The sequence below is a fragment of the Enterobacter cloacae complex sp. Mu1197 genome (genome assembly GCF_040059225.1).
In the GTDB taxonomy this organism is placed as follows: Bacteria; Pseudomonadota; Gammaproteobacteria; order Enterobacterales; family Enterobacteriaceae; genus Enterobacter; species Enterobacter quasiroggenkampii.
Genome location: NZ_CP157375.1, coordinates 1,663,333 through 1,718,415 on the forward strand (window position 1 = coordinate 1,663,333; position 55,083 = coordinate 1,718,415).

The following is a 55,083-nucleotide window of genomic DNA, read 5'->3' on the forward strand; positions in this document are numbered from 1 at the left end:
CAGTCCGTCACGGCAGCGGAAAGCTGCAGCCAGCTTAAGGCTTCGTCGCTGCCGCTGATGGCCAGCTGCTGCGGGGAGGCGGGATCGTATAATGCCGCACGCAAGAAATCCTGCAGTTCCTGAAGATCGGAGTGATTTTTCATAGAGGTGACATTCCACTAAAGATGTAAAGGGAGCCCGCGGCGCTTCCCAGCGTCAGAATGCGTCCCAAAAACGCAACAGCCGGATACTGCAACCCGCGGTGTAACGCCGGGCTGCGTTTGGCTGACCACAGCAGCATGTTGTGAGCGACAGAAATGGCGCCAAACAGCGCGCCGCTGATGACGTAATGGCGTTCCAGGCCATTCCATGCCCCCATGCAAAACAGGGTGCAAAAAATACCGATATTTTGCGCCAGCGTTTTGTTCTGACGGAAAAAGTTGAACTTCATCAGGTTCATATAAACGGGCATAAAGACCACATCGCGCAGCCATTCAGACAGGCTAATGTGGAAGCGGCGCCAGAAGTCCTGCGGATTCTTTGCCAGAAGCGGCATATTGAAGTTTGCCGGAATATTCAACCCAAACAGGCGGCCCGCACCGATGGCCATATTGCTGTAGCCCGCAAAATCAAAGTAGAGGTAGGCGCTATAGGCAATCGACATCACCACGCCCACGGTCAGCGTAAACGGCTTATGGCTCCAGGGCTGCACGACAAGTGAATCAACCAGCATGGCAAACAGGAACTTCTGGACAATGCCGGTAATGATTTGCTCCAGCGCCACTAAAAACTGTTCGCGGTTAAGGGCAAAGACGGGCTTACTGACGTCGCTCATCCATGTCCGCCAGCGATACATTGGGCCCGCCAGAATAATAAAGGGCATAAACAGATAGCAGAAATAATGCAGGAAATTCTGCCCTTCTTTTTTACTGCGATAGAGCAGCACGTCCACCGCGCGGAACGTCATAAAAGAGAGGCCGATCATGCCGAGATGATGATTAAGGTGCAATTTCACCAAAAATAAAGGCAGCAGCGTTAACACAATCGCCTGCCATGTTTTTAACCATCCTTTTTCTTTTAACGTGGCGACAAGGTAAAAACTGAAAAAAACGACCGCGGGAACACGGTAATCACCCTGAAAAATATAGCCCCAGCCTAATGCGGCGAGGACGGATAACGCCGATAAATACGTCAGGCGATGACGTAATACGCGATTGACCAGCGCAAACGCCAGGGCGGATGAAAATAAATAGACAAAAAACATGCCTGAGCTATACATCATTCGGCCTCAGAACTTTTGATATTCAAAATGCAGCTGCATACTCATGCTGTCATCGACAGAGGTCCACGCGACGATGGTGATCGCCAGCAGGAGATAAAGGAAAAAAAGACGGATCGCGATTTTCATTATTTAAAGCTCTGTGCAATAAAGCGAATCATAGGAACCCAGGCCAGCTCGGAAGGGTGCAAACGATCCCAGTTCCAGCCATTCTGATAAGGCATGGCGTACATATCTAAATAGGGGATCTGGTTCGCTTCCAGAATGGTTTGAATTTGCTTATCAACCGGGCGGAAGGTATCGGTATTGTAAAGCGCCCAGGGGTTAACCGGGTCGACGATAGCAATCACCTGCACGTGACGGTCTTTCAGCAGCTGGACGGTTTTTCTGAACGCGGCGATTTGCGCAGGTACGACCGGCGTGTCATCCCACTGCTGCCGCGTACCGTCCTCCTCGTAAATCGTTTTGTCCATCCACAGGGTGGCCGCGCTCTGCTGGCGTTTTTTATTTAACTCGCGGGCATTCGCCAGCTCTTTATCCCAGTCTGGGGCTATATGGGTGGTTGGCTGCGGCGGCCACGGCTGTACCGTCCGGGGCATAACGTTGAGCAGCGCCAGCCAGTCGTTTTTTATCATGGTGCAGACGTTGGCAAACTGGAAACTCACCTCGTCCCATATCAGATCGGGGTGCCAGCCAAAGACACGCATTTGACCAAAGGTTAAATGGCTTATTTCTTTACTATCAATATGTTTTAAATAATTGACTAATATTGGTCGCGCCTGCGGATCCTTCATCAAAGGATTAAAAATAGAGCCCGGGAAATTATCGGCGTAGATAGCAGGTGGCAGACCTTTTGAGTAAAAGCTGTCGGGTGCCAGAAGCAAAACAACTTTACTGTTTGCGTTAAGGCTATTTTTAAAACGTGAGAACAGTAAAAACTGCGTTTCGTCATCAACAAACGCATCGCCATACGCCACGACGGGTTTGTGTAATTGCTTATTAAAATAATTATAGACAGCGTAATGTTCATCTTCTGAGGTCGCTACCTCAGACGCACCAATGAAGAATATCGCATGCCCTTCTAAGGCATGAGAAATAGTGGCAATTTTTTCCGCTTGTTCTTTAGGCGTGCCCGCCATTGATTTAATCAGCGGCTGGAAGGCGAGCGGTGGATCGAAGCTCGTCACCAGCGGGTGAATACAAAGGAACAAAATGGCCAGGGTTGCCATCAGGATATGTAAGCAAAGCGTATTCTTGATTTTCATCATCAACCCGTAAAACTGCATGGCAGTAATGTCTAAAATCTGCGGGAATTCAGATTTATAACAATTACACTACAAATGACCGTCTATTTTTGTGGCATTCTATACCAGAGCGATTTAAAAGGATGAGCGTTGCTATGTTACGGTATGTACAAGGTCGTGGAGAGTGACGTAAGGTCAGCGCGCGGGTGACTTTTTGCGCAGTCAAACGCGTGTGGGGAAAAATAGAAAAATTCCTGCTTTACAAGGCGCTAATAGATGTTTATAGTGCGCCTCACTTTGGAAGCGTGGCCGAGCGGTTGAAGGCACCGGTCTTGAAAACCGGCGACCCGAAAGGGTTCTAGAGTTCGAATCTCTACGCTTCCGCCAAATTCGAAACCCAGGTCGTTATGGACCTGGGTTTTTTTTTGTGCATAAAACCCCCGGCCAGGCTGGAGGTTCAGCAAACCTGTCCAAAATCGCCCTGAGAGGGAATCCTGGTGCAGCGGATACTGCGCCGATACTGCAGTGGCGTCTGACGCATCATCTTTTTAAAGCAGGTAATGAAATAGGTCACCTCGCTAAACCCGACTGCCAGGGCAATAGCGTCAACAGGCTCATCGCTGTACCGTAACAGCTCGCAGCTGCTTTTTATTCGCCGGGTCAGCAAATATTCGTGGATGGTACCGCCGGTCTGCTGGCGGAAAATGCGTGAGGTATAGCTGCGTGAAAGCCCCAGGTCGTGGGCTAACTGGTCGAGCGAAAACTTGCTGGCATAGTGGGCTTCGACCCAGCTCATAATCCGCGAGGCGACGGTCTGCTGGCGCGGCGGGTAGGGCTGCGGCTGCTCGGGCAGAAACGTCATGAGCTGCATCATCAGAAAGGCCACCTCGCAGGCCTCTGTCTGCTCGTTGCCCTCCAGGCGCTGAAATTGTTCAAGAATCCTCTCAATAAATGCCGCGTGAGTGCTGAGATCGTAAATCTGTGCTGGCAGATTGCTGGCGGCCAGCGCGGCGAACCGGGCCTGATGGCGCGGGAAGGCGCCGAGCGCACTTTCGACGACCGATTGCTCAATGTGCATCGTCGTGCGGTGATAGAGGTTCTTATCGCTATGATCGACCTGCACTTTGTGCAAACGGAAGGGCGGGAAGATAAAGAGTCGCCCCGGACGGGCGGTGTAGTGCTGGTTATCCACCACCACGATGCCGTAGCCGCTGGAGATATAGAGCAATTCAACGCATTGATGCCAGTGGTAGTAAATCGCGCTGGTGGTGTACATGCGGTTAAAAGAAATGGCCTGCCGATCGAGCGTAATGCGTTCCAGTAGTTGCGTTTCACCCATATTACCTCCAGAACAACAGATTTAAATTTTTAGGCCATCATTTGTAATTTATCCCCCTCGCGTTCGACAAAATCCAGAAAAAATGAAATGGCGGTTTAATTTTGTGAGTCTGCTCACTCAGCGCCAGGAATAAAAGCAGTTACTCTTCATTCAGACGTCGCACTCGTGGCTTTAAAAAAGCCTAATAACAATAACTTATCTCTACCCTCGTGTAATGCGGGAGGACCCTGTGCAACCTGAAAATATTCATCTGGATAATCCACTGACAAGCCGGGAAGAGGTGCTACGGCTGGTCAACGACATGCTGAACGCGGTGGCGCCCTGGTTTAAAAAAGACGCCAGCCGCATTGATTTAGCGAACTTTACCGCTCACTACGGTCAGCAGGTGGCGAGCATGGAAACGTTTTCCCGCCTGCTGTGGGGCGTGACGCCGCTGTTGGCTGGCGGCAGCGAGCCGCAGCACTTCTCATTCTATTTACAGGCGATAAAAAACGGCACCGATCCGCAGCATGCCGATTACTGGGGCGATGTCGGGCCTTACGATCAGCGAATCGTCGAAATGGCGGCCTACGGGCTGCTGCTGGCGCTGGCGGGTGAAACCGTACTGGCACACTTCACTGAGACGGAGAAAGAGCATTTATGGCGCTGGCTAAAGCAGTGCGAGACCCAGGAAATCCCCGATAACAACTGGCACTTCTTCCCGATTCTGGTGCAGGTCGGCTTCCATTATTGCGGTATGCCGACCAACCCGCAGGCGCTGGAAGATCATTTTGCTGCCATGGAGCACTACTACCTCGGCGATGGCTGGTATTCCGATGGTCCGGGACGGCCGCGCGACTATTACATCTCGATGGGCTTCCATTTCTATGGCCTGATTTACACGAAGCTCATGGCCGGGGTCGATCCGAAGCGCTGTGCAACGCTGCGCGATCGGGCCGCGCGTTTCTCCTCTGACTTCATCCATTTCTTTGCCGAAGACGGCGCGGCGATCCCGTTTGGCCGTAGCCTGACCTACCGCTTTGCCGAGGCGGCGTTCTGGAGTGCGGCGGCCTTCGCCGGGCTGGAAGTCTTTTCGCCCGGCGTGATGAAGGGGATCGTCCTGCGTCATCTGCGCTGGTGGCTGAAGCAGCCGATATTCGACCGCGACGGCATACTGAGCGTCGGTTACAGCTATCCGAACCTGGCGATGGCGGAAGACTACAACGCGCCGGGGTCGCCGTACTGGGGCCTGAAGACCCTGCTGGTGCTGGCATTAGATGAGGGCGATGCCTTCTGGCAGGCGGCTGAGCTGCCGCTGCCGCCGTTGCCCGCGCAGCACACGATAGCCCACGCGGATCAGGTGGTGGTACATCAGGCCGACCACCTGTGGATGCTGACGTCCGGCCAGCTGGAGCTGAACAACTTCGTGAACACCGAAGCGAAATACTGCAAATTTGCCTATTCCACCCGCTTTGGCTTCACCATCGAACGCGGCCGCTACGGCCTGAACCATGCCGCGTCCGATTCGATGCTGCTGCTGGCCGAAAAGGACAACTACTGGCGTGGCCGTCGCGAATGTCAGCACGTGGTCACCACTGACGGCACTATTTATAGCCGCTGGCTGCCGTGGCACGACGTGGTGATTGATAGCTGGCTGCTGGCGCTGGGCGACTGGCAGCTGCGCGTCCATCGTATCAATACCCGACGCGCGCTGGACTGCGCGGAAGGCGGCTTTAGCCTGGCAAACCGCCCGCAGCCGCAGGTACACGAGAGTGACGGCGCCTGCTGGCTACGCAATGCCCGGGATGTCTCAGCCATTTTCTGTTTACATCCGCACGCTCGCCGCGGCGAGACGGTGTTGACGCCGCCAAACAGTAATCTGCTGTTCGCCGAGCGCGCAGCGGTGCCGGTGCTGCGCGGCGAGCTCGACCCCGGTACGCATGTGTTAATCAGCGCGGTGTGGGCGGGAAATGCCGCCGACTTCGATCCGCAACGCTGCCCGCAGGCCTTCATTAGCGATGACGCGGTACGCTTCGTGACGGCACGACAAGAAACGACGCTCCTTCTGGCTCCGGAGGCATCGCTATGAGCACATCATCGTCCGTACGCGCCGCGCAGTACAAAATGAGTACCTTTATTTTCCTTTACTTCTTCACGTGGTCATCCAGCTTTGGCCTTTACGCCCTGTGGCTGAGCCAGAAAGTGGGCCTCGATAGCGTCACCATCGGCAGCGTGTTCGCTATAAATGGCGTCTTCGCGGTGGTCCTGAAGCCGGTGTACGGCTACATCATGGACAAAATCGGCATGAGCAAGTGGCTGCTCTATTTTGTCTGCGCCATTTCTGCGCTGATGGCGCCGTTTTTTGCGCTGGTTTACCAGCCGCTGCTGCAAAGCCATGCGATGGCGGGGATTATCATCGGCGCGCTGTATCTGAGCCTGGGCTGGTACGCCGGCGTGGCGGCGTCTGAATCTTACGCCGACCGCTTTAGCCGCCTGTACGGGCTGGAGTTTGGCCGCATCAGAATGTGGGGGTCACTGGGCTGGGCGATGGCGGCGTCGGTCTCCGGGCTCTTGTTTAACGTCACCCCGCTGGCCAACTTTCTCCTCAGCAGCGGTACCTCGGTACTGATGCTGCTGGTGCTGATTAGCCTCAAAATCGGCGATGAGCAGCTGCGCAATAACAGCGTCATTTCCGCTAATAAGATCGTCTTCGCCGATGTGCTGATGCTCCTGAAAAACCGCAAATTCTGGATGTTCAGCCTCTATGTCGCCGGGGTGGCGTGGATGATGTTTATCGCCGAACAGCAGTTCCCGCGCTACTTCGTCTCGTTCTTCGCCACCAAAGAGCAGGGGAATGCCTGGTACGGCTACCTGAGTACCGTCCAGTCGGGGATGGAGTTCGTGATGATGATGTTTATCCCGTGGCTGGTGAACCACTACGGTGCTAAGCGCGGCCTGCTGTTCTGCGGCTGCGTGGTCGGGGCACGGCTGATCGCCTCCGGGCTGACCAGTGACCCGATTGTTATCTCCATCATCAAACCGTTTTATGGCGTCGAGATCGCGCTGCTGCTCATCTCCGTCTTCAAATACATTGCCGAACATTTCCATCGTCGGGTTAACGCCACGATGTACCTGCTGGGCTACCAGGCGATGATTTACGTGGGTTCGATTGTGGTCGCCCCACCTGCCGGCTATCTGTACGACAAGATTGGCTTTGAGCATACCTATCTGCTGATGGGCAGCTGCGCCCTGGTATTTACGCTGATTTCCGCCTTTACGCTGTCGCGCTGCCAGTCGACGCGCGATGACTCACGATCCTTTGCTCCGGCTTTAGATACCGCCCCGGTTGAACCGGCCAAACATTAATTCAGGAGTTGTTATGACCAAATCTGTTATCACCGAAGCGCTGCGGCCGATCGAACTGCATCAGGTCGATCGCCTGGCACTGAGCCAGAAGCTGGAAGCGGCGTTAGCCCGCGTCACGCGCAAGCTCGACAACAATATTGTCGCCTTCGGCGATAAGTTCCCCGGTGAGGCCTGTGAGAAGGGGGTCTGGCCGCGCACCGATAACGTGGAATGGACCACCAGCTTTTGGCCAGGCCAGCTCTGGCTGGCGTGGGAGATGACTGGCAAAGCGCATTATCGCGAAGCCGCCGAACGCTATTTACCGTCGTTCGCCCGGCGTATTGAGCAGCGCATCGATACCGCAACGCACGATCTCGGGTTCCTCTATTCGCTCTCCTGCATCAGCGCATGGCGCCTCACCGGCAACGAGGCCGCTCGCCAGTCGGCGCTGCTGGCAGCCGAGCGCCTGATGGAGCGTTTTAACCCGACGGCCAACATTATTCAGGCGTGGGGTGATTTAAACGACCCGGAGCAGCAGGGGAGAATGATCATCGACTGCAACATGAACCTGCCGCTGCTGTACTGGGCCAGCGAACAGACCGGGGATCCGCGCTATGCGAAGGCGGCGACGGCTCATGCCGGACAGGCCGCGAACTATATCGTGCGTGAAGATGCCTCGACTTATCACACTTACTATATGGATGTGCAGACGGGTGAGCCGCGCTTTGGCAACACCCATCAGGGCTACAGCGATACCTCGTGCTGGTCGCGCGGCCAGGCATGGGGCATTTACGGCTTTCTGCTCAGCTATCAGCACACCGGCGATAAGCAGATGGTGGAGCTGTCCCGCAGCCTGGCGCATTACTTCCTCAACCGTCTGCCGGAAGATGATGTTTGCCACTGGGATCTGGCGCTGCTCGGTACTGACGCCGTGCGCGACAGTTCAGCGGCGGCGATTGCCGCCTGTGGCCTGCTGGAGCTGGTCAAGGCGCTGCCGACGCTTGACGCAAACCGTGCATATTATGAAGAGATGGCGTTGCGTATTGCGCTGTCGCTGACCGATAACTACCTTGCTCACGACGACGATCCGACCGAAGGGCTGCTGCAGCACTCGGTTTATCATATGGGCAGCGGTAAGGGCGTCGATCAATGCTGTAGCTGGGGAGACTATTTCTATCTTGAACTGCTGGCGCGGCTGCGACAGATTTGGCACCCGTACTGGTAACCCTTAAGCAATGGAGAGCAAAATGAAAAGCGTAGCCGTGCTATTAGCCCCTGGTTTTGAAGAGGGGGAAGCGATTGTCACTATCGATATCCTGCGCCGCCTGAATATTACGGTGCAGACGATTGCCTGCGGCGAGAGTCGCGAAGTGGTGAGCTATCACGCCATCCCTATGGTGGCGGACAGTACTCTGCAGGCCAGTCTCGACCGGACCTTTGACGCCGTGGTGTTACCGGGCGGCCCGCAAGGCAGCGTTAACCTGGCGAAAAGCGCGGAGGTCATTGCCTTCGTCCGCCGCCACGATGACGCGGGCAAATATATCTGCCCGATTTGTTCCGCCGCCGCCCGCGTGCTGGGCGGCAATGAACTGCTGAAGGGGCGTCGCTATGTCTGTTCCGGCGATCTGTGGAAAACAGTCAGCGATGGCATCTACGTTGATGCCGACGTTGTCGAAGACGGCAATCTGCTGAGCGGCCGTGGGCTGGGTAAAGTGTTTGATTTCGCCTTTACCCTGGCGGCGCGATTGCATGGCGATGATGCGTTGGCATGCGAGCAGGCCAGCCATATTGATTATGCGTGGCAGGATAGCGAGCCCGTTTACGGGCTGGCAAAGCGCGATTTGTAAGTTTCGCCCGGCGGCGCTACGCTTGCATGGGCCTACAATGAATAGTGCAATATATTGATATTTTTACGGATTGTAGGCCGGGTAAGCGCAGCGCCACCCGGCAAGAAAGCGTGTGCAGACGGTTTACAGCCCAATCACCAGCTCCCCGGAATGGCTCCGCGAGCAGCACAGCGCCACCTGCTGGTCCGTTGCGCTTTTTTCCGCCTCCGACTGCACGCTATCCCGGTGATCCACCACGCCGTCAATCACCGGCGTCAGGCAGGCTCCGCAGATCCCCATCTCACAGGAAAGCGGGACCGCCACGCCATTTTCCTGCAGCACCTGGGCGATGGTTTTATCCGCAGGCACCGGCCAGTGCTCACCGGTGGAGGCCAGCTTGACCGTGAAGATCTCCCCGGTTTCACCGCCTGCGGCGGGCGCAACGGGCTGAAACGCCTCGCTGTGAAGATGGGCGTCATCCCATCCCTTTGCCGTGGCGACCTCACGCACTTTTTCCATAAACCCCGCAGGTCCGCAGATCCAGGCGTGAAGGCCCGATTCGGCCGCGGGGAGATGTTCCGCCAGCGCGGTGCGCGGGCTGGCGGTATGAATGAGGCACTCATCGCACAGCGAGAGTTCGCGCGTAAACGCCGCGCTTTCCCGGTTCCTGACGTAGTAGTGCAGCGTGAACGGCGTTCCGGTCGCCTTCAGCTGCAGAGCCATCGCATACAGCGGCGTTATGCCAATTCCCGCAGCCAGGAGCAAAACCCGCTCTGCCTGCTGAAGCGGAAACAGGTTGCGCGGGGCCGATATCATCAGCTTCTGCCCGGGACGCAGCGTCTCGTGAACGTAGCGCGACCCGCCACGCGAGGCGGTTTCTCGCCCCACGCAGATCAGGTAGCTCTCACCGCCACACGCTCCGGTCAGGGAATACTGGCGAACCACGCCGCAGGGCAGGTGAACATCAATGTGCGCACCGGGCTGCCACGGTGGCAGCGCTTCGCCGTCTTCCGCCACCAGCCTGACGGCGAGGCTTTTGTCGCCCTCTCGCCACAACCCGTCAACAATCACGCTCAGCATATCGGCCTCCGTCATACCAGGAAAAACTCGCCAAAGCCCATCTTCTTCAGTCCCCGACGGTAGGCAATCGAGCTTTTATCTGCGGGGATATGCGCTTCCAGGGTCAGGTCCAGCGGCAGGCTTTCCGGACGCTGGGTTTCCACCATCAGACGGTCCTCTTCAAAAATCCGCAGATTGAAGGCATGCACATCTTCCACCGGAATATGCAGGTCAAAATTGCGGACGATAGGGGCGAACATGCGGGTCACGCGGGATGACACCGGCGATGCGGCGTTCATAATGACCAGTCTCGATTCACCCGGAAAATGAATCGTCAGGGTGGCGGTGAACGGCAGGTGCATCTCAAAATGGCGCAACCACTGGAAGCCTTCTGGGGCCTGCACGGGGGAGCTGGCGGGATAGTTGCTCACGGAGCTCCAGTAATCCGCCACGAAGCCAAACGGCGTCTCCTGCGGCTGATAGTGGGGCACCAGCGGGTTATTGGGGTCCGCAAAGGTATCGGTGTGGATCCAGGCAAAGTGCGCCACGTCCAGAAAACCCTCTACCTGACGTCCGGCAAAGCCGTTGACCTCAAATGCCGGGCAGTTAATCTGCTGAAATCCGTCGTCATCCCAGTGCGGCATGGTGGGCAGCGGCGCGGGGTTTTCCGGATCATAGGCCAGGCAGGTCCAGATGAGTCCGAACCGCTCCTCCACGGCGTAGTTAATCAGGTTCAGCTTCGCCGGAACAGGCTGGTCGGGGCTGGAGGGAATACGGTTGCAGCGCCCGTCCTCCCCAAAGCGTAAGCCATGATAGGGGCAGATAATCCCGTGCTCGTCGTGAAAGCCGAGCGTCAGCGGCACGCCGCGGTGCGGGCAAACGTCACGGGCGACCACGACCTGGTCGTTAATGCGGTAAATCACCAGCTGTTCATCCAGTAGCGTCGCTTTGACCGGCGCCGGACCGACGTCGCAGGCACGCGCGACCGGATGCCAGCATTTCGCCAGACGCAGCCAGTCCTCTGGCTCAAACGTACAGTGGGCGGGTGGAGTCGGTTCTCTTTTCATCATTATCCCTCTTACGTTCAGCCTAACGGGCCGCCCTGAATGGTCTCGCACAGACCGTTGATGATGCGCTCTCCGGTCTCCTCGCGAAGCTCCTGATACCACGCCTGCGTCAACGCCATGTCTTTGCCGTGGGTGACGTCGCAGCGCTTACGCGCCTTCAGCACCAGGTCGCGCACCCGGTCGCAGCGCAGCGCCTCGTACTGCCGAAGCGCCAGCGTGATGTTGTGGTTTTCACGCAGGCATTCCCCCAGCACCACGGCGTCTTCCATCGCTGCGCAGCCGCCCTGGCCGATATCCGGCGTGGTGCTGTGCCCGGCATCGCCCAGCAGCGCGACGTTGCCGCGTACCAGGCTGTCGAACGGCTCAATGTCGTGGATTTCAATGCGGTTGGTGGTTTCAGGATCCAGCGCCGCGATAAGCGTCTGCACCGGCGGTGCCCAGCCGCGGAAGTAGCCCGTGAGATCGGCGCGCAGGGTAGTGCGATCCTCCGCCAGACCCGCAGGGAGCGGCACGTCAAAGAAGAAGTAGAAGCGTCCGCCGGAGACGGGCATCAGCGACACCCGTTTGCCTTCGCCAACGAAGGTGGTCCACTGGTGCGCCGGGGCGATCTCCTCGTCAATCTTCACCAGCCCGTTCCAGTTCACGTAGCCCGCGTAGCGGCGCTCCGGCGTGTACCCCAGCACGTACGGGCGAACCGCCGAGTGGCTGCCGTCGGCGGCAATCAGGAAATCCCCGGCAGCTGTGCTGCCATCGGTGAAGGTGACGCTCACGCCAGCCTCGTCTTCATGGACGCGTTCGACGCGCTTGCCGAACTGCACCTTGTCGCGCCCCCAGAAGTCCAGCATTTCGCGCTGAAGCTCAGCGCGCGAGACGGGGCAGGGACGCCCGCCGGTACGCTCAATCAGCGGGGCAAGGCTAAAGCGGGTCAGGGTATCGCCGCGCCGGTAATCCTTATAGGCCATAAAACGCATCGGCCCGCCCCAGGTCTCGATGATGTCGCCCATGCCGAGGTGCTGCATGCATTTCACGCCGTTCGGCCAGATGGAGATGGCCGCCCCGACGGGCCTGATCTCCTTTACGGCTTCAAACACGGTACAGTCGATGCCCGCTTTCTTGAGCGCGACGGCGGCGCTCAGGCCGCCAATACCCGCACCAATAACGATTGCTCTCATGCTTCTCTCCTTTTGCAGGGTGTAACGACATTCAGCAATTTGCGTACCAGGCTGCAGAGTGGTGAAAACGGCGTTGTGAGAGAGATGTTTGCACTGCTAAGGTGCGCAAACGCGGTGAGCGTGCCTTTTTATGAATCAAAAATTTCCTGGTCAGCCATCCGGAATCGACTGTTTCACGTTTGTCTCAAGAGTGGCGTGGTTTGTGCACTAACCTGAAGGAGGATAATCAAGGAGAACCTATGATCGCACTGCACGACTTCAATCAGTTGCCTGAGAAAGACGCTTTTACGCTGCTTCAGCCCTGCGTGACGATACCCGGCTGGGCCGACGCGTTGGTGAGTGGGCGGCCTTATTCGAGCCGGGACGCGTTGTTCATTGCGGCGCAGGCTCTGACGCAACGCTGGGATGAAGCGGCCTTAACGCAAGCCCTGAGCGCCCATCCGCGCATCGGGGAAAAGCCCGCAGGTTCAGCGACGGAGGCGGCACTGTCGCGCCAGGAACAGGGCGCGGTGAACGATCGCGATACCGCCCTTGCAAAGGCGCTGCGTGAAGGTAATGCCCGCTATGAAGCCCGCTTTGGGCGCGTCTTTCTGATCCGCGCGAAAGGACGCAGCGGCGAGGAGATATTACAGGCCCTGCACGCACGGCTGGAGAACAGCGACGCGCAGGAAAACCGTGCCGCGCTGGAACAGCTGCGGGAAATTACGCTGCTGCGACTGGAAGGAGTCATTCACGAATGAGCACACTCAGCACCCATATCCTCGATATTTCGACGGGCAAACCCGCAGAGGGCGTGACGGTTCATCTGCAACAGGACGGGAAGACGCTGGCCACGGGCGTGACCAACGTCCAGGGACGCATCGCCGCGTTCGTTCCCTCTCTGTCCGCGGGCCGCTATCGGCTGGTGGCGGAGATTGGGGTTTGGTTTAGTGATACCGGCCGGGAGACGATCTATCCCTGCGCGCACATTGAGTTTGTCACGGGAGAAACGGCAGACGAGCATTTCCATCTGCCGTTTGTGATTGCTCCCGGCGGATGGTCAACCTACCGGGGCAGTTGACCACACCCGCTCGCCGTTGACCCAGGTCTCGCTGATGTTGCGCTCGTCGCCGAGGGTCATCAGCACAAAGAGCTGCTCATAGATATCCTGGCAGCGGCGATTGCGCAGGCGCTGCAGCGGTGTCACATCGGGGTCGATAACCACGAAATCCGCCTCTTTGCCTGCCGCGAAGTTGCCAATCTTATCGTCCAGCCGGAGGGCGTGCGCACCGCCCAGCGTGGCGTGATAAAACGCCTCGCTGGCGCGCAGGCGGTAGCTCTGAAGCTGGCCCACCTTGTAGGCCTCCCCCAGCGTGCGCAGCATGCTGAATGTGGTGCCCGCCCCGACGTCGGTGCCGATGCCCATCCGCACCCTGTGCTGCCAGCAGGCGGGCAGGCGAAACAGCCCGCTGCCGAGAAACAGGTTCGAGGTGGGGCAAAACGCCACCGCCGAGCCGGTGTCATGCAGACACTGCCACTCGCTGTGGTGCAGATGGATCGCGTGGGCAAACACGCTGCGCTCGCCGGTCAGGCCGTAGTGGTGATAAACGTCCAGATAGCGCTCATGCTCCGGCCAGAGATCGCTCACCCAGGCCACTTCGTTGGGGTTCTCGCTCAGGTGGGTCTGCAGCCAGGTGTCCGGGAACTCCTCTCTGAGCAGGCTGACCGCCGCAAGCAGCTCGGGTGATGACGTCGGCGCAAAGCGCGGCGTAATCGCATAGCCCAGCCGTCCACGGTGATGCCAGCGCTGGATCAGCGCCCGGGTCTGCCGGTAGCTCTGCTTCGCGTCTTCGCTCAGGTAGTCCGGCGCGTGCCTGTCCATCATCACCTTTCCGGCGATAAGGCGCATGTTCAGGCGCAGGGCCTCGGTAAACAGTGCCTCGACCGATTCCGGATGCAGCGTGCAAAACACCAGCGCGGTGGTGGTGCCGTTGCTCACCAGCTGGTTAATGAAAAATTCGGCGATCTCTTTTGCGTAGGCCTCATCGGCAAACTGGCTCTCCACCGGGAAGGTGTAGGTGGTCAGCCACTCCAGCAGCTGTTCGCCAAAGGCGCCAATCATCTCCGTTTGCGGATAATGGATGTGGGTGTCGACAAAACCGGGCAGCAGCAGCCTGCCGCGCAGGTCGGTATAGCCTTTGTGCGGGTCAAGATACTGCTCGCCCTCCTGCCACGGCATCTGTGCCAGAATTTTTCCGTGCTGGATAAACAGCAGGCCGTCCTCAAGGTAGCGCGCGTGCTGGGCAATGGCGTCTGCGCTGTCGCAGACCCGGGCAATATCAAAAAAAGCACCGCGTATCGCAGTCTGGTATTCCATCATGGTTCCTGCCTTCGTGTGTGCGTAGCGGGGGTGAGAAGGCTCAGCAAGAACGGTGCCAGAATGAACGGGCCGCAGAGATGCTGCGGCCGGAGGGAGGGAGTTACTCTTTTTGCGTCGCCACGCGGGAGCCAAACGACGTCGCACCTGCCGTCTCGCGCTCTTCCCGCGCCAGCCAGCGGTAGGTGACGCTGCCGAGGAAGACGCCAATAAACCAGCTGAAGTTTGCCACCTCATGCAGGGCCGGGATAAAGCTAATGACCAGGCCCACGGCAACGGACGGGATCAGCGCCCCAATGGCTTTCGGGTTAAAGCCGTTGCGGTACCAGTATTTGCCCTTTGGCGTGTCGTCGAACAGATCGTCAACCGACACCTTGCCGCGTTTAATCAGGTAGAAATCGGCGATCAGGATGCCGAACAGTGGGCCGATAAACGCCCCGAGCACGTCCAGGGTGTAGTGGATAAGCTCCGGCGAGTTGAACAGGTTCCACGGGGTGAGCAGGATCGAGCCGACGGCGGCAATCATGCCTCCGGTGCGGAAGCTGATTTTCTGCGGCGAGCAGTTAGAGAAATCAAACGCCGGTGAGACGAAGTTCGCCACGATGTTGATCCCGATGGTGGCGGTGATCATCGTCAGCAGGCCAATCGCCACGGCCAGATCGTTACCCACGCGGCTGACGGTCTCAATCGGGTCGGTGATCATGCGGCCAAACAGCGACTGGGTGCCGGAGACGATCACCACGGTGACGATGGAGAACAGCAGGAAGTTAAACGGCAGCCCCCAGCGGTTGCCGCGGCGGATCTCCCCCATGCTTTTGCCGTAGCGGGAGAAATCGCCAAAGTTGAGCAGCGGGCCGGAGAAGTAGGAGACCACCAGCGCGGTGGCGGTGATCATCTGCCAGGTCTGTTCGCCCGCGCTCAGGGATTTGCTGGCGAGGGTAAAGGAGATCCCGTCAAAACCGGTCTTGTATACAATCCAGCCGGCGAGGGCCAGCATCACCACATAGACCGCCGGACCGGCGATATCAATAAAGCGCTTGATGGCGCTCATGCCGTGCCAGAAGACCATCGCCTGCAGGACCCACATAATGGCAAAGCAGATCCAGCCCAGGTGCGACAGGCCCAGGAATGCGCCGGTAGTGAGTGAAGAGAGCGACGGCCAGAACTTCAGCGCCACCAGCATCAGCGCGTTGGCGGCGAGATAGGTCTGAATGCCGTACCACGCGAAGGCAATCAGCCCGCGGATCACCGCCGGAATATTGGCCCCGAACACGCCAAACGCCTGACGGCTGATCACCGCGTAGGGCACGCCCGCCATCTGGCTCGGTTTGGCCACCAGGTTGGCGCACAGTTGCACGATGCAAATCCCCACCAGCAGGCAGAGCAGCACCTGCCAGCTTGCCAGCCCGAGCGTAAAGAAGCTCGCGGCGACAACATAACCCCCCATGCTGTGAACGTCCGACATCCAGAACGAAAAGATGTTGTACCAGCTCCAGTTCTGGTCACGCGTCGGTGCCAGATCCTCATTGCAAAGACGTGGGCTGTAAACCGCACCGGAATCAGCGGCCGTACCTTGCTGTGCGTTTTGACTGTTTGGCATGAAACCTGCTCCTGTGAATGAAAACCCGTTGAGTGGGAGTGCAAACGGTGTTGCAGGATCCAGGCCAAAATAATAAATCTTGTATGCAATATTTTATTTTTATGTATACGATTCGATAACGGAAAGTAAAATTCGGAGTGGCAAATGAACAACATAAACGCCCTGCAGACCGCGCCAGACCTGCATGACAAAGACGAATCGATCTTTCAGGCGCTGATGACCGCAATTGTCGAACACCAGCTGCTGCCGGGGAGCAAACTGCCGGAAGAGGCGCTGGCCGAGGTCTTTGGCGTGAGCCGCACGGGCATCCGCAAGGTGCTTCAACGACTCGCCGCTGTGCAAATGGTCACCCTGACGCCCAAGCGTGGTGCACACGTCGCCAGCCCGACGGTGGAAGAGGCGCAGCACATCTTTCGCACCCGCGCCCTGCTGGAGGTCGCCAACCTGCCGGACGTGCTGGCGCACTGCCAGCCGCCGCATCTTGCCGCGCTGGAGGCCATTATTCGCCAGGAGCAGCAGGCGCACGAGGCCTATGACGGCCCGGCGGCGATTCGCCACTCCGCCAATTTCCACATTCAGCTGCAGGCCATCTCCGGCAACCAGGTGCTCACTGAGATGGTGACCGGCCTGAGCCAGCGCTCGTCGCTGGTGATCGCCACCTGGGGTGCGCCGTGGCGTCAGGGCTGCCGCTGCAACGATCACGAGCAGCTGGTGGATCTGCTGCGCCAGAAGGCGCTTGAACCGCTCAGCGATGCCTTAATGCACCATTTTGAACATATCGTCGCCAGCCTCTGCTTCGAGCGGGCGGGCGAGTGCCTGCCTGATTTTGCCCGGCTGTTTGCCGGCCACAAGGAGTCGTAATGTCTGTCTGTATACAAGTGATCAACCCCAACACCAGCCTCGCGATGACGGAAACCATCGGCGCGGCGGCCCGCGCGGTGGCGGCACCCGGGACGGAGATCCTCGCGGTCTGCCCGAGCGCGGGCGTGCCGTCTATAGAAGGCCACTTTGATGAGGCCATCGCCGCCGTTGGTGTCCTGGAACAGATCAAAAAAGGCAGGGAGCAGGGCGTGGACGGTCACGTGATCGCCTGCTTTGGCGATCCGGGCCTGCTGGCGGCGCGCGAGCTGGCGCAGGGGCCGGTTATCGGCATCGCCGAAGCCGCTATGCATATGGCGACGCTGGTCGCGACGCGCTTTTCGGTGGTCACCACGCTGCCGCGCACGCTGATTATTGCCCGTCATCTGCTGCACCAGTATGGCTTTCAGGACCATTGCGCGGCGCTGCATGCCATCGACCTTCCGGTACTGGCGCTGGAAGACGGTAGCGGTCTGGCGCAGGAGAAAGTGCGCGCGCGCTGTATACAGGCGCTGAAAGAGGATGGCTGTGGCGCCATCGTGCTGGGCTGCGGCGGCATGGCGACGCTGGCGCAGGAGCTGACCCGCGAACTGCGCGTGCCGGTGATCGACGGCGTCAGCGCGGCGGTGAAGATGGTGGAATCGCTGGTGGCGCTGGGGCTGTCGACCAGCAAGCACGGGGATCTGGCGTTCCCGGAGAACAAACCGTTAAGCGGGCATTTTCAGGCATTGAATCCATTTTAATTTTTTGGGGGTGGCAATGGGGCTTTTTGAACAGGATTATCCGCGGGATCTGCGCGGCTATGCGGGCAACCCGCCGCACGCGCGGTGGCCGAATCAGGCGCGCATCGCTGTGCAGTTTGTGCTCAATTACGAAGAAGGGGCAGAAAACCACGTTCTGCACGGCGATGCCGGATCCGAACAGTTCCTGTCGGACATCATCGGCGCGGCCAGTTACCCGGACAAACACATGTCGATGGACTCTCTCTACGAATACGGCAGTCGCGCCGGGTTCTGGCGGATCCACAGTGAATTTCAGAAACGCGGCCTGCCGTTGACGGTCTTCGGCGTGGCGATGGCGCTGGCGCGTCACCCGGAGATAGTCGAGGCAATCAAAGCCGCGGATTACGACGTGGTCAGCCACGGCTGGCGCTGGATCCACTACCAGAATATGGACATCAGCCAGGAGCGCGAACACCTGCACAAGGCGGTGCACGTTCTGACCGACCTGTTCGGCAAGCCGCCAACGGGCTGGTACACCGGGCGCGACAGCCCCAACACCCGCCAGCTGGTGGTAGAGCACGGCGGTTTCGACTACGACAGCGACTACTACGGCGACGATTTGCCCTTCTGGACGGAGGTGGCCTGCAGCGATGGCTCCCGTAAACCGCACCTGATTGTGCCGTATACGCTGGATGCGAACGACATGCGCTTTGCGACCGCGCAGGGGTTTAACACCGCCGAGCAGTTTTATACCTATCTGAAGGACAGTTTTGACGTGCTGTACGAAGAGGGGGAAAGCGCGCCGAAGATGATGTCCATCGGCATGCACTGCCGCCTGCTGGGGCGACCGGGGCGTTTTCGCGCGCTGCAGCGGTTCCTGGATTATGTGCAGCAGCACGAGCGGGTGTGGGTCTGTACCCGCCAGCAGATTGCCGACCACTGGCGGGACGTGCATCCGTTTCAGAAATAAGTGTGCCGTGTTTTGCCGGGTGGCGGCTGCGCCTTACCCGGCCTACAGGGCCCACAGGGCATACGGGACATCGTAGGCCCGGTAAGCACAGCGCCACCGGGCAGGTTTTTCAGCGTTACACCATCAAACTCACCTGCGCCGCCACGATGCGCCATCCGTAAGCAAACCGCACCCACGTCTGCTGCTGGCGGCCAATGCGTTCTGTGCTCTCCCGGGTAAACTCGGTGCTGCACACGGCATAATCCTCCCCGAAGGTGGTGATGACGGTGTGGCGCAGCGTCCGCTGCAGCCCGGTGGCGGGGCGCGCCGCGCGAAAGGCGCGGATTTCATCAATTCCGTACAGGTTTTCCCCCGCCCCCAGCCGCACCGTGTTTTTGTCGTGCCAGAACAGCTCGTCCAGCACCGCAACGTTGTTGCTCACCAGCGCGTCCTCATAGCGGTAAAACGCGGCCGTCACCTCGGCAACCACCCACGGGAGGTTAATGTCATCGTGATTCATCATGCTGCTATCTCCGCCGGACGGGCATCGGTGATGCCGCTCTCCTCCAGAACCCGCGCGACGCGCAGGCAGGCCTGCTCGTTAAACGGCGCGGCAATCAGCTGCAGGCCGATGGGCGCGCCCTGCGCGGTGCGCAGCGGAACGGTGGTCACGGGCAGGCCCAAAAACGAAATTGGCTGGGTCAGCATCCCCATGCTGGCGCGAATGGGCAGCGGCTGACCGTTAATTTCCATGGTTTGCTCGCCCGCCAGCGTGGCGCTGCGCGGGGTGGCCGGGGCGATCAGCACGTCGGCCTGCGCGAATAGGGTTTTAAACGCCTGCCGGGCGTGAGCGCGGAACCGCTGGGCCTGAATGTACCAGGCGGAGGGGATCATCGCCCCGGCCAGCAGGCGTTCGCGGGAGTGAGGCTCAAAACGCGCTGGCTCCTGGCGAAGCGCGGGCAGGTACTGATTTCCCCCTTCGGCGGCGCTGATGATAAACGCCGCCGAACGCGCCAGCTCGGCGTCCGGGAACGCCAGTTCATCCTGCACGTCGAGCGCCTTCGCCACCCGCGCCACGGCCTCTCTGGCATCCGCGTCGCACCAGGTGGTGAAGTAGCCGCCGAGTACAGCGCAGCGCAGGCCGTCAAGCCCGCGATCGAGCAGGGGGCGCGTCTGTTCCCGGGAGCTCTCTGCCTGAAAACCGTCGCTGGTGTCCCGTCCCTGCAGGGCGTCATACACGGACGCCAGGTCACACACGCGGCGGGCGAAGGGGCCGATATGATCCAGACTCGGGACAAACGGATGGCTTCCTGCGCGCGACAGGCGGCCAAAGGTGGGCTTCAGGCCGTAGATGCCGCACAGGGAGGCCGGAACGCGAATCGACCCGTTGGTGTCGGTGCCGAGTGAAAAGTGCACCAGCCCGGCAGCCACCGCGGCCGCTGACCCGCCGGACGACCCGCCCGCAATGCGCGCCAGGTCGTGCGGGTTACGCGTCGTGCCGTAGTGGCTGTTCTCGGTGGTAAAGCCGTAGGCGTAGGCGTCCATATTGACCATCCCGGTCAGCAGCCCGCCCGCGCTGCGCAGCTGGCGTACCGCAAAGCCGTCAGCCGCGGCGGCAGGGCGCTGGCTGAACAGCTCGGCCCCGGCGAGGGTGGTGTGACCGGCAACGTCGAACAGGTTTTTCACCGCATAAGGCACACCTGCCAGCGGCGGCAGGGGACGCTTTTCCCGTCGCAGGGTATCAATATTATCGGCTTCGGCGAGCATGCGTGCTTCCGTCACGGTGGTCCAGGCGTTGATCCGCGGGTTAACGCGCGCAATCGCCTCCAGCGTCTGTTGGGCGATCTCGTGGGCGCTCAGCTCTCCCGCGCTTAGCGCCTGCTGGATCGCGCTGATACTCATCTCGTGTAGCGTCATGCTTTATACACTCCTGCAATCTCCAGACGGTCGTCGAGCGGCAGCGCCATCAGCGGGGCGGCCATGCTGGCAATGCGGCTGAACTGCAGCTGCAGCTCGGCGCGGCGGGCGTCATCCAGCTCAACGCCGAGTACGGTTTCCATTTGCGCCAGGTACGCCTGCCAGTCGGGTTGGTGTGTCGTCATTATTTTCTCCTCAGAATCCGGCGGCTGTGCCGTTGCTGCGCGGGTCAAATGCCCCTTCGAACAGCCCGTTGGGGTGGCGGACAATCGCGCCCGCGTGACCCATGGCTTCACTAAAGTCAGGGAAAAGCTCCACCTCGTGGCCGAGTGCCTGCAGGCGCGCGACCGTCTCGGGTGAAAAACGCCCTTCAAGCTTTAAGGTGTCCGAGGTTTGTCCCCAGGTGCGCCCCAGCAGCCAGCGCGGGCGGGTAATGCTCTCCTGCAGGGGGACGCCCTGGATAACGTAGCGGGTAAAGAGCGCAGCCTGGGTTTGCGGCTGTCCGTCGCCACCCATCGATCCGTAGACCATCACGCGACCGTCCTTCAGACGTGCCGCCGCCGGGTTCAGGGTGTGGAACGGCTGTTTGCCCGGCGCGAGGGCCAGAAGATGGGCCGGATCGAGGCTGAAGGATGCGCCGCGGTTCTGCCAGACGATGCCAGTATCGGGCAGCACCACGCCGCTGCCGAACTCGTGATAAAGGCTCTGGATAAATGACACGGCAAGCCCGCTGCTGTCCATCACCCCCATCCACACCGTATCGCCGGGACCTTTTCCGGTTCCCCACGGCGCCGCGCGTCCGTCGTCAACCCTGTCGGCAAGCGCCTGCAGGGCGGCGGTATCCAGCAGTTGCTGAACATCGGTTTTCAGCGCGCGCGGGTCGGTGATGTGGGCATCCCGCAAGCCAAAGGCCAGCTTGGTGGCTTCCACGATGCGGTGCAGGGTGTCGGCATCGTCGGCTTCCGCCATGTTCAGGCGGTCGGTAATGCCGAGTATCGCCAGCGAGACCAGCCCCTGCGTCGGCGGGGCATGGTTAAAGATCTCTCCCTGCTGATGCTTGAGCTTCAGCGGCACGGTGCGTCGGGCGGCGTGGGCGTTGAGATCGGCCAGCGTCACGGGCAGGCCCAGCGTCTCCATGCCCTGCGCCAGAACTTCCGCCAGCGGGCCGCGATAAAAGCTGTCCAGACCATCCTCCACCAGGTGCGTCAGGGTCGTGGCCATGGCGGGCTGGTAAAAGCGGCTCCCGACCTGCGGCGGCTTGCCGTCCACCAGCCAGGTTTCCGCGAAGCCGGGGACGTCCTTCAGCTCGTCGAACTTGCTGGCCGTGGCGTGGGCCTGAGAAGCCGTGACCGGCGTGCCGTGTTGCGCATAGTCAATAGCATCGGCCAGCAGGCGGGCCAGCGGCAGCGCCTTGCCGGTCATCTCGCGCGAAACCGTCAGCGCTTCGTCCCAGCCGCTGACGGTTCCGGCGACGGTCAGCGCCGCACGGGGGCCACGATGGGGGATCTGCGTGAGCCCGTCGTAGGCGGCCAGCGTCGCGCGCGATCCCGCCGCGCCGCTGGCATCGATGGCGATGGGATCGCCTTCCGGGGGCACGATAAGCCAGAAGCCATCGCCGCCCAGCCCGTTCATATGCGGATAGACCACGGCGATGGTGGCCGCCGCCGCGACCATCGCTTCGATGGCGCTGCCGCCTTCGCGCAGCACCGCCAGCGCGCTCTGGCTGGCGAGGTGGTGGGGCGCAACCGCCATACCGTGTGTGGAGACATTACTTTGCATGAAGAGTCCTCGTAACCCTGAAAGTCACAAGGTGCTGCAAAAGCTGTTCCAGTTCTGAATAAAAAGTTTCATGCCAGTTGCCGCAGAAGCTGGCATGCTTAATGAATAATGAGCATGAGATGAAACAAACGTTACAGAGGCGTTATGGAACAGCTTGATGAACGACTGAAAGCACAATACGCGTCATTGTCGCCGCAGGAGCAGCGGGTGGCGGATTTTATTTTCGATCATTTTGACGACCTCATTAGCTACAACAGCGCCGAGCTGGCGCAGCTGAGCGGGGTGTCGAAAGCCACGGTGAGCCGTCTGTTTAAGCGTCTGGGCTATGAGAAATATAAGGACATGCGCGAAGAGCTGCGCACCCTGCGCCAGAGCGGGATGCCGCTCACCGACAATCGCGATGCGGTGCAGGGCAATACGCTGCTGGCGCGCCACTATAAGCAGGAGATGGCAAACCTGACCCAGTGGGTCAATGCCCTCGACGCGCAGCAATTTGCCGACGTCATGGCCTGCATGGTCAGGGCGCGGCGCATCGTCATTATCGGCATGCGTAACGCCTATCCGGCGGCGCTGCACCTGCGCCAGCAGCTGCTGCAGGCGCGCGGTCAGGTGCTGGTGCTGCCGCAGCCGGGGCAGAGCCTGAGCGAGGAGCTGGTAGACTTAACGCCGGACGATCTGGTGGTGATGATGGCCTTTCGCCGTCGCCCACGCATCATTCGCCCGCTGATGCAGCAGCTTCAGAGCAGCGGTATTCCGGTGCTGCTGATGTGCGAGCCGCAGGCCCACAGCCTGTTCCCGCTGGCGAGCTGGCAGCTCTGCACCCCGCTGGACAGCGTCTCCGCCTATGACAGCTATTCGTCGGTCAACAGTCTGATCAACCTGCTGGCGAACGCCTTCCTGCATGACATTCTCGATAAGGGCCGCCCGCGCATTCACGAGATTGCCTCCCTCTACCAGCAGCTGGACGAGCTGGAACAGCGATAATGGGGCATCAGGCTGGTGCTTTGCATTAAAACAGTGCAATCAGACGGGGCGTAAAAGAGCGCCCCCTTTTCGCCATTCCCCGCTTTATCAGGCTTTATGACAATATCCCCCGTTTCGCCTGACCTGGCACATTAGTTGCAAAATCACATTCAAAGAATCTTTTGTTTCATGTTAACGTTACGGGGAAGCACCATGAAAAAATTGTTGATTGCACTGGCCGGGGCAGCATGCCTCTTCACACAGCTGCCGGCAAAGGCTGACCAGCTTCAGGATATTGAGAAACGCGGCACAATTCGCATTGCCGTTCCGCAGGATTTCCCGCCGTTTGGCTCGGTGGGAACCGATCTGCAGCCGCAGGGCTATGACATCGACATGGCGCGCTATCTGGCTAAACAGATGAAGCTCAAGCTGCAGCTGGTGCCGGTGACCAGCGCCAACCGCGTGCCGTACCTGCAAACCGACAAGGTGGACCTGGTCATTTCCAGCCTCGGTAAAAACCCGGAGCGTGAGAAGGTAATCGACTTCAGCCGCGCCTACGCGCCGTTCTTCCTCGGCGTGTTTGGTCCGAAAGGGGCTGAACTGAAGGATGCCGCTGCGCTCAGCGGAAAAACCATCGGCGTGACGCGCGGGGCGGTGGAGGACATGGTGCTGACCGGCCTGGCGCCGAAAGACGCGGACGTGAAGCGCTACGAAGACAACAACACCACGCTGTCGGCATATCTTTCCGGCCAGGTGCAGTACGTGGCGACCGGCAATCTCGTGGTGGCGGCCATTTCGCGCCAGAACGCGGCGAAAGCCCCGGTGCCGAGCTTTATGCTGAAAGACTCGCCGTGCTTCATTGGCCTGAAGAAAAACGAACCGGCCCTGAAGGCAAAAGTGGACGCGCTGATTGAGCAGGGCATTAAGGACGGCACGCTGAACGGTCTGTCTGAGCAATGGCTGAAGGCCCCGCTGCCGGCAAACCTTGGCGCCTGAGCCGATGACTGAGCAACTTGATTTTTCCGCCCTCTGGCCGCACTGGCCGGAGCTGCTGGCCGGGCTGTGGGTCACTATTCAGCTGACGGTGATGGCCACCGTCGGCGGGCTGGCAACAGGGATTGTCGGGGCGGCGATCCGCAGCGGACGCACCACCTGGTACAGCCGGATCTGGGGCGGGTATGTAGAGATCATCCGCAACACGCCGTTTGTGGTGCAGCTGTTTTTCATCGTCTTCGGCCTGCCGAATCTGGGGCTGAAGATGACGGCGGGGGAAGCGGCGCTGCTGGCCATGGTGGTCAACCTGGGCGCCTACAGCACCGAGATTATTCGCGCGGGCATTCAGGTCACGCCGAAAGGGCAGTGGGAGGCCGGTCGCGTGCTGGGGCTGACCCGCCTGCAGACCTTTATCCGCGTGGTGCTGCCGCCCGCGCTGCAGCGCATTTACCCGGCGCTGGTGAGCCAGTGCATCATCGTGATGCTCGGCTCGTCGGTGGTGTCGCAGGTCTCCTATGAAGAGCTGACCTTCGCCGCCAACCTGATCCAGTCCAGAACGTTTTTAAGCTTTGAGGTCTATCTGGTGACCACCGGGATTTACTTAGCGCTGTCGATTACCCTGCGCCAGCTGATGATGGCGGCAGGACGCAAATGGCTGGGGGTGCAGGCATGATGACCACCTTTACCGACTGGGACATTATTCGCAATCTGCTGCTGGCCGGACGCTGGACGGTGCTGCTGTCGCTGGTGGCGTTCGTCGGCGGGGCGGTGGTAACGCTGCCGCTCCTGCTGCTGCGCCTGACGGGCGGGCGCACGGTGAAGCGCATTATCCGCGGCTATATTGAGCTGTTTCAGGGCACGCCGCTGCTGATGCAGCTGTTCCTGGCCTTCTTCGGCGTGGCGCTGTTCGGCATCGACGTTTCGCCGTGGACCGCCGCCTCGCTGGCGCTGACGTTCTACACCAGCGCGTTTCTGCTCGATATCTGGTACGGCAGCATTCGTGCTTTACCGAAGGGGCAGTGGGAAGCCTCGCGCTGCCTGGGGCTGACCTTCGGCCAGACCCTGTTTCGCGTGGTCGCCCCGCAGGCGCTGCGCATCGGCATTGCGCCGACGGTCGGCTTTGCCGTGCAGGTGATCAAAGGCACCGCGCTGGCGTCGATTATCGGTTTTGTCGAGCTGACCAAGGCCGGGACCATGCTGACCAACGTGACCTATCAGCCTTTTAAGGTCTTTGCGCTGGTGGCGCTGGGCTACTTTATTCTGTGTTATCCGCTGTCGCGCTACAGCCGCTATCTGGAGACGAAATTCAATGCCTCTCATCACCATTAATCAGGTGCAGAAGTACTACGGCGATAACCACGTGCTCAAGGGCGTCGATCTGGATATCGACATGGGCCAGGTGATCTCCATCATCGGGCGCAGCGGATCGGGCAAAAGCACGCTGCTGCGCTGCATTAACGGCCTGGAAGGCTATCAGGACGGCAGCATCAAGCTGGGCGGCATGACCATTACCGACCGGGATTCTCAGGCGCGTGAAATCAGCCGCTCGGTCGGGATGGTGTTCCAGAGCTTCAACCTGTTCCCGCACATGACGGCGCTGGAGAACGTGATGCTCGCCCCGCGTCGGGTGCTGAAAAAAAGCGCCGCCGAATGCCGGGCGCTGGCGCAGCAGATGCTGGAGAAGGTTGGCCTTGGCGATCGTCTGGATTACTACCCGTCGAGCCTCTCCGGCGGCCAGCAGCAGCGCGTGGCGATAGCCCGCGCGCTGGCGATGTCGCCGAAAGTATTACTCTGCGACGAGATCACCTCCGCGCTGGATCCGGAGCTGGTGGGCGAAGTGCTCAAAGTGCTGGAGCAACTGGCGGCCGAGGGGATGACGCTCATACTGGTTACCCATGAAATGAATTTTGCCCGCGAAGTGGGCGACCGCGTGGTGTTTATGCACCAGGGGAAAGTCTGGGAGCAGGGCGACAGCAAAACGCTGTTCGCCAACCCGCAGACCACGGAACTGAAGCAGTTCATCTCCTCCGTGCGCGGCCTCAACTGATAAGGACTGAACAATGGATATCGCACACTTTCCGCAAATCAACCCGCCGCAGCGCCTGCTGATGGGCCCGGGCCCGATCAACGCCGACCCGCGCGTGCTGCGCGCCATGTCGAGCCAGCTGATCGGCCAGTACGATCCGGCCATGACCCACTACATGAACGAGGTGATGGCGCTCTATCGCGGCGTATTCCGCACCGAAAACCGCTGGACGATGCTGGTGGACGGCACCTCCCGCGCGGGAATTGAAGCCATTCTGGTTTCCGCCATTCGACCGGGAGATAAGGTGCTGGTGCCGGTTTTTGGCCGCTTTGGCCACCTGCTGTGCGAAATTGCCCGCCGCTGCCGTGCAGAGGTGCATACCATCGAGGTGCCGTGGGGCGAGGTGTTTACCCCGGACCAGGTCGAGGATGCGATAAAACGTATTCGTCCGCGCCTGCTGCTGACCGTGCAGGGCGACACCTCCACCACCATGCTGCAGCCGCTCGCGGAGCTGGGCGCGATCTGCCGCCGCTACGACGTGCTGTTTTACACCGACGCCACCGCGTCGCTCGGCGGTAACGCGCTGGAGACCGACGCCTGGGGGCTGGATGCCGTCTCGGCCGGGATGCAGAAATGCCTCGGCGGCCCGTCGGGCACGTCGCCGATCACCCTGAGCGCGCGGATGGAAGAGGCGATCCGCCGCCGCAAGTGCGTGGAGGAGGGCATTCGCACCGACGCCCACCGCGACGGCGACGAGGAGATGATCTACTCCAACTACTTCGATCTCGGCATGGTGATGGACTACTGGGGGCCGGAGCGGCTGAACCACCACACCGAAGCCACCACCGCGCTGTTTGGCGCCCGCGAATGCGCGCGGCTGATCCTGCAGGAAGGGCTGGATAACGGCATCGCGCGTCATAAGCTGCACGGCGATGCGCTGCTTAAGGGGATTCAGGCGATGGGGCTGGAGACCTTTGGCGACCTGAAGCACAAGATGAACAACGTGCTGGGCGTGGTGATACCGCAGGGCGTCAACGGTGACCAGGTGCGTAAGCTGATGCTGGAAGATTTCGGGATTGAAATCGGCACCTCGTTTGGCCCGCTGCACGGCAAAGTGTGGCGCATTGGCACCATGGGCTATAACGCGCGCAAGGACTGCGTGATGACTACCCTGAGCGCGCTTGAGTCGGTGCTGAACTACCTCAAATTTACCACCACGCAGGGGGCCGCCATGCAGGCCGCGTGGGACCACTATCGCCGCGAGACGCCGCAATGAGCCCGGCGGCAGAACGGGTGATGGCGCGCGCCGACGCGCTGGCCACCATCAGCGAAACCCCGGATGCGCTGACAAGGGTGTATCTCTCCACGCAGCATCTGCAGGTCAACCAGCTGGTCGGGGAGTGGATGCGCCAGGCGGGCATGACCGTCTGGCAGGACAGCGTGGGCAACATCTGTGGACGCTACGAAGGCGCGCAGGAGGGGGCCCAGGCGGTGCTGCTTGGCTCGCATCTGGACACCGTACGCAACGCCGGGCGCTACGACGGCATGCTGGGGGTGCTTACCGCCATCGAAGTGGTGGATAGCCTGCACCAGCAGGGTGTGCATCTGGCGCAGGCCATAGAGATTGTCGGCTTTGGTGACGAAGAGGGAACCCGTTTTGGGATCACCCTGCTAGGCAGCCGGGGGCTGACGGGCACCTGGCCGCAGGGCTGGCTGGAGACGTGTGATGCTCAGGGCATCAGCGTGGCGCAGGCGATGGTGCAGGCGGGGCTCGATCCTGCCCGCGTGGCGCTCGCGGCACGTCATCAGGAGGATTTTAGCGCCTGCCTGGAACTGCATATCGAACAGGGACCGTGTCTGGAGCAGGAAGGGCTGGCGCTGGGCGTGGTGGAAGCCATTAACGGCGCGCGCCGCCTCAACTGCCGCTTCACCGGCGAGGCCGGGCACGCGGGTACTGTGCCGATGCATCACCGTAAGGATGCCCTGGCCGCCGCCGCCGAATGGATGGTGCTGATTGAAAACACCACCCGACAGCAGGGCGGCAACCGGGTGGCAACGGTCGGTGAACTGCGCTGCCTGCCCGGTGCGGTCAACGTCATCCCCGGCGAGGTTGCGCTCTCGCTGGATATTCGCGGCCCGCAGGATGCCCCGCTTGACGCGCTGCTCGCTGAGCTGCTGGCGCAGGCGCAGGCGATTGCCGCTCGTCGCGGGCTGAGCTTCAGCGCCGAGGAGTTTTACCGTATCGCTGCCACGCCGTGCGATGCGCGTTTGCAGGATCTGCTGGGACAGGCCGTTGAGTCGGTGCAGGGGCGCTCATTATCGCTGCCGAGCGGTGCCGGGCACGACACCATCGCGCTGGCAGAGCGCTGGCCGGTCGGGATGCTGTTTGTGCGCTGCAGGGGGGGCGTCAGCCACCATCCGGCGGAATCGGTGATGGCTGAGGATGTTGCCCTGGCGATTGAGGCGTTTGGGCGGGCGGTGAGAAAGCTTGCTGACGGTGGCGCGCGTTAAGCCACCGAACGCACCGCATCTTCGATATCCGCGCTCACCCGGACATCCTGCTCGTCAAAGACCATGCAGTGGCGATCGTCGAAGGCCACGTCTATCTTCTGCCAGGGCGCGAACTTCACGTCGCCCGGCAGCAAGATCTTCACGTTGTCATGGCCGTAGCATTGTCCAAACAGGTAAGTATTGTTCCCCAGCCGCTCCACTACTTCACAGCTAAATTCCAGCCGCGTGCCGCGGTGAAGGTCAGTGGTTAAATGTTCCGGACGGATGCCCAGCGTAACCTGGCTGCCCGGCTGCAGCGGTGTGGTGGTTATCGCGAGCGTGAGCGACTTCTGCTGCGACAACCTGACGGTGAACTTGCCCGGCTGCCAGGCCTCAACGGTCGCCGGCAGAAAGTTCATCTTCGGAGAACCGATAAACCCGGCGACAAACTTATTCGCCGGTTTGTAATAGAGATCCATCGGGGCGCCCATCTGCTCCACTTTGCCGTAGTTCATGACCACAATTTTGTCGGCCAGGGTCATCGCTTCGATCTGGTCGTGCGTGACATACACCATGGTGGTTTTCAGCTCCTGATGCAGGCGGGCGAGGTGCAGGCGCATCTCCACGCGCAGTTCGGCATCCAGGTTGGAAAGCGGCTCATCGAACATAAAGACGCGCGGGTTACGTACGATAGCGCGGCCAATCGCGACGCGCTGGCGCTGGCCGCCGGAAAGCTGTTTAGGTTTGCGGTCTAGCAGGTGGGAGAGCTGCAGCGTTTTGGCGACCATCTCGACCTGATGGCGGATCTGATCTTTCGGCACTTTATTCACCTTCAGCCCGTAGCCCATGTTTTCGGCCACCGTCATATGCGGATAGAGCGCGTAGGACTGAAAGACCATCGCCACACCCCGATGGGAAGGGGCGATGTCGTTCATCACCTCGTTACCGATCAGCACTTCACCCTCGCTTATCTCCTCCAGCCCGGCAATCATACGCAGCATAGTGGATTTGCCACAGCCGGAAGGCCCGACGAATACGGCAAACTCACCGTCCTCAATATCAAGATTAACGTTGTGGAGCGTGACGGTGTCGCCAAAGCGCTTGGTGACATTCCTCAATTGTATGTTCGACATCAGTGTTCCCCAGGTAAACCGCCGAGTATGTTTTACGTATAACAATTGTGTTCAACGTGGCCGGACGGTGCAATTTGTCTGCCTTGACTATAACTTCCAGCATTCATGCGCCCTATATAGATATTCCATTAATGTTATGACGATCACACAACTTACAGTTTTATGTAGAGTTATCATGATGTGAAGGGTAGCGTATAACAAACCAAAAGCATTTGGTGTCAGACGTACAACGCCAGTTTAATCAGGATATATAGCGGGGTTTGTAGGGCGTCATATGCGATAACAACCATAAAATTGTTATACCTTCACATGAGGTTGATAATGAAAAAGAACATACTCGCTGCTCTGATCCTCTCTACGCTCGCGGTACAGGCTCACGCCACCGCGCAGCTTAACGTCTGGGAAGACATCAAGAAGTCGTCCGGTATTAAAGATGCGGTCGCGGACTTTGAAAAACAGTACGACGTTAAGGTCAACGTGCAGGAAACTCCTTACGCACAGCAGCTGGAAAAACTGCGCCTGGACGGCCCGGCAGGCATTGGCCCGGACGTGCTGGTCATTCCTAACGATCAGCTGGGCGGCGCCGTCGTGCAAGGGTTATTGGCCCCCCTGAATCTGGAGGCTAAGCAGACCGAACAGTACACCCCGGCCTCGATTAACGCCTTCAAAATGGATAACGCCCTCTACGGCGTGCCGAAAGCGGTTGAGACGCTGGTGCTGATCTACAACAAAGATCTCATCGACAAGCCGCTCAACTCGCTGCAGGACTGGTATGACTTTTCCAAACAGCAGCGCGCAAAAAACCAGTACGGTCTGCTCGCCAAGTTCGATCAGATTTACTACAGCTGGGGCGCGATCTCCCCGATGGGCGGCTACATCTTCGGTCAAAACGGCAAAGGCGGCTATAACGCCAGCGACGTCGGCCTTAACAAGCCGGGCGCGGTAGAAGCCGTGACGTACCTGAAAAAATTCTACGCTGACGATATTTTCCCGGCCGGGATAGTCGGTGACAACGGCCTGAATGCTATCGACTCCCTGTTTACTGAGAAGAAAGCGGCAGCCGTCATCAACGGCCCGTGGGCGTTCCAGCCGTATGAAGCGGCAGGCATCAACTACGGCGTGGCGCCGCTGCCCACGCTGCCGGACGGCAAGCCAATGAGCTCCTTCCTCGGCGTGAAAGGCTACGTCGTTTCCACCTGGAGCAAGGACAAAGCGCTGGCGCAGAAATTTATCGAATTCATCAACCAGCCGCAGTACGTGAAAACCCGCTACGTGGCCACGCGTGAGATCCCGCCTTTGACCGCAATGATCGACGACCCGGTAATCAAGAACGACGAGAAGGCAAGCGCCGTTGCGGTGCAGGCCGCGCGAGCCACCGCCATGCCGGGTATCCCTGAAATGGGCGAAGTCTGGGGGCCGGCCAACGCCGCGCTGGAGCTAAGCCTGACCGGCAAACAGGATCCCAAAGCCGCGCTGGACAGCGCAGAGAAACAGGTCCAGATGCAAATCGAAGCCATGCAGGCCAGCAACCAGTAATTTTCTGACGTCGCAGAACGGGAGGCCACTCTCCCGTTTTATTGAAAGGAGTTGTCTGTGAGTATCATCCCGGAAAATTTTGCCAGACCGCACGGGGCCGGGCGTCACGCCTGGACCGGCCTGCTGCTGGCGGTCATCCCCGGCTTCGGCCAGTTCTATCACCGCCAGTGGCTGAAGGGCGTTATCTTCCTGGTGCTGCTGGCCAGTTTTATCGGCGTTTTTGCCGATTTCCTGCGCGAAGGACTTTGGGGGCTGGTGACGCTGGGGGAGGAAGTGCCGCGTGATAACTCCATCTTCCTGCTGGCAGAAGGGATCATTAGCGTACTGATCGCCGCATTTGGCGTGATGGTGTATTACCTGTCGATGCGTGATGCCTGGGTCAACGGTCGAAAACGCGATGAAGGGCTGGGGCTAAACAGCGTGCGTAAGCAGTATCAGATGCTGCTGAGCGACGGCTTTCCGTATCTGATGATCACGCCGGGCTTTATTTTGCTGGTGTTTGTGGTGGTTTTCCCGATCCTCTTCGGTTTTGCCATCGCCTTTACTAACTACAATCTTTACCACACGCCGCCGGCTAAGCTGGTGGACTGGGTTGGGTTTAAGAACTTCATCAATATTTTCACGCTCTCCATCTGGCGCTCAACCTTCTTTGACGTCCTGCAGTGGACGGTGGTCTGGACGCTGCTCGCCACCACGCTGCAATGTACCGTGGGCGTGCTGCTGGCTATTCTGGTGAACCAGAAAGACCTGCGATTTAAGCCGCTTATCCGCACCATCTTCATTCTGCCGTGGGCGGTGCCGGGCTTTGTCACCATTCTGGTGTTTGCCGGAATGTTCAACGACTCTTTCGGTGTGATAAACAATGCCATTCTGGCCTTCTTCGGCATTGCGCCGAAAGCCTGGATGACCGATCCGTTCTGGACCAAAACGGCGCTGATCCTGATGCAGACCTGGCTCGGTTTCCCGTTTGTTTTCGCCATGACCACCGGCGTGCTGCAGGCGATCCCTGACGATCTGTACGAAGCCGCCACCATGGACGGGGCCAGCAGCGCGACCAAACTGCGCACCATCACGCTGCCGCTGGTGCTTTATTCCATTGCGCCAATACTGATCACCCAATACACCTTCAACTTCAATAACTTCAACATCATCTACCTGTTCAACAACGGCGGGCCGGCGGTGGTGGGCTCCAATGCGGGTGGGACAGATATCCTGGTGTCGTGGATCTACAAGCTCACCATGTCGTCGTCGCAGTACGCGATTGCGGCGACCATCACTATCCTGCTGTCGATCTTTGTCGTCGGCCTGGCGCTGTGGCAGTTCCGCGCCACCAAATCTTTCAAAAACGACGACATGGCGTAAGGGACGTAACAATGGCTCAATCACAAAGTATTAAACGTGAGAAGTGGGTACGCCTCTCGCTCTCCTGGCTGGTTATCGTGCTGGTGTCGACGATTATCATCTACCCGCTGGTGTGGACGGTCGGCGCGTCGTTTAACGCGGGTAATAGCCTGCTCAGCTCCTCAATTATTCCTGAGAACTTTTCGGTGCAGCACTACGCCGACCTGTTTAACGGCCAGGTGAACTACATGACCTGGTACTGGAACTCGATGAAAATCAGCTTCCTGACGATGGTGCTGACCTTAATCAGCGTCAGCTTTACCGCCTATGCCTTTTCGCGCTTTCGCTTTAAGGGACGCCAGAACGGGCTGATGCTGTTCCTGCTCCTGCAGATGATCCCCCAGTTCTCGGCGCTGATTGCCATCTTCGTGCTGTCGCAGCTTTTGGGCCTCATCAACAGCCATCTGGCGCTGGTGCTGATCTACGTGGGCGGCATGATCCCGATGAATACCTACCTGATGAAAGGCTACCTCGACGCCATCCCGAAAGATCTGGATGAATCCGCGCGCATGGACGGGGCCAGTAATTTCCGGATTTTCATCGAAATTATCATGCCGCTATCGAAGCCGATTGTGGCGGTGGTGGCGCTGTTCTCCTTCACCGGGCCGCTGGGGGATTTCATCCTCTCCAGCACGATTCTGCGCACCCCGGACAAATATACCTTACCCATCGGGCTCTATAACCTGGTGGCGCAAAAAATGGGTGCCAGCTACACCACCTACGCGGCAGGCGCGGTGTTGATTGCGGTGCCGGTAGCGATCCTCTATCTGGCATTACAAAAATACTTCGTCTCCGGCCTGACCTCCGGGAGTACCAAAGGATAATCATGAAAAGACTCAAACCTGCTTTACTTGCCGTTTGCCTCTCATGTGGCCTGGCCGCGAGCGTGTTTGCTGCGGACGGGGTGCAAACGCGTCCTTTTAACGCCATGCCCGCGGACTTTATCAAGGGCGCGGATATTTCGACGCTGCTGGAAGCGGAACAACATGGCGCCAAATTTTATAACCAGAGCGGCCAGCAGCAGGACGCGATTGCTATCCTCAAAGCCAACGGTGTGAACACCGTGCGCCTGCGCCTGTGGGTTGATCCGCAGGATGCCGACGGTAACACCTACGGCGGCGGCAGTAATAATCTCGAAAACACCCTCGCGCTGGCGAAGCGCGTAAAGGCGCAGGGCCTGAAGCTGCTGCTCGATTTCCACTACAGCGATTTCTGGACCGATCCGGGCAAACAGTTCAAGCCAAAAGCCTGGGAGAAGATGGACTACCCGCAGCTGAAAACGGCTATTCATGACTATACCCGCGACACGATCGCCCGCTTTAAGAAAGAGGGCGTATTGCCGGACATGGTGCAGATAGGAAACGAAATTAACGGCGGCATGCTGTGGCCGGAAGGGAAAAGCTGGGGGCAGGGCGGCGGCGAATTCGACCGCCTGGCCGGGCTGCTCAAGGCCGCGATTGGTGGGCTAAAGGAGAACCTGACCGATGGCGAGCAGGTGAAAATCATGCTCCATCTGGCCGAAGGCACCAAAAATGACACCTTCCGCTGGTGGTTTGATGAAATCACGAAGCGCGACGTGCCGTTCGATATCATCGGCCTGTCGATGTACACCTACTGGAACGGCCCGATTAGCGCGCTGAAGACCAACATGGATGATATCAGCAGGCGCTATAACAAAGACGTGATTGTGGTGGAAGCGGCCTATGGCTATACGCTGGAGAACTGCGATAACGCCGAGAACAGCTTCCAGGCCAAAGAAGAAAAGGACGGCGGCTATCCCGGCACCGTTCAGGGTCAGTACGACTATATTCACGATTTAATGCAGTCCGTTATTGATGTGCCTGACCATCGCGGCAAGGGCATCTTTTACTGGGAACCGACCTGGATTGCCGTTCCGGGCACCACGTGGGCCACCAAAACCGGCATGAAATATATCCATGACGAATGGAAAGAGGGTAATGCCCGCGAGAATCAGGCGTTATTTGATTGCCAGGGTAAAGTGCTGCCGTCAATAACGGTATTTAACTAGTTTTTATCTCCATTCAGGACGTTTTAAATATGAATAAATTTGCGCCTTTAAGTCCAAAGGTCGCGGCGTTATTGCATGGCGCCGACTATAACCCGGAGCAATGGGAGAATTACCCCGGTATTATTGAAAAAGATATCGCCATGATGCAGCAGGCGAAATGTAATGTCATGTCGGTGGGGATATTTAGCTGGGCGAAACTGGAGCCGCAGGAAGGGGAATATGATTTTGCCTGGCTGGACAGCATTATTGAAAAACTCTATGCGGCGGGCATTCATATATTTCTCGCTACGCCGAGCGGCGCGCGTCCGGCATGGATGTCGCAAAAATATCCGGAAGTGCTGCGCGTCGGGCGCAACCGCGTCCCTGCGCTGCACGGCGGGCGTCATAACCACTGCATGTCGTCTCCGGTCTACCGCGAAAAGACGATGAAAATTAACAGCCTGCTGGCGGCGCGTTATTCGCATCATCCGGCGGTGCTGGGCTGGCATATCTCCAATGAGTACGGCGGCGAATGCCACTGTAGCCTGTGCCAGGAACGCTTCCGCGACTGGCTAAAGGCGCGCTACAAAACCCTCGACGCGCTGAACCATGCGTGGTGGAGCACCTTCTGGAGCCATACCTACACCGACTGGTCGCAGATTGAGTCCCCCGCGCCGCAGGGAGAAATGTCGATTCACGGCCTGAATCTCGACTGGCGCCGCTTCAATACCGCGCAGGTCACCGATTTTTGCCAGCATGAGGTGGCACCGCTGAAGGCCGCCAATGCTGAACTGCCGGTGACAACCAACTTTATGGAGTATTTCTACGATTACGACTACTGGCAGCTGGCGAAAGCGATCGACTTCATCTCCTGGGACAGCTACCCGATGTGGCACAAGGAGAAAGACGAAACGCAGCTGGCCTGCTATACCGCCATGTACCACGACATGATGCGCAGCCTGAAGGGCGGTAAACCCTTTGTGCTGATGGAGTCCACGCCGAGCACCACCAACTGGCAGCCGACCAGCAAGCTGAAAAAGCCGGGGATGCATATTCTCTCCTCTATTCAGGCGGTAGCGCACGGGGCGGATTCGGTGCAGTACTTCCAGTGGCGTAAGAGCCGCGGATCGGTGGAGAAATTCCACGGTGCAATTATCGATCACGTGGGGCATCTTGATACCCGCGTCGGGCGCGAAGTAACGCGTCTGGGGGAGATGCTGGCACGTCTGCCTGAGGTGGTGGGTTGCCGCACCGACGCGCGCGTGGCCATTATCTTTGACCAGCAAAACCGCTGGGCGCTGGACGATGCTGAAGGCCCGCGGAACATGGGGCTGGAGTACGAAAAAACCGTCAACGAACACTATCGTCCGTTCTGGGAAAAGGGCATCGCGGTCGACGTCATCGACGCTGACGGCGATCTGAGCCGCTACGCGCTGGTGATTGCCCCCATGCTCTACATGGTGCGCGAAGGTTTCGCCGAGCGGGCGGAAGCCTTTGTGGCCGCGGGCGGGCATCTGGTGACGACCTACTGGAGCGGGGTAGTGGATGAGACCGATCTCTGCCACCTCGGCGGTTTCCCGGGCCCGCTGCGCAAGCTCCTCGGCATCTGGGCGGAAGAGATTGACTGTTTGGGCGAGGGGGAGCGAAACCTGGTCCAGGGGCTGGCGGGCAATGCGGCGGGCCTGCAGGGACCGTATCAGGTCAGGCATCTGTGCGAGCTGATCCATACTGAATCCGCGCAGGCGCTGGCGACCTACCGGGATGATTTCTACGCCGGTCGCCCGGCGGTGACGGTCAACCGCTTCGGCAAAGGCAAGGCGTGGCACGTGGCGTCGCGCAACGACCTGCCGTTCCAGCGCGATTTCTTCGCCGGGATTATCGACGAGCTGGCGCTGCCGCGCGCAGTCGAAGGAGATTTCCCTCCGGGCGTGGTCGCCGCGGCGCGCACGGATGGCGAAACCGCCTGGGTGTTTGTACAGAACTACACGGCCCAGCAGCAGCTCATCACGCTGCCGCAGGGGTATACCGACTGCATGACCGACGCCGCCGCGGCGGGCGATACCGTGCTGCTGGCGTGGGACTGTCGGGTGCTCAGGCGTAAAGCGTAAGAACCGCCCGGCGGCGCTGCGCTTGCACGGGCCTACAAAACCCGTAGGCCGGGTAAGCGCAGCGCCACCCGGCAACAAGGCACAAAACGCCTGCTCCCCGAGCAGGCATTTTTTTATCTGCATAAAAGAGAGGCGTATTATGGACAGTCAAATTACTCAGCGTTTAATTCCTGCATTTGGCGGCGACGATAATATCGAGCACGTCGAAGCCTGTATTACCCGCCTGCGCGTGACGGTAAAAGATTTAAATAAGGTCGATTCACAGACGTTACAGAGTGAGGGGGCGCTGGGGGTGATTATTATCGGTCAGCAGGTGCACGCTATATTCGGCAGGCAGTCTGATACATTACGGAAATTATTAGACGAACATTTTAATCAGTAAATATAAAAAAGGGATAGCCAAAGTAATGGCTATCCCAAAGCAGTAAAATAGACTGCAGGTTGCTGGAGATACGATAACGATTAACGCAAATTATGAATTAAGACTTACCACCAGGCCTCGACCTGCACACCAAAGTTCCAGGTATTGTTGGCCGTGCCATCTTCGAAGGATTGCCCTTTTTCGGAGTCATTCAGATAGGAGGCGAATACGCGCAGTTCAGGACGTGACATAAACTCAGGACCGTCTGCCAGGCCCAGCGCGAGGGTGTACTTCTCGCCGCTCTGCTTGTACTTAGTGCCGTCGGTGTAGGTATCTTCCTGGTAGAATCCGCCCACTTCGCCAATCAGACGCACGTACTCGGTAAACTGATACTGTGCTCGCCCCACCAGCGATACCAGGCGTGATTTGTCCGTATACTGCGTGGTGTCGTCTGCCGAACCCCATGTCAGGACGTGGTTAAAAGAGAACTTGTCGGTAATCGGAATTAAGCCGGTGTTAATCACGCGGTAGCCGGTGGCGTCGTTCACGTAGTTCCACATGTCGTACCAGCCCCCACCCTGTGACACCATGTTCTGGGCCAGACCTTTATTGGCGTACTGCAGCACCAGCTTGTTATAGCCGCCAAACATATCCTGGCTGATCTCACCGGTGACCATCACGCCGTTATCGGCCTCGTACAGCCCGCCATACTCTTTCTGCTTGTTGGTCGGGTTTGGCATGGCGTAATCAATACCCACTTCCGTCCACGCGCCCGCCCACGGCTTCCAGCCCGCATAGCGAAGGTCGATATAGTTGATGTTAACGTCGCTGTCGCCATCCACGCGATAGTCCACGTCGTTAGCATCGCCGCGGATCCACGCAACGGAGACTGCGCCCGGGCCAAGAGTGTAGTTCTCGATACCCGCACCGGAGCCGGAAATATTCCAGTATTTGGTATCAATGATGTGCAGGTCATGGCGCTGGTAGTAGCGCTTACCGCCCCAAATCACCGCATTGGGATCCCCGGGGATCAGCCCCTTGATCTGCAGGTTAAGCTGGCGCAGGCCGAACTGGGCATCGTCATCTAAGGTGGTTTCATTGTCGTTGGAGCCGTCTGATACCATGCTCACCATGCTGTCGAGATAGAAACTGACGTCGTTCTTTTTGTATACCTCGGAGCCTAGCTCCAGCTCGCCGTAGGTGTCGGCCTCGTTACCCAGACGGCCAATCTTGTTTTTTTGCCACTCCTCCATCCCACCATCCCGTGAGACGCCCACACCGGAGCGAAGATATCCATGAAAATCAATCGGTACTGAAGACGCTGCAAACAGCGAAGGCGATGCCAGCGCGGCAGCCAACGCAACAGATACAGAGCGGATCGTCGTGTTCATTGTAACCCTCTTATTGTTTTGTAATACGTTCACAAATCCGCTGTCATAAAATGCCTAAACCCGTTGGCTGGCAATTACACGATCTGAAATGTGTGATTAACTGCAAATAAAATAGACAATTTTGTTACGAGTAATGAGATTGGACACAAATTATGGCATTGTGAGCGTCATACTTTTTGATGGTGTTATGCCCGCAGCGAGAGGGTGATAAGCGTTTTTTTTCAGCACCCCTGTTACAATCAGCGCATAACAACATAAGGAACCGGACCATGAAGTCGAAAAGCGCAACGTTAGAGGACGTGGCACGCCATGCGGGCGTCTCCTATCAGACCGTGTCCAGGGTACTGAATAAGTCTGCCAATGTATCCGACGCCACGCGCAGCAAGGTGGAGAAATCCATAGAGTTATTGCGGTATGTACCCAACCGATTGGCTCAGCAGCTGGTGGGCAAGCAGAGCCAGACCGTTGGGCTGGTGACCATTTCGCTGGCGCTGCACGCGCCTTCGCAGGTTGCGGCGGCGGTGAAACGCTATGCCAATGTGGAAGGCTACCAGGTACTGATCTCAATGATTGATGAGAACGTCAACCACAGCATCCAGGATTCCATCAACGAGCTGAAATCCCAGCTGGTGAGCAAAGTGATCATCAACGTGCCGCTGGAGGCTGAAGCGGCGCAGAAAATCGCCACCGACAACGATGACATTGTCTGCCTGTTCCTCGACGTGGACCCGTACAGTTCCGTGTTTAACGTTTCGTTTAACCCGGCGGACGGCACCCGCGCCAGCGTCAAATATCTTTACGAACTGGGGCATCGCGACATCGCCCTGCTGGCGGGGCCGACGTCTTCCGTCTCGGCGCAGCTGAGGCTGAAAAGCTGGATCGAGACCCTGAAGGGCTACGGCCTGGAGCCCGCATCGGTCATTCGCGGCAACTGGGATGCGCAAAGCGGTTATTCGGGAGCGTTGCAAATGCTGCGGGAGACGGCGCAGTTTACCGCCGTGCTGGTGGCTAACGACCAGATGGCGCTCGGGGTGCTGAGCGCGTTCCATCAGCAGCAGATTTCAATTCCGGGCGAGAAGTCGGTGATTGGCTACGATGACACCTATGAAAGCTCGTTCTTCTACCCGGCACTGACGACGGTATCGCTGGATTTAGATCTGCAGGGTAAAGAGGCGGTGCGCCGTATTCTCGACAGCGGTGAAGAGAATGCCCAGCGCATGTCCTCGATTTTACCTGCCCGTCTGGTGGTGCGTCAGTCCACCGGCCCAAAAGGGGAGAAGGGGAAAAACCTGCAGGCGCTTGCCCAGCAGTTGCGTGAGATCGCGCATCAGCTCGGCGATGCGTAGCGAAGTGAGCACCTCAATCACGTGAATGAGGTGCTCGCAAGCTTACTCTAGCCCCAGCGTGTACTGGGCAATTTTGAAGTAGATAATCAGCCCGGTCCCGTCAATCAGCGTGGCGATAAACGGCGCGGACACCACGGCAGGGTCGATCCGGCAGCGCTTGAGCACCATCGGGATCACGGACGACACAATCGCGCTCCAGAGCGTGATACACACCAGCGTCAGACTGACGATAAGCGTGATCTCCAGGCCGATACCCATCATCCAGGCGCGGATACACCCGGCGATACCGAGTGTGGCGGCAATCATCAGCGAGGTGGTCATCTCTTTGCGCAGCACGCGCCCGACGTCGCGAAGGTGGACTTCTCCCAGCGCCATCGCGCGCACCAGCGTGGAGGTGATCTGCGTCCCGCTGTTGCCGCCCGTGCCAATCAGCAGCGGAATAAAGAACGCCAGCGCAATGGCGGACTCCAGCGCCTCTTCGAAGTGCTGGATCACCGAACTGGTATACGCTTCCGCGACAAACAGCAGCAGCAGCCAGACGGAGCGTTTTTTCCACAGGCTAAAGGCGCTGGTTTCGAGATACGGCTTTTCAAGCGGCAGCGTTGCACCCTGAAGCTGAGCATCTTCGGTGACGTCATCTTCCAGCAGATGGGCGATCTCGCGCTCGGTCAGGCAGCCGACGAGCTTGCCGTGGGTGACCACGGGCACCACATCCGCCCCTGCGTGGGCCAGCACGCCTGCCACGTCCGCACGTTCATCTTCGGGTTTAACCTGAATAAATTCCGAAATCATCAGCGCCTTAACGGACTGCAGCGTATCGGTAGTCTGCAAGAGTTTGCGCACGGCAATCATGCCCGCCAGGCGACCGTTATCTTCGATAAAAATATGCGACGGAATATCGTCGTCTTTTAATTTTTCGAAGAATTGCTCGCGCGCCAGCGCCACGCATAATGCCATATCGAGGACAATAAAATCGGTATTCATATATTGCGCGATCGCGCTGTCATTGAATGCCAGGTTTTGGTTGTGAATAGCGTAAGACATAGTGAATTCCCTTTGAATAATAAAATCTCTCAGGGGCGAGCAAGACAGGGCATGTCGAAGAGGAGATCCCCACGTCCTGGGTTCAGCACTGTACACCGTATCCCGCGAGGGAAGTTATACTGACAAAGCCTTGATTCGACAGTGCCTGTTTTACCCTGTGTCGATTCTCTCGAACCTACCAGAGCGATAACGTGTATTTGTACAGGAGCCTCGCCATAACGAGATCGTTGTAAAACGAGAGGAATAATACGCTTATTTAACGTTGCCGCTCAGGAATTTAAAAAATGTTTAAGAACGGTTTAGGAGAATATTATTAATAGAATGTTGAGGGTTTATTTAAGGTTATTCATTTTAAATGGAGAATTAAATAATTAACGGGGGAGGGGAAAATGGCGTGGCTTGATAATCTGCTGAATCATTTTGCGCTGTATCCGGCACATCTGTTCGCGCTATTATTTATGATGGCGCTGAGCAAGTCCACGGTGCTGATCTCCTCCGTGCTGCCTCCTGCCTCGGTCATGCTGCTGGCGGGCATTACCGTCAGCCAGGCAAGCATGCATCCTGCCCTGGCGTGGCTGGCCGTGGTGATGGGGGCAACGGCGGGCTCGGCGCTGAACTACCACTTAGGGCAGCGGATGGGGCACACGCGCTGGATGACCCGCTTCACGGCAAAACACGCCGGTAAATTTCTGCGGGTGCAGCATCAGCTACAAAAAAACGGGGTGCTGGTGCTGTTCACCGCGCGCTTCCTGGCGGTACTGCGCTACATCGTGCCGCTGGCGGCAGGCATGCTCAGGCTGAACGTGGTGAAAGTTTACGGCGTGAGCCTGGCCTCTGCCGCCGTATGGGCGGCGCTGTATGTCGGCATCGTCACCGGCATCAGCGCCTTTTGAGTTACAGGCTCCCCATTCCGCCGTCCACCAGCAGTTCTGTTCCTACCGTGTAGCTCGACTCGTCGGAGGCGAGATAGAGCGCGGCTTTTGCCAGCTCCGTCGTCGAGCCCATTCTGCCCAGCGGCACCAGCGTGATGATCTCCGCCATCATTGCGTTAAGCGCCTCTTCGCTTAAGCCCGTTTTCGTAAAGGCCGGGGTTTCCACCGGACCGGGGCTCAGGCCGTTGACGCGGATCCCGCGCGGCAGCAGCTCCGCCGACAGCGTGCGCGCCAGCGACAGCAGGGCGGCCTTGCTCGCGGCATACACGCTGCTGGTGGGCAGTCCGATGCGCGCGCTCACGGAGCCGCAGAGGATCACCGACGACGGGTTATTCAGCAGCGGCAGCAGCGCCTGGATTAAAAAGAACGGTCCCTTCAGGTTGATGTTCATCAGACGGTCCCAGGTCTCTTCCTGCCAGGCTTCCAGCGGCGCGTGCGTCACGTCGCCGGCGTTGAGAAAGACCGCGTCCAGGCGTGGCCAACGGGCGGCGAGGGTTGCCGCCAGCGCTTTTTGCGACGCGATATCGCCCGCATCGGTTGGGATCACCCAGGCCTTATCGCCCAGAATGCGCTCTGCTTCGGCGAGGGTGTCCGGGTTGCGTCCGGTCACGGCGACGTGCGCCCCTTCGGCGATAAATGCCTGCGCGGTGGCGAGACCGATACCGCTGGTGCCGCCGGTAATCAACGTATACTTATCGGTTAAACGACCCATGTTCTTCTCCTGAAATGTCACTGGAGAAAGCACTATAGAAACGTTAGTATCGAAAGGAAACCAGGTACCAAATGGATACTAAAGAGGCAAGAGGTGTGCTATGGCAGAAATGCTGGAAGAGTACTGTGAAAAAAAATCTGAGGCCTATACCTGCCCGATGACGCAGTTTGTAAACCTGATTTCCGGCAAATGGGCGATCCCGATCCTCTATCGTCTTATTGTGATTAACACGCCTGTCCGCTTTGGCGATCTGCTGCGGGCGGCTGCCCCCATCACCCAGAAAGAGCTGACGAAGCAGCTGCGCCTGTTTGAACAGCGCGGGCTGGTGACGCGGACGGTCTACCCTGAGATCCCGCCGCGCGTGGAGTATCAGATTACCGGGCTGGGGTTAACCCTGCAGGATGCGCTCGCGCCGCTGGCCGCCTGGATGAGCGAGTACGGCGACCAGCTTCAACGTTAGGCTACTGTTTTACGTAGCGCGGTGCCGGGATGCCGGTGCGCGCGCTGCTAAACAGCTCAAGGCGCGCCGCTTCGTAGCGGTCCCACAGGCCTGCATCATGCATCGGCGGGATGGTGATCGGTTCGCCCTGATCCAGACCCGCCAGCGACGCATCCACCATATCGTCGGTGGTCATTACCGATCCTTCCGGCAGATCGTCCACCGTGACGCCTGAATGGCTCCAGATCTCCGTTGCGGTAGCGGCGGGCAGCACGGCCTGAATGCGCACGCTGCTGTCGGCAAATTCTTCCTGTAGCCCACGGGTAAAGCTCAATACCCACGCCTTCGTGGCGCTGTAGAGCGCGCTGCCCGCCCGAACATGCAGCGCCAGCACGGACGCGATATTGATCAGCGTGCCGCGATTATTCTGCGCCAGGCGCGGCAGGATGGCGTAGGTCAGACGCATCAGCGCCGTGGTGTTCAGGGTGTTAATGGCCTGATGCTGCGCCACCTCGCCCGCGAGGAACGGTGCCATCTGCGCGGTGCCCGCGTTGTTAATCAGCGTATCAATGGCGGTATTGCTGCGCAGTTCGTCTTCCACCGCGCGGATCCCGGCTTCATCGGTGAGATCGGCCACCAGAATATCGACGGCCACGCCATAGCGTGCGCGCAGGTCGGCGGCGAGGGCTTTCAGGCGATCCTCGCGGCGGGCGACCATGACCAGGTTAGCACCGCGCGCGGCAAGGCGATCGGCATAGACGGCACCGATCCCGGAAGAGGCACCCGTAATCAGGGCGGTGGTGATTTGCGTAGTCATCGTGCATTACCTCAGGCAAAGTGGGTTATTTGGTTTCAATATGAAACTGAATTAACTCTCGGCTATTTGGTTTTATAATGCAACCATATTGGCGATCATTTTGTGCTTTTGCCGTCGGGAACGGTCAGGAGGGGAGTTTAGCCACGATCTCTTCAGGCATCAGTTCGCGGCCATCGTCGGCGATAAGCATCAGTTTACGCAGGGGTTTGCGCTGTTCGCTATCGACCAGCACGGTGCCGCATTCGTTTTCCGCGAACAAAAATTCATTGCCCCACTGGGACAGGGCAACCAGCACGGTTTGCAGGGCCCGTCCCTTGTCGGTCAGGACGTATTCCTGCCAGGCGCTGCCGTCGGAGGCGGGCTGTAGCCGGAGAATGCCTTCGTCTACCAGCAGCTTGAGCCGCGTGGTCAGCATGTTTTTCGCGATACCGAGGCTTTTCTGAAACTCGCCGAAGCGTTTAATCCCGCGGAGCGCGTCGCGGACGATCAGCAGCGACCACCAGTCGCCGATGATATCCAGCGAACGGGCGACGGGGCAGGTGCTCTCTTCAAGGCGGGTACGTTTCACAGCGAATTCTCCGGTGGGGTATGGTTTTATTATAAAACTAATCCATACACACCGTAAGCACGTTAATCATCAGTTTGAGAAATGCTTCCCGGAAAATTGTGACGAATCTGTCACACTGAGCGCGACATTTTAAAACGAGTGAGGAATTAGGGATGAGAAAAGCACTACTCGCGCTGGCAGTCGCCGGTTCCATTTCAGCAACGTTTGGCGTGCAGGCGCAAGAGACGCCGGAAGGGTATCAGCTGGAGCAAGTTTTAATCATGAGTCGCCATAACCTGCGCGCGCCGCTGGCTAACAACGGCAGCGTGCTGGAGCAGTCCACGCCGAAGCAGTGGCCGGAGTGGGAGGTGCCGGGCGGCCAGCTCACGACTAAAGGGGGCGTGCTGGAGGTCTATATGGGCCATTACATGCGCGAATGGCTGGCGCAGCAGGGGATGGTAAAGACGGGAGAATGTCCACCGGCGGAGAGCGTTTACGCCTATGCTAACAGCCTGCAGCGCACCGTCGCCACCGCGCAATTCTTTATCACCGGCGCGTTCCCGGGCTGCGATGTGCCCGTGCACCATCAGGAAAAAATGGGCACCATGGATCCGACATTTAATCCGGTGATCACCGATAATTCGCCGGAATTCCGCGAAAAAGCGCTGAAGGCGATGGAGGCGGAACGGCAGAAAATGCAGCTTGGCGAAAGCTATAAGCTGCTGGAGCAGATGACGAACTACGCCGACTCGCCGTCCTGCAAAGAGAAAAAGGTCTGCTCGCTGGCGGACGCGAAAGATACCTTCAGCGCTGACTATGAAAAAGAGCCTGGCGTATCCGGGCCGCTGAAGGTGGGCAACTCGCTGGTGGATGCGTTCACGCTGCAGTATTACGAAGGCTTCCCGGCCGACCAGGTCGCCTGGGGAGAAATCAAAACCGACCAGCAGTGGCGCGTGCTGTCGAAGCTGAAAAACGGCTATCAGGACTCCCTGTTTACCTCCACCGAAGTGGCGCAAAACGTGGCGAAACCGCTGGTGAAATATATCGATAAAACGCTGGTTACCGACCAGGCGAAAGCGCCGAAAATCACCCTGCTGGTGGGGCATGATTCGAACATTGCTTCCCTGCTTACAGCCCTCGATTTCAAACCGTACCAGCTGCACGACCAGCAGGAGCGCACCCCGATTGGCGGCAAGATTGTCTTCCAGCGCTGGCATGACAAAAATGCCAACCAGGAGCTGATGAAAATTGAGTATGTCTATCAGAGCTCAGAGCAGCTGCGCAACGCCAGCGTGCTGTCGCTGCAGTCTCCGGCACAGCGCGTGACGCTGGAGCTGAAGGGCTGCCCGGTGGATGCGAACGGTTTCTGTCCTGTTGATAAATTCAATGCGGTGATGAATAACGCGGCGAAGTAAGAGAGAACCCCCCGCTGCGGCGGGGGGAAACGCTTAGACGTTTTTACGTTCGATGGTTTGCTCACCCCAGAAGAGCGAGTCTTTGTCCGTTTTTTCGAAGGCGCGCACCAGCACCTCATCGTTACCTTCCTCCCAAATCTGCTCGGCCAGCTTTTCATCGTATTTCGCGACTTCAAAGATAGCTTCGGCAATCTCCGGAGAGGTGTTGCGTAAACTTGCCCATTCGCCCACGTGGTGAGCTTTGGATTCTTGAGTTGGCATGCTTGTCCTCCTGTTGGGTGTTAGCCGTTCAGTTTTTTGGCCAGACCCGCGACGTATTCACCCTGATAGCGGGCGATAGACAGTTCTTCATTGCTTGGCTGACGTGAGCCATCCCCACCGGCAATGGTGGTTGCGCCGTACGGCGTACCGCCGCGCACCTGGGAAACGTCAAACAGCTCCTGCGCGCCGTAGCCAATCGGCACAATCACCATCCCGTGATGAGCAAGGGTAGTCCAGGTTGAGGTAATCGTCTGCTCCTGGCCGCCGCCGGTCCCGGTAGAGCTGAATACGCTGGCGAGTTTGCCGTAGAGCGCCCCGGATGCCCAAAGTCCGCCGGTTTGATCGAGGAAGGTACGCATCTGGCCTGACATGTTGCCGAAGCGGGTTGGGGTGCCGAAGATAATGGCATCATAATCCGCCAGCTCCTGCGGGGTGGCGACCGGGGCGTTTTGTGTTTTCCCCCCGGCTTTCGCGAAGGCTTCCGCCTGCATGGTTTCCGGTACGCGTTTCACCACAACCTCTACGCCATCAACCCTGTTTGCACCTTCTGCTACCGCGTGAGCCATGGTTTCAATGTGTCCATACATGGAATAATAGAGCACCAGAACTTTTGCCATTTTGCTTCACTCCTCGTTGGTTTCTCTGACAGCGGATCGCTGCGCTCTTTTAAAGATATGTCATCACAGCCAGACTGCAAAAATGAACGCCATTTATTTGATTTATAACAACATGAGGAGAAAAATGGCTTTGTAGCAAAATGATACAACTTTCCCGGTGCGGATTTTTAAAATGATAAGAAAGGCTTATGGATTGCCGCCGCGTCATCTCACCCGAAAGACTGAGATCATGTTGCAGGATATTACCTTCGGCTTGCCGGATAACCTCATTCCACTAAGCTTAGTTTCACGCGGCACAGATAAAGGCGTTGTCCTTGAGCCGCGAGGTGAAAGAATCCTCTTTTACTGAATGCAATATGATGTCTAATGTTTCACATTCTGGAGGTTAGAGATGGCAAACCATCGTGGTGGTTCAGGTAATTTCGCAGAAGACCGTGAAAGAGCATCAGAAGCAGGCCGTAAAGGTGGCCAGCATAGCGGGGGGAACTTCAAGAATGACCCGCAACGCGCATCTGAAGCTGGCAAGAAAGGGGGGAAAAACAGCCACGGCAGCAGTAAGTAACACGCCGGGTTGAACCCCTGCCGCCGGGATATCCCGGCGGTTTTTTATTTCTGCAACATTGAACTGTAACCAAAGGCAACGCACACTACAGGATTGTTCTCACTTGCTGGTGCCGCATGTCTGTCTCACGCTTTAAATTCTCCGTTAAACCGCAGGAAGCCATCCTTATTCTCATCACCATGTTCTGGGGCGGGACGTTTCTGGCCGTTCAGTACGCGGTGACCCTTAGCGATCCGTTCTTTTTTGTTGGTCTGCGCTTTGCAACGGCGGCGATAGCCGTGGGGCTGATATCCCTTAACACGCTGCGGGGTCTGACGCTGAAAGAGCTTAAGGCGGGCGTGGCGATTGGGGTGGCGATAGCCATGGGCTACAGCCTGCAGACGTGGGGATTGCAGACCATCTCCAGCAGCAAATCCGCGTTTATCACTGCTATGTATGTGCCGCTGGTGCCGCTACTACAATGGCTGTGCCCGGGGGCGGCTGCCGGGTCTGATGTCCTGTATTGGCATCGTGCTGGCGTTTATCGGCCTGATCTTACTGGCCGGGCCGGAAAACAATCTTCTGGCGCTGGGACAGGGTGAAATCATCACCCTGATTGGGGCCATTGCCATTGCGGCGGAGATTATTCTGATCAGCGCCTGGGCGGGCAAGGTGGACGTCAAACGGGTGACGGTGGTGCAGCTCGCCACGGCCTCGCTGGTGGCCTTTGCGACCATGGTGCCGGCAGGGGAGTCCGTACCGCCGATGTCCACCGGCCTGGTCGCGGTGGCGCTGGGGCTGGGGATCTTCAGCGCCATTATCCAGGTCACCATGAACTGGGCGCAGCGTAGCGTATCGCCGACCCGGGCAACGGTCATTTACACCGGTGAACCGGTCTGGGCGGGCATTTTCGGGCGACTGGCCGGGGAACGTCTGCCGCTGCTGGCCCTGGTGGGCGCGGCGTTTATTGTCGCCGGGGTGCTGGTGAGCGAGTTGAAGTTAAAAAAACGACGTAAGGCGATTGCCGGGTTGGGCGCAGAACAAGGAGCAGATCGCTAGCAGCGTGCTGCCCGTTTTGCCCGGCGGCGCTTCGCTTGCGCGGGCCTACAACAGGCATGTAGGCCGGGTAAGCGTAGCGTCACCCGGCAAGAAAGCGACATTTATTTCAGGTGGAGGGACTGATGGCTTCTCCTTGCGTTTCATCCCCTTTCCGGCGGCTCAGCAGGGCGTTAAGCAGGATCGCGCCAAAGGTCGCCGTGCCAATCCCGCCGATCGTAAACCCGCCCAGCGTCAGGGCAAAATCGCCCGCGCCCAGCACCAGCGTAACGGCCACCATAATCAGGTTGCCGTTCTGGCTGAGATCGACCCGATGCTGCACCCAGATCCGCGCGCCGGCCACGGCGATCAGCCCAAACACCACGATTGAGGCTCCGCCGATCACCGGTGACGGAATGGTGTGGATCAGCGCGCCGAATTTCGGCGAGAAGCCGAGCAGCATCGCCATCACCGCCGCCGCGACAAAGACCAGCGTCGAATAGACTTTGGTCACCGCCATCACGCCGATATTCTCGGCATAGGTGGTGACGCCGCTGCCGCCGACTGAGCCTGAAAGCATGGTCGCCAGCCCGTCGCCGACGAACGCGCGGCCCATGTACGGGTCCATACTGCGTCCCGTCATCCCTGCGACGGCCTTCAGATGACCCAGGTTTTCCGCCACCAGGATCACCGCCACCGGGGCGATAAGCATCATCGCCTGGGTGTTAAAGGTGGGCGAGGTCACCTTCGGCAGGCCGAACCAGGCGGCCTGATGCAGCAGGGTAAAATCAACCGGCTTGCCGAGACCAAAAACGTTCGCCAGCAGGGCATACACCAGACAGGCGACAATCAACCCGACCAGGATCAGCAGCCGCTGGATCATGCCTCGCGTAAACACCGCTACCAGGCCGATGCACAGCACGGTCACGACGGCCATCCAGCTTTCAAACGGCGAGCCGGAGACGCTTTTCACCGCGATCGGCGCAAGGTTAAGGCCGATCGCCATCACCACCGCGCCCGTCACGACCGGAGGCATCATTCGCTCTATCCAGCGCGTACCGATTTTCATCACCACCAGACCAATCAGGGTATACACCAGACCGCAGGCGATGATGCCGCCGAGGGCCACGCTCAGGTTGGGGTTGATTCCCTGGCCGTTAAATCCGGTGGTGGCGATCACCACGCCGACAAAGGCGGCGCTGGATCCCAGATAGCTGGGCACGCGCCCGCCGGTGACAAAAAAGAACAGCAGGGTGCCGATACCCGACATCAAAATCGAGAGGTTGGGATCCAGTCCCATCAGCATCGGCATCAGCACCGTGGCGCCAAACATGGCGACCGCGTGCTGGACGCCCATTACCATCGTCTGCCCGAGCGGGAGGCGTTCATCCGGCGCGACCACGCCAGCGTCTGTGGAGGTCGATTTCAACTGCCAGTGGGGAAATCCGAACATGGTCTGTCTCCTTAGAGCGCCTTAACAGGCGGGTCGCATCAGCGCGTGGTAGCCGCGGTCAAACCACACCAGGCCCTGCGGCGCGGGGTGGCGAATAATCGAAACGATGTCGCAAAACAGAATGTCATGGGTACCGACGCTCACCACCTGGCTGATGCGGCAGTCAAACGAGGCCAGCGCATCCTCCAGACGCGGGCAGCCGGTGTCGCCCGTTTGCCAGCGGGCGGCGGCAAAGCGTTCTTCCATCGGCGTTTTGCCGCCAAAAAGGTTTGAGAGCGGCTCCTGTCCGGCGCTGAGGGTATTGACGCACAGCGTGCGGTTCTCGCTGAACGTCGGCCAGACGGACGCGCCGCGGTTCAGGCACACCAGCAGGGTGGGCGGTGAATCCGTGACGCTGCACACCGCGCTGGCGGTGAAGCCTGCCATCCCCGCCGGACCGTCGGTGGTGATGATATTCACCGCCGCGCCGACGCAGGCCATGGCATCGCGAAAGGTTTGTTTATCCGGTGTCGTCATCATCGCTCCTTACGCCAGACCGCAGGCATCGTCGAAGGTCAGGCGCGGCAGGCGGCCGTAAATTTTGCCCGGGTCGCCGTAGCCAATGTTGATCAGCAGATTGCTTTTAAGCGTCGTGCCGGTGAAAAAGGCCTCGTCGACCTTTTGGCGGTTAAAGCCCGACATCGGGCCGGTGTCCAGCCCCAGCGCGCGACAGGCGAAAATCATGTAGGCGGCCTGCAGCGAGCTGTTGCGAAAGGCGGTCTCTTCCGCCAGCGCGGGGCTTGCGGTAAACCAGCTTCTGGCATCGCCGTGCGGGAACAGTTCAGGCAGGCGCTCGTAGAATTCACTGTCCCAGGCCACAATCGCCGTGACCGGGGCGGTGAGCGTTTTCTCCAGGTTGCCGCTGGAGAGCGCCGGGCGCAGCTTCTCTTTTCCCTCCGCGCTTCGCACAAACACAATGCGCGCCGGGGAGCAGTTGGCGGAGGTTGGACCCCATTTCATCAGGTCGTAGATTTCGCGCAGCGTCTCGTCGCTGACGGCAATATCCTGCCAGCCGTTATGGGTGCGGGCGCCGGTGAACAGCGTTTCCAGCGCGGTAGGATTAATGGCTTCGCTCATTACAGCTCCTTATAAAGCGGGTTCATGACTGTGTAGCAGGCTGGCCAGCCCGTTCAGCAGCAGGGTGTTAAAGGTGTCCGGCTCGGTGACGTTGCAGGCATGGCCGCCCTGACGCATCACCGCGCTGTGGCTGTGCGGGATCGCTGACTGCAGCTCAGACGAGCAGACAGAGGGCACCAGCATGTCGTCGGCGGAACAGATGATCTGTACCGGGCAGCGGATGCGTGCGGCGTGGCGGCTGAAGTCGGCCTTTTTCAGGGCGCTGAGCCGGTGCAGCAGGTTGGCTTTGCCCTGGAAATGGGCCAGCGCCAGCGCTTCTTCGGCCTCCAGGCGGGGAGCGCGAGCGGCCATCCAGTCTGCCGGGTAGAGAAACAGCGGCTGCGCCTCAACCCACGCCTGCGGGCCGCCGTAATGCAGCAGGCGCTCGCGGATCTGAAAGCAGCGGCGGGTATGCGCGTTGAGGGTCAACCAGCCGTTGACGCACACCAGCGCGGTGAGGGCGTCGGGCCTGTCGAGGGCCAGCTGCAGGCCGACCAGTGCCCCCAGCGCATGGCCGACAATGCTGTAGCGCGCAATCCCGGCCTCTGCCAGCGCCTGGGCCAGTTCGTCCGCCATCTGTGCCAGGCTGTAGCCTTCCGGCAGGGCGTCGGGGTTAGTGCCCGTTCCACGCTGGTCATAGCACACCACCTGATACTCCGGTTCCAGCGCGGCCAGTTGGGGCAACCAGTAGCTGCCGCTGCCGCCGAGACCGGCAATAAGGACCACCACGGGCGCACCCTCATACGGGGGCGGTGAGACGGAGAGTTTCATGGCCGCCTCACTTCGCGATGTGCGCAACGGTGGCGATCTCAACCAGCGCGTCTGGCTTCACCAGCCCGCACTGAATGCAGAACCGGGCCGGCTTATCGCCGGGGAAGAACTCCGCGTAGATTTCATTAATCGCGGCGTAGTTTTTCCAGTCGGTGATAAAGATGCTGTTGAAGGTCACATCCTCCATCGTGCCACCCGCCGTTTCGATCACGGTTTTGATCGTTTCCAGCACGTGGCGGGTTTGCGCCTTTGGGTCGTTGATAAACACCACGTTGTTGTCTTTATCAAACGGCAGCGTGCCGGAGACATACACCACGCCGTCGGCAAGGGTGCCGGGGACAAACGGGGCGATGGGCGTGCTGGTGCCCGGCGGGATGATTACGGATTTCGGCATCGTGCGTCTCCTCAGGCGATACGGGCGAGCGGGGGATTCAGGGCGTCGCAGAAATCCGCAACGTTACTGACCCAGCCAAAAAAGGTTTCGATATTGAACAGGGCCGCCTTCTGGGCGAAATCCGGCCCGGCCTGATGGGTCGCGTCTTCCAGCACCACGCCGAAATACTCGAGGAAAAAGCCGTCGCGCAGGGTCGACTCCACGCAGACGTTGGTGGCAATGCCGGTGAAGACCAGGTGGCGAATGCCCCGGCTGCGCAGCAGGCTGTCGAGCGGCGTGTTGAAAAAGCCGCTGTAGCGCGGTTTCGGCAGGACAATATCACCCGCCTGCGGGACCAGCTCATCCACCAGCTGATAATCCCAGCCGCCTTTTGCCAGCAGCTTGCCCTGCAGTTCGGGCCGCTTGCGCATGGTTTTCAGGGCGTTCGACTTGTGGAAGTTCGGTGAACCGGGGCCACCGGCCTCAACGTACTGGTCATCCCAGCCGTTCTGGAACCATATGATAAGCATGCCCGCAGCGCGCGCGGCGGCGACGGCGGTTTTGATATTCGCTATCACAGGCTGCGTAGCGGAGACGTCGAAGCCCGCCAGATCAAGATAACCACCGGGGCTGGCGTAGGCGTTTTGCATGTCCACCACGATCAGCGCGCTCTGCTGGGGCGTGAAGGTAATGGCTTCCGGGCGTGCGTTAAGGGTTGTCATTACGCCACCTCCTTCGTGACGGCAGGGATGTGGGCGCGGCACTGCATCAGCGGCTGGATGCGCTCGCCGAAGGTCTCCACACCGGTGAGGAAGTCATCGAAGGTCAGCAGGACGCCTTCCGCACCGGGAACGGCCGCCACTTCATCGAGCATTCTGGCAACGCTGGCGTACGAGCCGACCAGCGTGCCCATGTTGATATTGACGGCGGAGGTCGGGTCGGCCATCTGACGAACGTTGGTATCCGCCCCGGAGCGGGTGTCCTTCTGGCTCTGCTCGGTGAGCCAGCTCAGGGCTTCCTCGTCGGCGCCGTCCTTATAGCGCTCCCATTTTGCGCGCGCGGCGTCGTCGGTTTCGTCGGCAATCACCATAAACAGCACGTAGGAGCCCACGTCGCGCCCGGTTTTGTCGGCGGCTTCTTTCATGCGCGCGGCGGTCGGGGCGAAGGCGGCTGGCGTGTTAACGCCTTTACCGAAGCAGAAGTTAAAGTCGGCGTATTTCGCCGAGAACTCCATTCCCGCGTCGCTCTGCCCGGCGCAAATCACCTTCATCGGCACCGACGGCTGCGGGCTGACGCGGCAGTCGTTCATGGTGAAGAAGTCACCCTTGAAATCGCTTTTGCCGGTACCCCACAGATCGCGCAGGACCTGCACGTACTCGGTCAGGTAGTCGTAGCGACGCGAGAAGTAATCGTCACCCGGCCAGAGCCCCATCTGCTCGTACTCGGGTTTTTGCCAGCCGGTCACCAGGTTGACGCCAAAGCGTCCGCCGGAGATGGAGTCGATGGTGGAGGCCATGCGCGCCACGATCGCCGGGGGCAGGGTGAGGGTGGCTGCGGTGGCGTAGATCTGGATCCGCGAGGTGACCGCGGCCAGTCCGGCCATCAGGGTGAAGGACTCCAGGTTGTGGTCCCAGAATTCGGTTTTGCCACCGAAGCCGCGCAGCTTGATCATCGAAAGCGCAAAGTCGAAATGGTAGTGCTCCGCTTTCTGCACGATGGTTTTATTCAGCTCAAAGGTCGGCATGTATTGCGGTGCAGTGGTCGAGATAAGCCAGCCGTTGTTGCCGATGGGTACAAATACGCCAATTTTCATCACGAACCTCTCTTCATTACGTCGCAGGTGTAACGGTGTTTTTGCAAAGGCAGTGCCAGTTTTAAAAATGGCAGTGTTATTAATGTGTTAATCAGAGGTTGATGGATTGATGCGGCTAAAAGTGGACTAGCTGGTCAAAAACATTGCACAGAAAACAGGCATTCATGCGCGATCGGAGTGCAGGATGTCGTGGCGAGACGGGGGTTTTGCTATGCTGAGGGCAACGCAGAATAAGGAGAGCGGGAATGACACAAGGCGCAGTGAAAACACCAGGTAAACGTTCGCAGGCGGTGAGCGCCAAGAAGCAGGCGATCCTCAGCGCGGCGCTGGAGACCTTTTCGCAGTTTGGCATTCACGGCACGCGCCTGGAGCAGGTGGCGGAGCAGTCCGGGGTATCCAAAACCAATCTGCTCTACTATTACCCGTCGAAAGAGGCGCTGTATGTTGCGGTGATGCAGCAGATCCTCGATATCTGGCTGGCGCCGCTGAAAGCGTTCCGCGAAGAGCTGGCCCCGCTGGTGGCGATCAAAGAGTACATACGCCTGAAGCTGGAGGTGTCGCGCGACTACCCGCAGGCATCACGGCTGTTCTGCCTTGAGATGCTGCAAGGGGCGCCGCTGTTGCAGGCGGAGCTGACCGGAGATTTGAAACAGCTGGTGGACGATAAGTCGGCCATTATCGCCGGATGGGTGGCCAGCGGAAAACTGGCTCCGGTCGATCCGCATCATCTGATCTTTATGATTTGGGCCTCCACCCAGCATTACGCTGACTTTGCGGCCCAGGTCGAGGCGGTGACCGGAAAAACGCTCCAGGACGAAGCGTTTTTCCACAGCACCCTGGAAAACGTGCAGCGGATGATTATCGAAGGGATCCGCTTGCGCTAGTTCCCCGGTGGGAGAGGGCAGCTTAAGTCGCCCTCTTCGCACTGCATC

Annotated in this window: 56 protein-coding genes, 1 tRNA gene, 2 pseudogenes and 1 riboswitch (2 of these 60 cut by a window edge); of the genes and pseudogenes, 30 read left to right on the plus strand and 29 right to left on the minus strand. The window is 59.0% G+C overall.

All coding sequences use genetic code 11. From position 1 onward, the window contains the following. The 3 genes from ABFV38_RS07790 to ABFV38_RS07800 form a co-directional block, all read right to left on the minus strand. Positions 1-143 carry the 5' portion of an AMP-binding protein gene (locus ABFV38_RS07790; RefSeq protein ID WP_348959030.1) on the minus strand. 1,291 nt of this gene lie to the left of the window's left edge, so the window shows 143 of its 1,434 coding nt (coding positions 1-143); it begins with the start codon at positions 141-143; its stop codon lies beyond the left edge, outside the window. Further along, complete coding sequence (locus tag ABFV38_RS07795) at positions 140-1,258, minus strand: MBOAT family O-acyltransferase (protein WP_048222390.1); 1,119 nt, start codon at positions 1,256-1,258, stop codon at positions 140-142. Before ABFV38_RS07795 ends, ABFV38_RS07790 begins: the two co-directional genes overlap by 4 nt. 128 nt (positions 1,259-1,386) lie before the next feature. Continuing rightward, complete coding sequence (locus tag ABFV38_RS07800; RefSeq protein ID WP_348959406.1) at positions 1,387-2,523, minus strand: D-alanyl-lipoteichoic acid biosynthesis protein DltD; 1,137 nt, start codon at positions 2,521-2,523, stop codon at positions 1,387-1,389. A 278-nt stretch (positions 2,524-2,801) separates the two neighbouring features. Between ABFV38_RS07800 and ABFV38_RS07805 the strand changes: the two genes are divergently transcribed. Further along, positions 2,802-2,889 (plus strand) — tRNA-Ser (locus tag ABFV38_RS07805). Positions 2,890-2,959: 70 nt separating this feature from the next. On the opposite strand, the gene ABFV38_RS07810 is transcribed toward ABFV38_RS07805, so the two are convergent. Further along, positions 2,960-3,841, minus strand: a complete 882-nt coding sequence (locus ABFV38_RS07810; protein ID WP_348959032.1) for an AraC family transcriptional regulator — start codon at positions 3,839-3,841, stop codon at positions 2,960-2,962. A 229-nt stretch (positions 3,842-4,070) separates the two neighbouring features. Between ABFV38_RS07810 and ABFV38_RS07815 the strand changes: the two genes are divergently transcribed. Genes ABFV38_RS07815 through ABFV38_RS07830 form a run of 4 tightly spaced genes read left to right on the plus strand, consistent with a single transcriptional unit; the run spans position 4,071 to position 9,012 of the window. Beyond that, positions 4,071-5,909, plus strand: a complete 1,839-nt coding sequence (locus tag ABFV38_RS07815) for a DUF2264 domain-containing protein (protein WP_348959033.1) — start codon at positions 4,071-4,073, stop codon at positions 5,907-5,909. Beyond that, the gene (locus ABFV38_RS07820) at positions 5,906-7,186 is read left to right on the plus strand and encodes an oligosaccharide MFS transporter (RefSeq protein ID WP_063621329.1); all 1,281 of its coding nucleotides are present in this window, start codon (positions 5,906-5,908) and stop codon (positions 7,184-7,186) included. The genes ABFV38_RS07815 and ABFV38_RS07820 overlap by 4 nt, the downstream gene beginning before the upstream one ends. Positions 7,187-7,199: 13 nt before the next feature. Then, entirely contained in the window at positions 7,200-8,390 is a 1,191-nt protein-coding gene (locus ABFV38_RS07825) for a glycoside hydrolase family 88 protein (RefSeq protein ID WP_334762597.1), read from the plus strand. A gap of 22 nt (positions 8,391-8,412) precedes the next feature. Beyond that, complete coding sequence (locus tag ABFV38_RS07830; RefSeq protein ID WP_348959035.1) at positions 8,413-9,012, plus strand: DJ-1/PfpI family protein; 600 nt, start codon at positions 8,413-8,415, stop codon at positions 9,010-9,012. Between the two features lie 123 nt (positions 9,013-9,135). Here ABFV38_RS07830 and ABFV38_RS07835 read toward each other — a convergent pair whose 3' ends face one another. From ABFV38_RS07835 to hpxO, 3 genes are read right to left on the minus strand one after another with little or no spacing between them, the layout of a single operon-like run. Next, positions 9,136-10,071 carry a PDR/VanB family oxidoreductase gene (locus ABFV38_RS07835; protein WP_348959036.1) on the minus strand — a complete coding sequence of 312 codons (936 nt, stop codon included), beginning with the start codon at positions 10,069-10,071 and terminating at the stop codon, positions 9,136-9,138. 11 nt (positions 10,072-10,082) lie between these two features. Next, positions 10,083-11,120 carry a molybdenum cofactor-independent xanthine hydroxylase subunit HpxD gene (gene hpxD / locus ABFV38_RS07840; RefSeq protein ID WP_348959037.1) on the minus strand — a complete coding sequence of 346 codons (1,038 nt, stop codon included), beginning with the start codon at positions 11,118-11,120 and terminating at the stop codon, positions 10,083-10,085. Positions 11,121-11,134: 14 nt separating this feature from the next. Beyond that, positions 11,135-12,289, minus strand: coding sequence for an FAD-dependent urate hydroxylase HpxO (gene hpxO / locus ABFV38_RS07845; protein WP_348959039.1), 1,155 nt, complete (start codon positions 12,287-12,289; stop codon positions 11,135-11,137). Between the two features lie 239 nt (positions 12,290-12,528). Between hpxO and uraD the strand changes: the two genes are divergently transcribed. Further along, positions 12,529-13,029, plus strand: coding sequence for a 2-oxo-4-hydroxy-4-carboxy-5-ureidoimidazoline decarboxylase (gene uraD, locus ABFV38_RS07850; RefSeq protein WP_348959041.1), 501 nt, complete (start codon positions 12,529-12,531; stop codon positions 13,027-13,029). Further along, positions 13,026-13,349: a hydroxyisourate hydrolase gene (gene uraH / locus ABFV38_RS07855; RefSeq protein ID WP_262779578.1), complete on the plus strand. Its 324-nt coding sequence runs from the start codon at positions 13,026-13,028 to the stop codon at positions 13,347-13,349. Before uraD ends, uraH begins: the two co-directional genes overlap by 4 nt. Here the strand turns inward: uraH and guaD are convergent. Beyond that, positions 13,329-14,648, minus strand: a complete 1,320-nt coding sequence (guaD, locus tag ABFV38_RS07860) for a guanine deaminase (protein ID WP_069719478.1) — start codon at positions 14,646-14,648, stop codon at positions 13,329-13,331. The genes uraH and guaD overlap by 21 nt on opposite strands. A gap of 100 nt (positions 14,649-14,748) precedes the next feature. Then, positions 14,749-16,245, minus strand: coding sequence for an NCS1 family nucleobase:cation symporter-1 (locus ABFV38_RS07865; protein ID WP_229225653.1), 1,497 nt, complete (start codon positions 16,243-16,245; stop codon positions 14,749-14,751). 144 nt (positions 16,246-16,389) lie between these two features. Here ABFV38_RS07865 and ABFV38_RS07870 point away from each other — a divergent pair, with 144 nt between their 5' ends. The 3 genes and pseudogenes from ABFV38_RS07870 (at position 16,390) to puuE (ending at position 18,795) form a co-directional block, all read left to right on the plus strand. Beyond that, positions 16,390-17,106 (plus strand): GntR family transcriptional regulator, encoded by a 717-nt coding sequence (locus ABFV38_RS07870; RefSeq protein WP_348959044.1) that lies wholly within the window; start codon positions 16,390-16,392, stop codon positions 17,104-17,106. After that, positions 17,106-17,975 (plus strand): annotated as a pseudogene (locus ABFV38_RS07875) (aspartate/glutamate racemase family protein); the annotation flags it as partial. The gene ABFV38_RS07870 and the pseudogene ABFV38_RS07875, both read left to right, overlap by 1 nt. Then, a complete protein-coding gene (gene puuE / locus ABFV38_RS07880; protein WP_240186502.1) occupies positions 17,896-18,795 on the plus strand; it encodes an allantoinase PuuE in 900 nt (299 codons plus the stop codon). The pseudogene ABFV38_RS07875 and the gene puuE, both read left to right, overlap by 80 nt. A 115-nt stretch (positions 18,796-18,910) precedes the next feature. On the opposite strand, the gene hpxZ is transcribed toward puuE, so the two are convergent. From hpxZ to hpxW, 4 genes are read right to left on the minus strand one after another with little or no spacing between them, the layout of a single operon-like run. Beyond that, a complete protein-coding gene (gene hpxZ, locus ABFV38_RS07885) occupies positions 18,911-19,297 on the minus strand; it encodes an oxalurate catabolism protein HpxZ (RefSeq protein WP_234081985.1) in 387 nt (128 codons plus the stop codon). Beyond that, positions 19,294-20,691: an AtzE family amidohydrolase gene (locus ABFV38_RS07890; protein WP_348959047.1), complete on the minus strand. Its 1,398-nt coding sequence runs from the start codon at positions 20,689-20,691 to the stop codon at positions 19,294-19,296. The genes hpxZ and ABFV38_RS07890 overlap by 4 nt, the downstream gene beginning before the upstream one ends. Continuing rightward, positions 20,688-20,876: an oxalurate catabolism protein HpxX gene (hpxX, locus tag ABFV38_RS07895; RefSeq protein ID WP_024909607.1), complete on the minus strand. Its 189-nt coding sequence runs from the start codon at positions 20,874-20,876 to the stop codon at positions 20,688-20,690. Before hpxX ends, ABFV38_RS07890 begins: the two co-directional genes overlap by 4 nt. Before the next feature lie 10 nt (positions 20,877-20,886). Continuing rightward, positions 20,887-22,470: an oxamate amidohydrolase gene (hpxW, locus tag ABFV38_RS07900; RefSeq protein WP_348959049.1), complete on the minus strand. Its 1,584-nt coding sequence runs from the start codon at positions 22,468-22,470 to the stop codon at positions 20,887-20,889. A 144-nt stretch (positions 22,471-22,614) separates the two neighbouring features. On the opposite strand from hpxW, the gene hpxU reads away from it, so the two are divergent. From hpxU to hpxK, 7 genes are all read left to right on the plus strand, one after another. Next, positions 22,615-23,454 (plus strand): MurR/RpiR family transcriptional regulator HpxU, encoded by an 840-nt coding sequence (hpxU, locus tag ABFV38_RS07905; RefSeq protein ID WP_348959051.1) that lies wholly within the window; start codon positions 22,615-22,617, stop codon positions 23,452-23,454. Between the two features lie 192 nt (positions 23,455-23,646). Further along, positions 23,647-24,429: a transporter substrate-binding domain-containing protein gene (locus ABFV38_RS07910; RefSeq protein ID WP_008499846.1), complete on the plus strand. Its 783-nt coding sequence runs from the start codon at positions 23,647-23,649 to the stop codon at positions 24,427-24,429. Positions 24,430-24,433: 4 nt separating this feature from the next. After that, on the plus strand, positions 24,434-25,099 hold the full coding sequence (locus ABFV38_RS07915) for an amino acid ABC transporter permease (RefSeq protein ID WP_048027626.1): 666 nt from the start codon (positions 24,434-24,436) through the stop codon (positions 25,097-25,099). Next, a complete protein-coding gene (locus ABFV38_RS07920; protein ID WP_071882588.1) occupies positions 25,099-25,755 on the plus strand; it encodes an amino acid ABC transporter permease in 657 nt (218 codons plus the stop codon). Before ABFV38_RS07915 ends, ABFV38_RS07920 begins: the two co-directional genes overlap by 1 nt. Then, positions 25,736-26,473 (plus strand): amino acid ABC transporter ATP-binding protein, encoded by a 738-nt coding sequence (locus ABFV38_RS07925; protein ID WP_023327069.1) that lies wholly within the window; start codon positions 25,736-25,738, stop codon positions 26,471-26,473. Before ABFV38_RS07920 ends, ABFV38_RS07925 begins: the two co-directional genes overlap by 20 nt. Positions 26,474-26,486: 13 nt before the next feature. Continuing rightward, a complete protein-coding gene (locus ABFV38_RS07930) occupies positions 26,487-27,728 on the plus strand; it encodes an alanine--glyoxylate aminotransferase family protein (protein ID WP_048027317.1) in 1,242 nt (413 codons plus the stop codon). Further along, on the plus strand, positions 27,725-28,963 hold the full coding sequence (hpxK, locus tag ABFV38_RS07935) for an allantoate amidohydrolase (protein ID WP_348959054.1): 1,239 nt from the start codon (positions 27,725-27,727) through the stop codon (positions 28,961-28,963). Before ABFV38_RS07930 ends, hpxK begins: the two co-directional genes overlap by 4 nt. Here hpxK and ABFV38_RS07940 read toward each other — a convergent pair. Further along, positions 28,960-30,075, minus strand: a complete 1,116-nt coding sequence (locus tag ABFV38_RS07940) for an ABC transporter ATP-binding protein (protein ID WP_167212583.1) — start codon at positions 30,073-30,075, stop codon at positions 28,960-28,962. The genes hpxK and ABFV38_RS07940 overlap by 4 nt on opposite strands. Before the next feature lie 321 nt (positions 30,076-30,396). Between ABFV38_RS07940 and ABFV38_RS07945 the strand changes: the two genes are divergently transcribed. The 6 genes from ABFV38_RS07945 (at position 30,397) to ABFV38_RS07970 (ending at position 37,510) form a co-directional block, all read left to right on the plus strand. Then, on the plus strand, positions 30,397-31,611 hold the full coding sequence (locus ABFV38_RS07945; RefSeq protein WP_167212586.1) for an extracellular solute-binding protein: 1,215 nt from the start codon (positions 30,397-30,399) through the stop codon (positions 31,609-31,611). A gap of 57 nt (positions 31,612-31,668) precedes the next feature. After that, positions 31,669-32,973, plus strand: coding sequence for a sugar ABC transporter permease (locus ABFV38_RS07950; RefSeq protein ID WP_024909615.1), 1,305 nt, complete (start codon positions 31,669-31,671; stop codon positions 32,971-32,973). Positions 32,974-32,984: 11 nt separating this feature from the next. Then, positions 32,985-33,836, plus strand: coding sequence for a sugar ABC transporter permease (locus ABFV38_RS07955; RefSeq protein WP_042715482.1), 852 nt, complete (start codon positions 32,985-32,987; stop codon positions 33,834-33,836). A gap of 2 nt (positions 33,837-33,838) precedes the next feature. After that, positions 33,839-35,041 carry an arabinogalactan endo-beta-1,4-galactanase gene (locus ABFV38_RS07960; RefSeq protein ID WP_235400808.1) on the plus strand — a complete coding sequence of 401 codons (1,203 nt, stop codon included), beginning with the start codon at positions 33,839-33,841 and terminating at the stop codon, positions 35,039-35,041. Positions 35,042-35,070: 29 nt separating this feature from the next. After that, a complete protein-coding gene (locus ABFV38_RS07965; protein WP_334762587.1) occupies positions 35,071-37,128 on the plus strand; it encodes a beta-galactosidase in 2,058 nt (685 codons plus the stop codon). Positions 37,129-37,267: 139 nt separating this feature from the next. Beyond that, positions 37,268-37,510 (plus strand): PTS transporter subunit EIIB, encoded by a 243-nt coding sequence (locus ABFV38_RS07970; RefSeq protein WP_167212595.1) that lies wholly within the window; start codon positions 37,268-37,270, stop codon positions 37,508-37,510. A gap of 104 nt (positions 37,511-37,614) precedes the next feature. On the opposite strand, the gene ABFV38_RS07975 is transcribed toward ABFV38_RS07970, so the two are convergent. Beyond that, positions 37,615-38,880 (minus strand): maltoporin, encoded by a 1,266-nt coding sequence (locus ABFV38_RS07975; protein ID WP_010429455.1) that lies wholly within the window; start codon positions 38,878-38,880, stop codon positions 37,615-37,617. 269 nt (positions 38,881-39,149) lie between these two features. Between ABFV38_RS07975 and ABFV38_RS07980 the strand changes: the two genes are divergently transcribed. After that, positions 39,150-40,226, plus strand: a complete 1,077-nt coding sequence (locus tag ABFV38_RS07980) for a LacI family DNA-binding transcriptional regulator (protein ID WP_010429458.1) — start codon at positions 39,150-39,152, stop codon at positions 40,224-40,226. Positions 40,227-40,268: 42 nt separating this feature from the next. Here the strand turns inward: ABFV38_RS07980 and ABFV38_RS07985 are convergent, their stop codons facing one another. Beyond that, a complete protein-coding gene (locus tag ABFV38_RS07985; protein ID WP_348959059.1) occupies positions 40,269-41,270 on the minus strand; it encodes a magnesium transporter in 1,002 nt (333 codons plus the stop codon). Between the two features lie 60 nt (positions 41,271-41,330). Further along, a riboswitch (M-box (ykoK) riboswitch) is annotated at positions 41,331-41,500 on the minus strand. A gap of 159 nt (positions 41,501-41,659) precedes the next feature. Between ABFV38_RS07985 and ABFV38_RS07990 the strand changes: the two genes are divergently transcribed. After that, positions 41,660-42,163 (plus strand): DedA family protein, encoded by a 504-nt coding sequence (locus tag ABFV38_RS07990; protein WP_048222448.1) that lies wholly within the window; start codon positions 41,660-41,662, stop codon positions 42,161-42,163. A gap of 1 nt (position 42,164) precedes the next feature. Here ABFV38_RS07990 and ABFV38_RS07995 read toward each other — a convergent pair whose 3' ends face one another. Next, positions 42,165-42,914, minus strand: a complete 750-nt coding sequence (locus ABFV38_RS07995) for an SDR family oxidoreductase (protein ID WP_045908319.1) — start codon at positions 42,912-42,914, stop codon at positions 42,165-42,167. A gap of 100 nt (positions 42,915-43,014) precedes the next feature. Here ABFV38_RS07995 and ABFV38_RS08000 point away from each other — a divergent pair, with 100 nt between their 5' ends. Next, the gene (locus ABFV38_RS08000) at positions 43,015-43,374 is read left to right on the plus strand and encodes a helix-turn-helix domain-containing protein (RefSeq protein WP_348959061.1); all 360 of its coding nucleotides are present in this window, start codon (positions 43,015-43,017) and stop codon (positions 43,372-43,374) included. Position 43,375: 1 nt separating this feature from the next. Here ABFV38_RS08000 and ABFV38_RS08005 read toward each other — a convergent pair whose 3' ends face one another. Together ABFV38_RS08005 and ABFV38_RS08010 are read right to left on the minus strand one after the other, a co-directional pair. Then, positions 43,376-44,170, minus strand: a complete 795-nt coding sequence (locus ABFV38_RS08005; protein ID WP_348959063.1) for an SDR family oxidoreductase — start codon at positions 44,168-44,170, stop codon at positions 43,376-43,378. A gap of 124 nt (positions 44,171-44,294) precedes the next feature. Further along, a complete protein-coding gene (locus ABFV38_RS08010) occupies positions 44,295-44,738 on the minus strand; it encodes a helix-turn-helix domain-containing protein (RefSeq protein WP_348959065.1) in 444 nt (147 codons plus the stop codon). Positions 44,739-44,890: 152 nt separating this feature from the next. Between ABFV38_RS08010 and agp the strand changes: the two genes are divergently transcribed. Next, positions 44,891-46,132 carry a bifunctional glucose-1-phosphatase/inositol phosphatase gene (gene agp, locus ABFV38_RS08015; RefSeq protein WP_104948910.1) on the plus strand — a complete coding sequence of 414 codons (1,242 nt, stop codon included), beginning with the start codon at positions 44,891-44,893 and terminating at the stop codon, positions 46,130-46,132. Positions 46,133-46,165: 33 nt separating this feature from the next. Here agp and ABFV38_RS08020 read toward each other — a convergent pair whose 3' ends face one another. Beyond that, on the minus strand, positions 46,166-46,393 hold the full coding sequence (locus tag ABFV38_RS08020) for a YccJ family protein (protein ID WP_008499832.1): 228 nt from the start codon (positions 46,391-46,393) through the stop codon (positions 46,166-46,168). Between the two features lie 20 nt (positions 46,394-46,413). Then, positions 46,414-47,010 carry an NAD(P)H:quinone oxidoreductase gene (gene wrbA / locus ABFV38_RS08025; RefSeq protein WP_006809323.1) on the minus strand — a complete coding sequence of 199 codons (597 nt, stop codon included), beginning with the start codon at positions 47,008-47,010 and terminating at the stop codon, positions 46,414-46,416. A 391-nt stretch (positions 47,011-47,401) separates the two neighbouring features. On the opposite strand from wrbA, the gene ABFV38_RS08030 reads away from it, so the two are divergent. Beyond that, the gene (locus ABFV38_RS08030) at positions 47,402-47,572 is read left to right on the plus strand and encodes a general stress protein (protein WP_023311077.1); all 171 of its coding nucleotides are present in this window, start codon (positions 47,402-47,404) and stop codon (positions 47,570-47,572) included. Between the two features lie 116 nt (positions 47,573-47,688). Then, a pseudogene (locus ABFV38_RS08035) lies at positions 47,689-48,610 on the plus strand (DMT family transporter). Between the two features lie 106 nt (positions 48,611-48,716). On the opposite strand, the gene rutG reads toward ABFV38_RS08035, so the two are convergent. The 7 genes from rutG to rutA are packed head-to-tail and all read right to left on the minus strand — an operon-like array spanning position 48,717 to position 54,151. After that, the gene (rutG, locus tag ABFV38_RS08040; RefSeq protein ID WP_348959067.1) at positions 48,717-50,039 is read right to left on the minus strand and encodes a pyrimidine utilization transport protein G; all 1,323 of its coding nucleotides are present in this window, start codon (positions 50,037-50,039) and stop codon (positions 48,717-48,719) included. A 21-nt stretch (positions 50,040-50,060) separates the two neighbouring features. Further along, positions 50,061-50,555, minus strand: a complete 495-nt coding sequence (gene rutF / locus ABFV38_RS08045) for an NADH-dependent FMN reductase RutF (RefSeq protein WP_023327078.1) — start codon at positions 50,553-50,555, stop codon at positions 50,061-50,063. 9 nt (positions 50,556-50,564) lie between these two features. Continuing rightward, a complete protein-coding gene (locus ABFV38_RS08050) occupies positions 50,565-51,155 on the minus strand; it encodes a malonic semialdehyde reductase (protein ID WP_348959069.1) in 591 nt (196 codons plus the stop codon). A 9-nt stretch (positions 51,156-51,164) separates the two neighbouring features. Continuing rightward, positions 51,165-51,965 (minus strand): pyrimidine utilization protein D, encoded by an 801-nt coding sequence (gene rutD / locus ABFV38_RS08055; RefSeq protein ID WP_348959071.1) that lies wholly within the window; start codon positions 51,963-51,965, stop codon positions 51,165-51,167. Between the two features lie 7 nt (positions 51,966-51,972). Then, a complete protein-coding gene (gene rutC, locus ABFV38_RS08060; protein WP_008499822.1) occupies positions 51,973-52,359 on the minus strand; it encodes a pyrimidine utilization protein C in 387 nt (128 codons plus the stop codon). A gap of 11 nt (positions 52,360-52,370) precedes the next feature. Continuing rightward, on the minus strand, positions 52,371-53,060 hold the full coding sequence (gene rutB / locus ABFV38_RS08065) for a pyrimidine utilization protein B (RefSeq protein WP_045908308.1): 690 nt from the start codon (positions 53,058-53,060) through the stop codon (positions 52,371-52,373). Then, positions 53,060-54,151 (minus strand): pyrimidine utilization protein A, encoded by a 1,092-nt coding sequence (rutA, locus tag ABFV38_RS08070; protein WP_196364764.1) that lies wholly within the window; start codon positions 54,149-54,151, stop codon positions 53,060-53,062. Before rutA ends, rutB begins: the two co-directional genes overlap by 1 nt. A 245-nt stretch (positions 54,152-54,396) precedes the next feature. Here rutA and rutR point away from each other — a divergent pair, with 245 nt between their 5' ends. Next, positions 54,397-55,035, plus strand: coding sequence for an HTH-type transcriptional regulator RutR (rutR, locus tag ABFV38_RS08075; RefSeq protein ID WP_008499819.1), 639 nt, complete (start codon positions 54,397-54,399; stop codon positions 55,033-55,035). On the opposite strand, the gene ABFV38_RS08080 is transcribed toward rutR, so the two are convergent. Beyond that, positions 55,032-55,083: the final stretch of a lysozyme inhibitor LprI family protein gene (locus ABFV38_RS08080; protein ID WP_021240804.1), read on the minus strand. It continues 344 nt past the right edge of the window; the window shows 52 of its 396 coding nt (coding positions 345-396); its start codon lies beyond the right edge, outside the window; it ends in the stop codon at positions 55,032-55,034. The genes rutR and ABFV38_RS08080 overlap by 4 nt on opposite strands.

Bases quoted from the DNA above. Each gene is read 5' to 3' on its own strand.
- ABFV38_RS07795 (WP_048222390.1), bottom strand. From the start codon at position 1,258: ATGTATAGCTCAGGCATGTTTTTTGTCTATTTATTTTCATCCGCCCTG.
- ABFV38_RS07800 (WP_348959406.1), bottom strand. From the start codon at position 2,523: ATGAAAATCAAGAATACGCTTTGCTTACATATCCTGATGGCAACCCTG.
- ABFV38_RS07810 (WP_348959032.1), bottom strand. From the start codon at position 3,841: ATGGGTGAAACGCAACTACTGGAACGCATTACGCTCGATCGGCAGGCC.
- ABFV38_RS07820 (WP_063621329.1), top strand. From the start codon at position 5,906: ATGAGCACATCATCGTCCGTACGCGCCGCGCAGTACAAAATGAGTACC.
- ABFV38_RS07825 (WP_334762597.1), top strand. From the start codon at position 7,200: ATGACCAAATCTGTTATCACCGAAGCGCTGCGGCCGATCGAACTGCAT.
- ABFV38_RS07830 (WP_348959035.1), top strand. From the start codon at position 8,413: ATGAAAAGCGTAGCCGTGCTATTAGCCCCTGGTTTTGAAGAGGGGGAA.
- ABFV38_RS07835 (WP_348959036.1), bottom strand. From the start codon at position 10,071: ATGCTGAGCGTGATTGTTGACGGGTTGTGGCGAGAGGGCGACAAAAGC.
- hpxD (WP_348959037.1), bottom strand. From the start codon at position 11,120: ATGATGAAAAGAGAACCGACTCCACCCGCCCACTGTACGTTTGAGCCA.
- hpxO (WP_348959039.1), bottom strand. From the start codon at position 12,289: ATGAGAGCAATCGTTATTGGTGCGGGTATTGGCGGCCTGAGCGCCGCC.
- uraD (WP_348959041.1), top strand. From the start codon at position 12,529: ATGATCGCACTGCACGACTTCAATCAGTTGCCTGAGAAAGACGCTTTT.
- uraH (WP_262779578.1), top strand. From the start codon at position 13,026: ATGAGCACACTCAGCACCCATATCCTCGATATTTCGACGGGCAAACCC.
- guaD (WP_069719478.1), bottom strand. From the start codon at position 14,648: ATGATGGAATACCAGACTGCGATACGCGGTGCTTTTTTTGATATTGCC.
- ABFV38_RS07865 (WP_229225653.1), bottom strand. From the start codon at position 16,245: ATGCCAAACAGTCAAAACGCACAGCAAGGTACGGCCGCTGATTCCGGT.
- ABFV38_RS07870 (WP_348959044.1), top strand. From the start codon at position 16,390: ATGAACAACATAAACGCCCTGCAGACCGCGCCAGACCTGCATGACAAA.
- hpxZ (WP_234081985.1), bottom strand. From the start codon at position 19,297: ATGATGAATCACGATGACATTAACCTCCCGTGGGTGGTTGCCGAGGTG.
- ABFV38_RS07890 (WP_348959047.1), bottom strand. From the start codon at position 20,691: ATGACGCTACACGAGATGAGTATCAGCGCGATCCAGCAGGCGCTAAGC.
- hpxX (WP_024909607.1), bottom strand. From the start codon at position 20,876: ATGACGACACACCAACCCGACTGGCAGGCGTACCTGGCGCAAATGGAA.
- hpxW (WP_348959049.1), bottom strand. From the start codon at position 22,470: ATGCAAAGTAATGTCTCCACACACGGTATGGCGGTTGCGCCCCACCAC.
- hpxU (WP_348959051.1), top strand. From the start codon at position 22,615: ATGGAACAGCTTGATGAACGACTGAAAGCACAATACGCGTCATTGTCG.
- ABFV38_RS07910 (WP_008499846.1), top strand. From the start codon at position 23,647: ATGAAAAAATTGTTGATTGCACTGGCCGGGGCAGCATGCCTCTTCACA.
- ABFV38_RS07915 (WP_048027626.1), top strand. From the start codon at position 24,434: ATGACTGAGCAACTTGATTTTTCCGCCCTCTGGCCGCACTGGCCGGAG.
- ABFV38_RS07920 (WP_071882588.1), top strand. From the start codon at position 25,099: ATGACCACCTTTACCGACTGGGACATTATTCGCAATCTGCTGCTGGCC.
- ABFV38_RS07925 (WP_023327069.1), top strand. From the start codon at position 25,736: ATGCCTCTCATCACCATTAATCAGGTGCAGAAGTACTACGGCGATAAC.
- ABFV38_RS07930 (WP_048027317.1), top strand. From the start codon at position 26,487: ATGGATATCGCACACTTTCCGCAAATCAACCCGCCGCAGCGCCTGCTG.
- hpxK (WP_348959054.1), top strand. From the start codon at position 27,725: ATGAGCCCGGCGGCAGAACGGGTGATGGCGCGCGCCGACGCGCTGGCC.
- ABFV38_RS07940 (WP_167212583.1), bottom strand. From the start codon at position 30,075: ATGTCGAACATACAATTGAGGAATGTCACCAAGCGCTTTGGCGACACC.
- ABFV38_RS07945 (WP_167212586.1), top strand. From the start codon at position 30,397: ATGAAAAAGAACATACTCGCTGCTCTGATCCTCTCTACGCTCGCGGTA.
- ABFV38_RS07955 (WP_042715482.1), top strand. From the start codon at position 32,985: ATGGCTCAATCACAAAGTATTAAACGTGAGAAGTGGGTACGCCTCTCG.
- ABFV38_RS07960 (WP_235400808.1), top strand. From the start codon at position 33,839: ATGAAAAGACTCAAACCTGCTTTACTTGCCGTTTGCCTCTCATGTGGC.
- ABFV38_RS07965 (WP_334762587.1), top strand. From the start codon at position 35,071: ATGAATAAATTTGCGCCTTTAAGTCCAAAGGTCGCGGCGTTATTGCAT.
- ABFV38_RS07970 (WP_167212595.1), top strand. From the start codon at position 37,268: ATGGACAGTCAAATTACTCAGCGTTTAATTCCTGCATTTGGCGGCGAC.
- ABFV38_RS07975 (WP_010429455.1), bottom strand. From the start codon at position 38,880: ATGAACACGACGATCCGCTCTGTATCTGTTGCGTTGGCTGCCGCGCTG.
- ABFV38_RS07980 (WP_010429458.1), top strand. From the start codon at position 39,150: ATGAAGTCGAAAAGCGCAACGTTAGAGGACGTGGCACGCCATGCGGGC.
- ABFV38_RS07985 (WP_348959059.1), bottom strand. From the start codon at position 41,270: ATGTCTTACGCTATTCACAACCAAAACCTGGCATTCAATGACAGCGCG.
- ABFV38_RS07990 (WP_048222448.1), top strand. From the start codon at position 41,660: ATGGCGTGGCTTGATAATCTGCTGAATCATTTTGCGCTGTATCCGGCA.
- ABFV38_RS07995 (WP_045908319.1), bottom strand. From the start codon at position 42,914: ATGGGTCGTTTAACCGATAAGTATACGTTGATTACCGGCGGCACCAGC.
- ABFV38_RS08000 (WP_348959061.1), top strand. From the start codon at position 43,015: ATGGCAGAAATGCTGGAAGAGTACTGTGAAAAAAAATCTGAGGCCTAT.
- ABFV38_RS08005 (WP_348959063.1), bottom strand. From the start codon at position 44,170: ATGACTACGCAAATCACCACCGCCCTGATTACGGGTGCCTCTTCCGGG.
- agp (WP_104948910.1), top strand. From the start codon at position 44,891: ATGAGAAAAGCACTACTCGCGCTGGCAGTCGCCGGTTCCATTTCAGCA.
- ABFV38_RS08020 (WP_008499832.1), bottom strand. From the start codon at position 46,393: ATGCCAACTCAAGAATCCAAAGCTCACCACGTGGGCGAATGGGCAAGT.
- wrbA (WP_006809323.1), bottom strand. From the start codon at position 47,010: ATGGCAAAAGTTCTGGTGCTCTATTATTCCATGTATGGACACATTGAA.
- ABFV38_RS08030 (WP_023311077.1), top strand. From the start codon at position 47,402: ATGGCAAACCATCGTGGTGGTTCAGGTAATTTCGCAGAAGACCGTGAA.
- rutG (WP_348959067.1), bottom strand. From the start codon at position 50,039: ATGTTCGGATTTCCCCACTGGCAGTTGAAATCGACCTCCACAGACGCT.
- rutF (WP_023327078.1), bottom strand. From the start codon at position 50,555: ATGACGACACCGGATAAACAAACCTTTCGCGATGCCATGGCCTGCGTC.
- ABFV38_RS08050 (WP_348959069.1), bottom strand. From the start codon at position 51,155: ATGAGCGAAGCCATTAATCCTACCGCGCTGGAAACGCTGTTCACCGGC.
- rutD (WP_348959071.1), bottom strand. From the start codon at position 51,965: ATGAAACTCTCCGTCTCACCGCCCCCGTATGAGGGTGCGCCCGTGGTG.
- rutC (WP_008499822.1), bottom strand. From the start codon at position 52,359: ATGCCGAAATCCGTAATCATCCCGCCGGGCACCAGCACGCCCATCGCC.
- rutB (WP_045908308.1), bottom strand. From the start codon at position 53,060: ATGACAACCCTTAACGCACGCCCGGAAGCCATTACCTTCACGCCCCAG.
- rutA (WP_196364764.1), bottom strand. From the start codon at position 54,151: ATGAAAATTGGCGTATTTGTACCCATCGGCAACAACGGCTGGCTTATC.
- rutR (WP_008499819.1), top strand. From the start codon at position 54,397: ATGACACAAGGCGCAGTGAAAACACCAGGTAAACGTTCGCAGGCGGTG.